General features: G+C 63.3%; 57 protein-coding genes and 1 tRNA gene (1 of these 58 cut by a window edge). 24 read left to right on the forward strand and 34 right to left on the reverse strand.

The window, feature by feature from the left end; genetic code table 11:
* Positions 1-14: 14 nt before the first annotated feature.
* The 3 genes from ftsZ to OPC11_RS17275 form a co-directional block, all read right to left on the reverse strand.
* Positions 15-1,202, reverse strand: coding sequence for a cell division protein FtsZ (ftsZ, locus tag OPC11_RS17265; protein WP_264782745.1), 1,188 nt, complete (start codon positions 1,200-1,202; stop codon positions 15-17).
* Positions 1,203-1,205: 3 nt separating this feature from the next.
* Positions 1,206-1,382: a ribbon-helix-helix domain-containing protein gene (locus tag OPC11_RS17270; RefSeq protein WP_007982487.1), complete on the reverse strand. Its 177-nt coding sequence runs from the start codon at positions 1,380-1,382 to the stop codon at positions 1,206-1,208.
* A 182-nt stretch (positions 1,383-1,564) separates the two neighbouring features.
* Positions 1,565-2,104: a zinc ribbon domain-containing protein gene (locus OPC11_RS17275; protein ID WP_007982488.1), complete on the reverse strand. Its 540-nt coding sequence runs from the start codon at positions 2,102-2,104 to the stop codon at positions 1,565-1,567.
* Positions 2,105-2,233: 129 nt separating this feature from the next.
* On the opposite strand from OPC11_RS17275, the gene OPC11_RS17280 reads away from it, so the two are divergent.
* From OPC11_RS17280 to OPC11_RS17290, 3 genes are all read left to right on the forward strand, one after another.
* A tRNA-Tyr gene (locus tag OPC11_RS17280) sits at positions 2,234-2,307 on the forward strand.
* Between the two features lie 582 nt (positions 2,308-2,889).
* A complete protein-coding gene (locus OPC11_RS17285) occupies positions 2,890-4,071 on the forward strand; it encodes a Xaa-Pro peptidase family protein (RefSeq protein ID WP_007982489.1) in 1,182 nt (393 codons plus the stop codon).
* 714 nt (positions 4,072-4,785) lie between these two features.
* Positions 4,786-6,234, forward strand: coding sequence for an NEW3 domain-containing protein (locus OPC11_RS17290; RefSeq protein ID WP_264782746.1), 1,449 nt, complete (start codon positions 4,786-4,788; stop codon positions 6,232-6,234).
* A gap of 5 nt (positions 6,235-6,239) precedes the next feature.
* On the opposite strand, the gene OPC11_RS17295 is transcribed toward OPC11_RS17290, so the two are convergent.
* Positions 6,240-7,034 (reverse strand): ABC transporter permease subunit, encoded by a 795-nt coding sequence (locus OPC11_RS17295; protein WP_007982492.1) that lies wholly within the window; start codon positions 7,032-7,034, stop codon positions 6,240-6,242.
* A gap of 39 nt (positions 7,035-7,073) precedes the next feature.
* The gene (locus OPC11_RS17300) at positions 7,074-8,015 is read right to left on the reverse strand and encodes an ABC transporter ATP-binding protein (protein WP_264782747.1); all 942 of its coding nucleotides are present in this window, start codon (positions 8,013-8,015) and stop codon (positions 7,074-7,076) included.
* A gap of 68 nt (positions 8,016-8,083) precedes the next feature.
* Here OPC11_RS17300 and OPC11_RS17305 point away from each other — a divergent pair, with 68 nt between their 5' ends.
* Positions 8,084-8,770 carry a hypothetical protein gene (locus OPC11_RS17305; RefSeq protein ID WP_264782748.1) on the forward strand — a complete coding sequence of 229 codons (687 nt, stop codon included), beginning with the start codon at positions 8,084-8,086 and terminating at the stop codon, positions 8,768-8,770.
* A gap of 20 nt (positions 8,771-8,790) precedes the next feature.
* Positions 8,791-10,872 carry a hypothetical protein gene (locus OPC11_RS17310; protein ID WP_264782749.1) on the forward strand — a complete coding sequence of 694 codons (2,082 nt, stop codon included), beginning with the start codon at positions 8,791-8,793 and terminating at the stop codon, positions 10,870-10,872.
* Here OPC11_RS17310 and OPC11_RS17315 read toward each other — a convergent pair whose 3' ends face one another.
* Together OPC11_RS17315 and OPC11_RS17320 are read right to left on the reverse strand one after the other, a co-directional pair.
* Complete coding sequence (locus OPC11_RS17315) at positions 10,873-11,007, reverse strand: hypothetical protein (protein WP_264782750.1); 135 nt, start codon at positions 11,005-11,007, stop codon at positions 10,873-10,875.
* A gap of 108 nt (positions 11,008-11,115) precedes the next feature.
* A complete protein-coding gene (locus tag OPC11_RS17320; RefSeq protein WP_007982503.1) occupies positions 11,116-11,466 on the reverse strand; it encodes a hypothetical protein in 351 nt (116 codons plus the stop codon).
* Between the two features lie 455 nt (positions 11,467-11,921).
* On the opposite strand from OPC11_RS17320, the gene OPC11_RS17325 reads away from it, so the two are divergent.
* Both OPC11_RS17325 and OPC11_RS17330 read left to right on the forward strand, forming a co-directional pair.
* Positions 11,922-12,695: an AAA family ATPase gene (locus OPC11_RS17325; protein ID WP_264782751.1), complete on the forward strand. Its 774-nt coding sequence runs from the start codon at positions 11,922-11,924 to the stop codon at positions 12,693-12,695.
* On the forward strand, positions 12,692-13,237 hold the full coding sequence (locus OPC11_RS17330; protein WP_007982058.1) for a hypothetical protein: 546 nt from the start codon (positions 12,692-12,694) through the stop codon (positions 13,235-13,237). Before OPC11_RS17325 ends, OPC11_RS17330 begins: the two co-directional genes overlap by 4 nt.
* 9 nt (positions 13,238-13,246) lie before the next feature.
* Here OPC11_RS17330 and OPC11_RS17335 read toward each other — a convergent pair whose 3' ends face one another.
* Together OPC11_RS17335 and OPC11_RS17340 are read right to left on the reverse strand one after the other, a co-directional pair.
* Positions 13,247-13,999, reverse strand: a complete 753-nt coding sequence (locus OPC11_RS17335) for a creatininase family protein (RefSeq protein ID WP_264782752.1) — start codon at positions 13,997-13,999, stop codon at positions 13,247-13,249.
* Entirely contained in the window at positions 13,996-15,384 is a 1,389-nt protein-coding gene (locus OPC11_RS17340) for a M28 family metallopeptidase (protein ID WP_007982056.1), read from the reverse strand. The genes OPC11_RS17335 and OPC11_RS17340 overlap by 4 nt, the downstream gene beginning before the upstream one ends.
* Positions 15,385-15,492: 108 nt before the next feature.
* Between OPC11_RS17340 and OPC11_RS17345 the strand changes: the two genes are divergently transcribed.
* From OPC11_RS17345 to OPC11_RS17380, 8 genes are all read left to right on the forward strand, one after another.
* A complete protein-coding gene (locus OPC11_RS17345; RefSeq protein ID WP_264782753.1) occupies positions 15,493-17,013 on the forward strand; it encodes a metallopeptidase TldD-related protein in 1,521 nt (506 codons plus the stop codon).
* Between the two features lie 160 nt (positions 17,014-17,173).
* Complete coding sequence (locus tag OPC11_RS17350; RefSeq protein ID WP_264782754.1) at positions 17,174-18,787, forward strand: ABC transporter substrate-binding protein; 1,614 nt, start codon at positions 17,174-17,176, stop codon at positions 18,785-18,787.
* A gap of 35 nt (positions 18,788-18,822) precedes the next feature.
* Positions 18,823-19,800: an ABC transporter permease gene (locus OPC11_RS17355; protein ID WP_007982053.1), complete on the forward strand. Its 978-nt coding sequence runs from the start codon at positions 18,823-18,825 to the stop codon at positions 19,798-19,800.
* Positions 19,793-20,776 (forward strand): ABC transporter permease, encoded by a 984-nt coding sequence (locus OPC11_RS17360; RefSeq protein WP_264782755.1) that lies wholly within the window; start codon positions 19,793-19,795, stop codon positions 20,774-20,776. The genes OPC11_RS17355 and OPC11_RS17360 overlap by 8 nt, the downstream gene beginning before the upstream one ends.
* A gap of 77 nt (positions 20,777-20,853) precedes the next feature.
* On the forward strand, positions 20,854-21,888 hold the full coding sequence (locus tag OPC11_RS17365) for an ABC transporter ATP-binding protein (protein WP_264782756.1): 1,035 nt from the start codon (positions 20,854-20,856) through the stop codon (positions 21,886-21,888).
* Positions 21,881-22,969: an ABC transporter ATP-binding protein gene (locus tag OPC11_RS17370; protein ID WP_264782757.1), complete on the forward strand. Its 1,089-nt coding sequence runs from the start codon at positions 21,881-21,883 to the stop codon at positions 22,967-22,969. The genes OPC11_RS17365 and OPC11_RS17370 overlap by 8 nt, the downstream gene beginning before the upstream one ends.
* Positions 22,970-23,215: 246 nt before the next feature.
* The gene (locus OPC11_RS17375) at positions 23,216-24,136 is read left to right on the forward strand and encodes a bacterio-opsin activator domain-containing protein (RefSeq protein ID WP_264782758.1); all 921 of its coding nucleotides are present in this window, start codon (positions 23,216-23,218) and stop codon (positions 24,134-24,136) included.
* Positions 24,137-24,314: 178 nt separating this feature from the next.
* Positions 24,315-24,539 carry a hypothetical protein gene (locus tag OPC11_RS17380; RefSeq protein WP_232423810.1) on the forward strand — a complete coding sequence of 75 codons (225 nt, stop codon included), beginning with the start codon at positions 24,315-24,317 and terminating at the stop codon, positions 24,537-24,539.
* A gap of 26 nt (positions 24,540-24,565) precedes the next feature.
* On the opposite strand, the gene OPC11_RS17385 is transcribed toward OPC11_RS17380, so the two are convergent.
* Together OPC11_RS17385 and OPC11_RS17390 are read right to left on the reverse strand one after the other, a co-directional pair.
* Positions 24,566-24,808 carry a hypothetical protein gene (locus tag OPC11_RS17385; protein ID WP_069449965.1) on the reverse strand — a complete coding sequence of 81 codons (243 nt, stop codon included), beginning with the start codon at positions 24,806-24,808 and terminating at the stop codon, positions 24,566-24,568.
* Between the two features lie 71 nt (positions 24,809-24,879).
* Positions 24,880-25,947 carry a M20/M25/M40 family metallo-hydrolase gene (locus tag OPC11_RS17390; RefSeq protein WP_007982046.1) on the reverse strand — a complete coding sequence of 356 codons (1,068 nt, stop codon included), beginning with the start codon at positions 25,945-25,947 and terminating at the stop codon, positions 24,880-24,882.
* 226 nt (positions 25,948-26,173) lie between these two features.
* Here OPC11_RS17390 and OPC11_RS17395 point away from each other — a divergent pair, with 226 nt between their 5' ends.
* Positions 26,174-27,388, forward strand: coding sequence for a PKD domain-containing protein (locus OPC11_RS17395; RefSeq protein WP_264782759.1), 1,215 nt, complete (start codon positions 26,174-26,176; stop codon positions 27,386-27,388).
* Positions 27,389-27,527: 139 nt separating this feature from the next.
* Here OPC11_RS17395 and OPC11_RS17400 read toward each other — a convergent pair whose 3' ends face one another.
* The 9 genes from OPC11_RS17400 to OPC11_RS17440 form a co-directional block, all read right to left on the reverse strand.
* Entirely contained in the window at positions 27,528-27,770 is a 243-nt protein-coding gene (locus OPC11_RS17400; RefSeq protein WP_264782760.1) for a hypothetical protein, read from the reverse strand.
* A 191-nt stretch (positions 27,771-27,961) separates the two neighbouring features.
* Complete coding sequence (gene pfkB, locus OPC11_RS17405) at positions 27,962-28,870, reverse strand: 1-phosphofructokinase (RefSeq protein WP_007982041.1); 909 nt, start codon at positions 28,868-28,870, stop codon at positions 27,962-27,964.
* On the reverse strand, positions 28,867-29,634 hold the full coding sequence (gene glpR / locus OPC11_RS17410; RefSeq protein WP_264782761.1) for an HTH-type transcriptional regulator GlpR: 768 nt from the start codon (positions 29,632-29,634) through the stop codon (positions 28,867-28,869). Before glpR ends, pfkB begins: the two co-directional genes overlap by 4 nt.
* 161 nt (positions 29,635-29,795) lie before the next feature.
* A complete protein-coding gene (locus OPC11_RS17415) occupies positions 29,796-29,972 on the reverse strand; it encodes a hypothetical protein (protein WP_264782762.1) in 177 nt (58 codons plus the stop codon).
* A gap of 3 nt (positions 29,973-29,975) precedes the next feature.
* Positions 29,976-31,097, reverse strand: coding sequence for an ABC transporter ATP-binding protein (locus OPC11_RS17420; protein ID WP_264782763.1), 1,122 nt, complete (start codon positions 31,095-31,097; stop codon positions 29,976-29,978).
* Between the two features lie 54 nt (positions 31,098-31,151).
* Positions 31,152-32,072 carry a carbohydrate ABC transporter permease gene (locus OPC11_RS17425; RefSeq protein WP_026177870.1) on the reverse strand — a complete coding sequence of 307 codons (921 nt, stop codon included), beginning with the start codon at positions 32,070-32,072 and terminating at the stop codon, positions 31,152-31,154.
* A complete protein-coding gene (locus OPC11_RS17430; RefSeq protein ID WP_007982032.1) occupies positions 32,069-32,995 on the reverse strand; it encodes a sugar ABC transporter permease in 927 nt (308 codons plus the stop codon). Before OPC11_RS17430 ends, OPC11_RS17425 begins: the two co-directional genes overlap by 4 nt.
* 24 nt (positions 32,996-33,019) lie before the next feature.
* Complete coding sequence (locus tag OPC11_RS17435; protein ID WP_264782764.1) at positions 33,020-34,327, reverse strand: extracellular solute-binding protein; 1,308 nt, start codon at positions 34,325-34,327, stop codon at positions 33,020-33,022.
* A 262-nt stretch (positions 34,328-34,589) separates the two neighbouring features.
* Positions 34,590-35,966, reverse strand: a complete 1,377-nt coding sequence (locus OPC11_RS17440; RefSeq protein ID WP_264782765.1) for an APC family permease — start codon at positions 35,964-35,966, stop codon at positions 34,590-34,592.
* A 202-nt stretch (positions 35,967-36,168) separates the two neighbouring features.
* On the opposite strand from OPC11_RS17440, the gene OPC11_RS17445 reads away from it, so the two are divergent.
* Positions 36,169-37,458, forward strand: coding sequence for a S8 family serine peptidase (locus OPC11_RS17445; protein WP_264782766.1), 1,290 nt, complete (start codon positions 36,169-36,171; stop codon positions 37,456-37,458).
* A 10-nt stretch (positions 37,459-37,468) separates the two neighbouring features.
* Here OPC11_RS17445 and OPC11_RS17450 read toward each other — a convergent pair whose 3' ends face one another.
* The 3 genes from OPC11_RS17450 to OPC11_RS17460 form a co-directional block, all read right to left on the reverse strand.
* Positions 37,469-37,651, reverse strand: coding sequence for a hypothetical protein (locus OPC11_RS17450; RefSeq protein ID WP_007982026.1), 183 nt, complete (start codon positions 37,649-37,651; stop codon positions 37,469-37,471).
* Positions 37,652-37,740: 89 nt separating this feature from the next.
* Positions 37,741-37,941, reverse strand: coding sequence for a hypothetical protein (locus OPC11_RS17455; RefSeq protein WP_232423811.1), 201 nt, complete (start codon positions 37,939-37,941; stop codon positions 37,741-37,743).
* A 99-nt stretch (positions 37,942-38,040) separates the two neighbouring features.
* The gene (locus OPC11_RS17460) at positions 38,041-38,265 is read right to left on the reverse strand and encodes a hypothetical protein (RefSeq protein ID WP_007982022.1); all 225 of its coding nucleotides are present in this window, start codon (positions 38,263-38,265) and stop codon (positions 38,041-38,043) included.
* Between the two features lie 320 nt (positions 38,266-38,585).
* On the opposite strand from OPC11_RS17460, the gene OPC11_RS17465 reads away from it, so the two are divergent.
* The gene (locus tag OPC11_RS17465; RefSeq protein WP_264782767.1) at positions 38,586-39,575 is read left to right on the forward strand and encodes a hypothetical protein; all 990 of its coding nucleotides are present in this window, start codon (positions 38,586-38,588) and stop codon (positions 39,573-39,575) included.
* A gap of 115 nt (positions 39,576-39,690) precedes the next feature.
* Here the strand turns inward: OPC11_RS17465 and OPC11_RS17470 are convergent, their stop codons facing one another.
* The 7 genes from OPC11_RS17470 to OPC11_RS17500 form a co-directional block, all read right to left on the reverse strand.
* Positions 39,691-41,175, reverse strand: coding sequence for a hypothetical protein (locus tag OPC11_RS17470; protein WP_264782768.1), 1,485 nt, complete (start codon positions 41,173-41,175; stop codon positions 39,691-39,693).
* A 113-nt stretch (positions 41,176-41,288) separates the two neighbouring features.
* On the reverse strand, positions 41,289-41,948 hold the full coding sequence (locus tag OPC11_RS17475; protein WP_232423812.1) for a helix-turn-helix domain-containing protein: 660 nt from the start codon (positions 41,946-41,948) through the stop codon (positions 41,289-41,291).
* Between the two features lie 106 nt (positions 41,949-42,054).
* The gene (locus OPC11_RS17480) at positions 42,055-42,456 is read right to left on the reverse strand and encodes a DUF6114 domain-containing protein (RefSeq protein WP_232423813.1); all 402 of its coding nucleotides are present in this window, start codon (positions 42,454-42,456) and stop codon (positions 42,055-42,057) included.
* Between the two features lie 29 nt (positions 42,457-42,485).
* Positions 42,486-43,088 (reverse strand): DUF6230 family protein, encoded by a 603-nt coding sequence (locus OPC11_RS17485; RefSeq protein ID WP_018128956.1) that lies wholly within the window; start codon positions 43,086-43,088, stop codon positions 42,486-42,488.
* Positions 43,089-43,685: 597 nt separating this feature from the next.
* Complete coding sequence (gene aceB / locus OPC11_RS17490; protein WP_007982012.1) at positions 43,686-44,987, reverse strand: malate synthase AceB; 1,302 nt, start codon at positions 44,985-44,987, stop codon at positions 43,686-43,688.
* Between the two features lies 1 nt (position 44,988).
* Complete coding sequence (gene aceA, locus OPC11_RS17495) at positions 44,989-46,053, reverse strand: isocitrate lyase (RefSeq protein ID WP_264782769.1); 1,065 nt, start codon at positions 46,051-46,053, stop codon at positions 44,989-44,991.
* The gene (locus OPC11_RS17500) at positions 46,050-46,349 is read right to left on the reverse strand and encodes a hypothetical protein (protein WP_264782770.1); all 300 of its coding nucleotides are present in this window, start codon (positions 46,347-46,349) and stop codon (positions 46,050-46,052) included. Before OPC11_RS17500 ends, aceA begins: the two co-directional genes overlap by 4 nt.
* 344 nt (positions 46,350-46,693) lie before the next feature.
* Here OPC11_RS17500 and OPC11_RS17505 point away from each other — a divergent pair, with 344 nt between their 5' ends.
* The 3 genes from OPC11_RS17505 to OPC11_RS17515 are packed head-to-tail and all read left to right on the forward strand — an operon-like array spanning position 46,694 to position 49,223.
* Positions 46,694-47,050, forward strand: a complete 357-nt coding sequence (locus tag OPC11_RS17505) for a hypothetical protein (protein WP_264782771.1) — start codon at positions 46,694-46,696, stop codon at positions 47,048-47,050.
* Positions 47,051-47,090: 40 nt separating this feature from the next.
* Positions 47,091-47,912: a hypothetical protein gene (locus OPC11_RS17510; RefSeq protein ID WP_264782772.1), complete on the forward strand. Its 822-nt coding sequence runs from the start codon at positions 47,091-47,093 to the stop codon at positions 47,910-47,912.
* A 51-nt stretch (positions 47,913-47,963) separates the two neighbouring features.
* Complete coding sequence (locus OPC11_RS17515; RefSeq protein ID WP_264782773.1) at positions 47,964-49,223, forward strand: hypothetical protein; 1,260 nt, start codon at positions 47,964-47,966, stop codon at positions 49,221-49,223.
* A gap of 9 nt (positions 49,224-49,232) precedes the next feature.
* Here the strand turns inward: OPC11_RS17515 and OPC11_RS17520 are convergent, their stop codons facing one another.
* A complete protein-coding gene (locus tag OPC11_RS17520) occupies positions 49,233-50,456 on the reverse strand; it encodes an MFS transporter (RefSeq protein ID WP_264782774.1) in 1,224 nt (407 codons plus the stop codon).
* 143 nt (positions 50,457-50,599) lie between these two features.
* Between OPC11_RS17520 and OPC11_RS17525 the strand changes: the two genes are divergently transcribed.
* Positions 50,600-50,911, forward strand: coding sequence for a hypothetical protein (locus OPC11_RS17525; RefSeq protein ID WP_264782775.1), 312 nt, complete (start codon positions 50,600-50,602; stop codon positions 50,909-50,911).
* A gap of 82 nt (positions 50,912-50,993) precedes the next feature.
* Here OPC11_RS17525 and OPC11_RS17530 read toward each other — a convergent pair whose 3' ends face one another.
* Both OPC11_RS17530 and OPC11_RS17535 read right to left on the reverse strand, forming a co-directional pair.
* The gene (locus OPC11_RS17530) at positions 50,994-52,181 is read right to left on the reverse strand and encodes a mechanosensitive ion channel family protein (protein WP_007982000.1); all 1,188 of its coding nucleotides are present in this window, start codon (positions 52,179-52,181) and stop codon (positions 50,994-50,996) included.
* 125 nt (positions 52,182-52,306) lie between these two features.
* A complete protein-coding gene (locus tag OPC11_RS17535; RefSeq protein ID WP_264782776.1) occupies positions 52,307-52,720 on the reverse strand; it encodes a hypothetical protein in 414 nt (137 codons plus the stop codon).
* Between the two features lie 107 nt (positions 52,721-52,827).
* On the opposite strand from OPC11_RS17535, the gene OPC11_RS17540 reads away from it, so the two are divergent.
* Both OPC11_RS17540 and OPC11_RS17545 read left to right on the forward strand, forming a co-directional pair.
* Positions 52,828-54,171: a PQQ-binding-like beta-propeller repeat protein gene (locus OPC11_RS17540; RefSeq protein ID WP_264782777.1), complete on the forward strand. Its 1,344-nt coding sequence runs from the start codon at positions 52,828-52,830 to the stop codon at positions 54,169-54,171.
* A complete protein-coding gene (locus tag OPC11_RS17545) occupies positions 54,168-55,382 on the forward strand; it encodes a PQQ-binding-like beta-propeller repeat protein (RefSeq protein WP_264782778.1) in 1,215 nt (404 codons plus the stop codon). Before OPC11_RS17540 ends, OPC11_RS17545 begins: the two co-directional genes overlap by 4 nt.
* Here OPC11_RS17545 and OPC11_RS17550 read toward each other — a convergent pair.
* Positions 55,379-56,357, reverse strand: partial view of an AMP-binding protein gene (locus OPC11_RS17550; RefSeq protein WP_264782779.1) — the 3' portion only. The gene runs 665 nt beyond the window's last position; the window shows 979 of its 1,644 coding nt (coding positions 666-1,644); its start codon lies off the right edge, out of view — the gene reads right to left on this strand; it ends in the stop codon at positions 55,379-55,381. The genes OPC11_RS17545 and OPC11_RS17550 overlap by 4 nt on opposite strands.

Genomic DNA, 56,357 nt, shown 5'->3' on the forward strand with positions numbered 1-56,357 from the left:
ACGAGAGCGGTAGATTACCGGATGACGTCGAGACCGTTGTTTTTCTCCAGTTCGCTTCGGCCGCCGTCGCTCTGGGCGCCGAACGTACCGCTACTCTGTTCGGCTCTGTTGCTCGCGTCGTAGGACTGCGCGTCCACGTCGCGCATCTTCTGTCGGGAGCGGTCGGCCTGCTTCTGCGTCGTCGGGCCGAGCACCTGCGCGCTCTTGACGCCGGTCATGATGGCCATGACGCGAACCTTGTTCTTGTAGTTCTCCTGAATCCGCGCGCCCCAAATGACGTTGGCGTTGGCTTCGAGGCGCTCCGTGATGTTGCCCGCGATTCCTTCGGCCTCTTTGAGCGTCAAGTCGGGACCGCCCGTGATGTGGACGAGACCGCCGGATGCCCCACGGTAATCCACGTCGAGGAGCGGGTGGTTCATCGCGTCGCGGACCACTTCTTCGCTCTTGTTCTTGTCCTGCGTCTCGCCGACGAGCATCACGGCGACGCCGCCCTGATTCATGATGGTGGACATGTCGGCGTAGTCGAGGTTGATGAGCGACGGTTGGGTAATCGTCTCCGAGATGCCCTTGACGGTCTCGGCGATGATTTGGTCCATGACCGAGAACGCCTTGCCGATGGGCAGGTTCGGGACGTAATCGAGCAGGCGGTTGTTGTCGAGGACGATGATGGAATCCGCTTCGTTACGGAGTTTCTCCAGTCCTTCCTCGGCTTTCACCGTGCGGGCACGCTCGACGTTGAACGGCGTGGAGACCATTCCGACGACGATTGCGCCCTGCTCTTTGGCGATTTTGGCGACGACGGGTGCCGCGCCGGTCCCGGTTCCGCCGCCCATGCCCGCGGTCACGAACACGAGGTCCGCGTCGCCGAGCACTTCCTTGACCGTTCCCTGCGCCATTTCGGTCGCGCGCTCCCCCATCGAGGGGTCGCCGCCCGCGCCGAGACCGGACGTGAGGGATTTGCCGACGAGGATTTTCGTGTCGGCTTCGATCATCTTCAAGTGCTGTTTGTCCGTATTGATGGCAACCGTGTCGGCCCCGTCGACGCCGATGTTGTACAGGCGGTTGATGGTGTTGTTGCCCGCACCACCACAGCCGACGATGACGATTCGCGGGTCGCCGAACTCGTCGCTCGTCGTCGCCGCCTCCATCTCGCGCTGTTCGCTTTCGGCGTTTTCCAGCGCTTCTTGAACGATATCCTGCATCGCTTATACCTTTGCCCACGTGCGCTTGTTCGTGGTCTCGGCGGCTTCGTCATGCTCGTTGAGCATGTCTCGAACCGCGGCCCGAATCGCTTCGCTCCGATTCGGGAACTCGCCGGTTTCGACCATCTGTTCGACTTCTTCGATTTGCTGCTTTGGGATTCGTAGTGTCACGCGCTCCATAGTAGGTTCCCCTTGTTTGGTAAGACGACACGCAGTGTTTTATTTTGTCCGTCTTACGCCATTACAGCGGCCGAGACACCCGGCATCGGCCGTTTTCGGGATGGCGTAAGACAATCGTCTTACGTAGAAGTATCCACATAGCCACAGCATATATAATTAACGGCGGCTGTAAAACAATCGTTTTACGACGAGTCTAAAACGTCCGCCGACGGCGTTCGTCGCCCACAGCCGGGGCAGAACGCCCAGTCGGACCTGAGTTCGTCGCCACAGTCACAGAACACGCGGTGAGTCGCTTTCTCGCCGCAGTTCGGACAGTAAACGTGTCCGGAGTCGAGTTGTTCGCCGCACTGGTGGCAGCTGTTTTCCGTCTGCTTCGCGTCGGCGGTCGTCCGACGCGTCGGTTCGTCCGTTCGCGTTCGGTCGCCCTGCGTTTGCGTCTGGGCATCTTCGCGCGTGTGCACCGCCCCCGCACCGTCGAGGGTGACGTTGACGTTGATGTCCCGTCCGGTTTCGTTCGTTCGGGCGGTCGTCTCGGCGAGCCGTCGGTCGACGAGTTCATCGACGCGCTCGGCCACGACGGCATCGAGACTCCGCTCGTCGTTCGTGTCGGGTGTTTCCAAATAGGCCCGGAGCGCCTCGCGCATCACCTCGCTCTTCGAGGCGTCGAGCGATTCGATGCCTTCCACGAGGTCGTCGTCCGCCCGGAATGTAATTTTACTCATGTTTTTCACCCGAATTCGTCTGTTTCCCGAAACACTGGGTCTATCATACTTGAACCTTTCCGTCTGGAAAGAACGCCAGCCAGAATAATAATTCTTAAGTCCGTGACCGGGATAGGTGAAAGTGCGTGCCCGCCCTTAGCTCAGATTGGTAGAGCAGTCGACTGTAGATCGACTTGTCCCCCGTTCAAATCGGGGAGGGCGGACTTCTCTGAATCCGACTCGAACAGCGTGAGCCGTCGGATCCGAGAACGCCCAACCGACACGATTTGAGCCTGGAAGTCACTGCCTGTAAAGCGTAGCAAGTCGGCGTGGGAGTGTCTTCCGGCGTTCAATCGAGGAGGATGACCACGTTCCGACTTTTCGTGCCCTACGTCAAACGAGTGAGCACTCGCCACGAAACTCGTTTACCCATTCGACGAGCGGGGTCGAAGCCGTACGTTCAGCGGGGTTCAATAACTACGAATAATTGAAAATATTCGATTAGGTGTCGGGTATTATTTATGTCGTTGAAGGAGGAAGAACTCGTAATACAGTTCGGGTACAGATCGTTTATCGTTCGCTTTGCGGCCTGTCGGTGGGATTTACGGCGTTTACTCAGTCTCGATGCGAGCTCGGAGGGAATCGTTCGACATACGCAGCTACCCCGGATGGTAAATCGTCCTCCCTGAAACGGGGCTAGGCCGACGATACCGGAACGGAAACGAAGCGTTTCCATGGGTCGGTCCGATTTGGGACGCCTTTCCGGCAGGTCAACGCTTTTACACCGCTCCCGTGAACGAACTGCCATGTCGACACGGCTACCCGAGTCCGAGTTCGAAACCCGTCTCGCCGCCGTCCGCGAGAAGATACGCGACAGCGGCGCGGATGCCGGCGTCTGGTTCGGCGCGACGAGCATCGAATACCTCACCGGCTTCGACCACATTCAGACCGAGCGCCCGGTCGTTCTCGCCGTCACGGACGAGCGCGTCGAAATCACCGTGCCGCGTCTCGAAGTCGAGCGCGTGCAGCCCAACCCTCGTATCGACGCGGTACACCACTACTTCGATTATCCCGGCGGCAAACCCATTGCCGTGGCCGCCGAGATGCTCTCGGAACTCAACGCCGAGTCGGTCGTGACGGACGCCGACGGCGCGCCGGGCGTCATGGGCTATGACGGCCCCCCTCTCTCGGAGTTCGTCGGCGTCGAAATGCAGAGCTGGGTGGACCGAATGCGCTGGGCGAAGTCCGACGCCGAAATCGACTGCATCCGCGAGTCCGCCAAGTGGGGCAACCTCGCCCATCAGTACCTCGCGGACTACACCGAACCCGGTGCCCACCCGGCCACCGTCAGCCAGCGGGCATCGACGGACGCCTCCCGCGCCATGCTCGACACGCTCGGGGACCAGTACGTCCCCCGAACGCGCGGGGACGGCCCGGCCTTCGCGGGCTACATCACCGGTCCGCAGACCGCGCTTCCCCACGGCCACACCGCGAACCGCCGAATCGAGGAGGGCGACGTCCTCATCACCGGTGCCGCCGCGAACGTCGATGGCTATCACTCCGAACTGGAGCGGACGATGTTCGTCGGCGACCCGACCGACGAACAGGAACACTACTTCGAGTTGATGCTCGAATCCCAGACCATCGCCATCGACGCCCTCGGCCCGGGCGTCCCGCTGTCATACGTCGACGAACTCGTGTCCGACTACTTCGAGGAGCAAGGCGTCGCCGACCTCGCCCAGCACCACGTCGGCCACAACATCGGCATGGGCGGCCACGAACCGCCGTACATCGACCGCGGCTGGTCGGACCACGTGGACGAGGGCGACGCCGAGATGGAACCCGGCCACGTTTACACCATCGAACCCGGCCTGTACACCGATACGTACGGCTACCGCCACTCGGATACCGTCGCCGTCACCGAAACCGGCACGGAGATGCTGACCTACTTCCCCCGCGACTTGGAATCCAACATCATCCGGTGGTGAAGCGATATCCGGTAGTGAGGCGGAATCCGGAAGTGAGGCGACTCTTTTGAGACGGGTTCGGTTTCGTTCTCGGAACGACGACAGGGAGGTTCGTCCTCGAACGCTCCCGCCCGCTCGTTACGAGCTGTTGGTTCTTCTGTGACTGCCCTTCTGTGACTGCTCTCCTGTGACTGCAACGACAGACGTCACTGAAACCGCAACCGCACCGCGTGCTCACGGCGTTGCCGTTCGTTTTCGAGGGTTCTCCGAACCCTCGCACGCCACACCCTCCCCAACCGATTCCTTCGCATTCGCTCAGTCATCCCTCGCGTGATAACCAGCTAGTCCCTCGGCCCGACGGCTCGCGGCGTTGCCGCTCACTTCCGAGGTTTCAGAAACCTCGCTGGCCTCGGGACTGCTGGCGCACGCGCCGGGGACGCTCGGTCCGTATCACGAACCAGTCGTCTGCCGCGGCGCGCGCTGACGTGGCGTTCGAGAACTCCATCGCCCCCGAAGCGAATCTACTGAAAAATCATCTGTTGGCACTATTTAACACTGAAATTTACTAAATTACACTGTAACCTACTAAACGTCGGACTGTCGAATTTCGGGTGAACAACCGCTCGCGTTGGTCACCAGCATTGATTTGTCAGATACCATCGTAGAGGGGGTATGCGCGTGGGGGGTGTGGTAGCCGCGGTTCTCGTGTGCGCCACGCTAGTTGGTGGGGGAGTGGTGAGCAAACGGGCTGCGGAACAGTCCGGTATCGGCGTGTTCGCGCCGGACGACAGGCTGGCACCGGGCGAGGAGACGCAACTGAAACTCGTCGTGACGAACGACGGAACGGAACCGGTCAACGCCGCGACGGTCGAAGTCGGGGACCAAAACGCCCCGGTTCGGGTGTTGACGAACCGCGCTCCGGTCGGGACGGTTCCGCCCGGAGCACAGCGGCCGGTTTCGGTTCGGATTCGCGTCGGCGAGCAGGCGACGCCGGGGGAGTACACGCTGCCGGTTCGGGTCAGCTACGACGCGGCGTCCGGGGGGGAAACCGTCGTCCGGTACGTCACCGTTCGGGTCGAGCGACGGCCGCGGTTTCGCGTCGTGAACACGACGGTCAACGCCAGCGCGGGCGGGACGGGGACGCTCTCGCTTGCGGTTCGGAACGCCGGAACGGTCGGCGCGTTCGATTCCAGCGTCGTGGTCAATTCGACCGATTCGAGCATCCGGTTCGGGAACAACGCCACGACGGCCCAAACCTCGGTCGGCGAGTGGTTGCGCGGCGACACGAAGTACGTCGAATTCCCGTTGCAGGTCGGCCCGGACACCGCGCGCAACGTCACGGCGCAGGTTCGCGTCGCGTACGAGAGCAGGACCGGCCAGCGGCGAGTTTCGGACCCGCTGTTCATCGGCATCCGACCCGAGGGCAAACCGTCGTTCGCACTCCGGAACGTGACGAGCACGGTCCGCGTCGGCGACACGGGTGCGGTTACGGGCCGGGTCGTGAACACCGGTGCGCGGACCGTCGAGGACGCGACGCTCGTCTTTCAGCCGTCGAACGGTACCGCGTTGCGCCCCGAGGAAACCCGGTTCCCGCTCGGTATCCTCCGGAACAACAGCTCGCGGCGGTTCCGATTCGAGGTGGACGCGACGAACGCCACGAACCCCGGTCCTCGGGACTTCACCGCCAGGGTCACCTACCGCGACGGGAGCGGCGAGCGGCGCGTGAGCGACCCGATTTCGATGCCGGTGCGCGTCGAACAGCGACGTGAGCCGTTCGTCGTCACCGCGACAGACGCGAACTTCACCGTGGATTCGAGCGGGACGCTTCGGGTGCGGGTGCGGAACAACGCGGGAGAACGGCTCTCGAACGTGACGGCGAAACTGTTGGTTTCGGACCCCCTGTCGAGCGACGACAGCGAGTCGTACATCGGCGTGCTCGGCCCCAACAACTCGACGTCGGCGTCGTTCCAGTTGACGGTGAGCGGCGACGCGATTCCCGACCGGCATCCCGTCGCCGTCGTCCTCACCTACGAGACGCCGAACGGCGACCGTCGAGAGGCGGGACCGTACGCGGTTCCGGTGACGATTCGACGCCAGTCCGGCGTCGGGTCGTCCGTGCTGTCGGTCGCGGCCGCCGTCGTCGTCCTGCTTCTCGGCGTCGCGTGGTGGCTCTGGCGGCGGTAGTCCGGTCACACGTCCCGCCGTTCGAACAGCTCCGCGCTCACGACGAGCAGGGCGACGGCGGCGACGGCGAGCACCGCGAAATCGTCGGCGGACACGGTTCCGTCGGTCAGTATCTTCCCCACGTCGAAGTAGCGGGTGAACGCGAAATCTCCGATCCATTCGTAATCCGTCCCGAAGGTGACGGTATCGACGAGGAACATTCCGAATATCGCGCCGACGCCGACCGTCCGGGCGCGGCGTGCCGTGTCGAATCGCACCGAGGCGACCATCCCGAGGCTCGCGCACGCGAGGAAGTAGACGATGGAGTAGGCGTGCAGGGCGAGCAGGTATCCGGGGTCGAGGAACTCGCCGATGAACTCGACGCTGACGTACACCGAGAGGAAGGTGAACGCGTTGACGGCGAGCATGCTCGGAATGAGCGCGAGGTACTTTCCCATGACGAGGCGGGTTCGCGTGACCGGGTGGGCGAGCACCAGTTCGAGCGTGCCGTTCTCCATCTCCTTTGCGACGCTCGAAGCACCGGCGTACGCGTAGTAGATTCCGAGACCGAGGAGCCACGCGATTTGATAGAACTGCGAGGCGAGGTAGCCGTCGATGGTCGTGATGCTATCGACGTCGCCGATGAACGCGCGGCGCGCCTCCTCCGGCAAGTTCTGGATGTACGCATCGAGGTTGACGCCGGACTGCTGAATCGACGGGAACAGCGCGATGGTGAGCACGACGAAGGCGATGAGAGACCCCGACAGCAACAGCGTTCCGCGGACGCGCCGCCCCATCTCGAAGTTCGTTATCTCGAACATCGCGCCGGTCTTCTCCCCATTCGGATTTGCATGGCTCCTTCACGTTCCCCCGTAAAACTCCATGAACACGTCTTCGAGCGAGGTCTCCTCGACCTCCAAATCCAGAACCGAGTAGCGGTCGAGCACGTCCACGAGACCGTCGAAGTTCTCGGTGACGACCAGCCGGTAGTAGCCGTCCGGGTCGAGGTCGCTGCTTAGCGCCCCGTCGAACAACAGGTCGTCCGGCGGCGGGTCCTCCGCGAGGTCGAGGCGCACGATTTTGCCGCTTTTGGCCAGCAGTTCGCCGATGTTCTCCAGCGCGACGAGTCGCCCGTCGCGGATGATTCCCACGCGGTCACACACCTTTCGAACCTCGCTGAGGACGTGCGTCGAGAACAGCACCGTGACGCCGCGGTCGCGCTCCGCGAGCAACAGTTCGTACAGGGCGTTCTGTGCGAGCGGGTCGAGTCCCGCCGTCGGTTCGTCCATGATGAGGAGGTCCGGGTCGTGCATGAACGCCTGCACGAGCGCGAGTTTCTGTCGGTTCCCGCGGGAGTAGTTTTTCACGGCTCGGTCGATGGGGACCGGAAACCGGTCGAGCAACTCCTCGCGGCGCTCGTCGCCGGACAACGTGGCGAAGTAATCGAGCAACTCCGCTCCGGTGACGTTCTCGTAGACAGTCGCGTCGCCGGGGACGTAGCCGATTCGGCCTTCCACGCTTCGCGTTCGCTCGGTGATTGTGTGTCCGAGAACCTGCGCGGTCCCGCTCGTCGGCTTCAGCAGGCCGAGCAGGAGTCGAATCGCGGTCGATTTTCCCGCCCCGTTCGGCCCGAGAAAGCCGAATATCTCGCCCGATTCGACGGCGAACGTCAGGTCCTCGACGCCGCGAACGTCTCCGTAATACTTGGTCAACTCCTCGATGGCGATGGGTTCCGGCGCGGACACCGACGAATGAACGCCCGCGAGCGACTTATACGGTTCGCCGAACGTATCGGAACCCATATTTGTTTCCCGGCAGAGTTGACCGAGCTCCAGAAACTTTATTTCAACATCTGACTTTCTCCTTACCAATGGTTTCTCGCCTCAAGTTTCGAAACGAGTCGGGCGAGGGTTCCGCCGTCCGGGACGTGACGTTCAGGGAGTGGCTTTCCGGGTTGAAAGTCAGTGGCAGTAACCTGCTCGTCACGGGCGAGGTTCCCGAAACCACCAGCGCCGAGTTTAGCCGGACGCTCTTCGGACAGGGGAGACGAACGCGCATCCTCGGACTCCTCAATCCGGCGACGCCCGCCGCCGAGTCGTATCTCCCGGGTTCGCCCGACGGTCCGGGGACGCAGATCATCGACCGACGGCCGAACGACCGCGGGACGACGGCGACCTGTTCGAACGTCCACCGTCCGATGATCGACCGCCAGACGTTTCGCTCGGAGATCGTCTCCGCCATCGGCGTCCACGAGGAGCGAAACGGCGGCTTCGAACCCGCCGAGTTGCGCCTCGGTGTCGATTCGGTCGAGCTGTTGGAGGTGAACGACGACCTCGTTTCGGTCGGACAGTTCCTCCGGGGGCTTACCGCCCTCGTTCGCGGCGTTCACGGAATGGCACACTATCACCTTCGCGTCCCGGATGATGACCCGTTGGTGGAGGAACTATCGCCGCTGTTCGACGCCCGTATCGAACTTCGGAAGCGACCGGGATGGGCCGAACAACGGTGGCACGTCCCGGAACTCGGTGAGACTACCCACTGGGTAGAATTATCATAGCCGACCATACTACTGTTACCATGGAGTTTCGGCGGCACGCGGAACACGACGGACTCGACATCTACGACCCCATCGAGAACGTTCGGTTCGCGCTGTTTACGTCCGCGTCCGTCGACCCGACGCCGGTCGATACGTCGCCGTTTTACTTTCCGGTCGATGCCGCCGTCGAAATCGTGACGCCGATGCTCGAAGTCCCGAAAGCCGTGCCCATCACGGTTCGTCAACAGGACGGGACGATGATGGTCGAGACGTCGGACGAACGGGACCGAACCCTCGGTTCGGACGCGTATCTCGTCGAGGTGAGTACGGCACCGATGAAGCTCTACTTCCTCGTGGACGGACGAATGACCATCGAGCACGGCGACGATACCGTCCGCTTTTCGTTCGACGCGACGACGGCGGTTCGCGTCGGCGCGCGCTCCTTTCACGACCGCCCGGCGGGGACGATAACCGTCACGGACGACGTTCGTGACGTGATGCGCGCCGTCTCGCTGTTCGGGTCGGCGCTGAAGACGCTCTCGCCGGAACGGTCGTTTCCGACGCTCCGCGGCCATCCACCGCTCGTCGAACGAGGTGAGACGTTTTCCGTGCCGAACGGACTCGGACCAGCGGCGACGGACGTCGAACTGGTCGTTCCACCCGACCGCGAACACGTCTTCCCCGTCGTCTCGCTCGCGTACTATCTCGGTGCGACGGTCGTTCCGGGGCACGACCCGCGTCTCGTCGCGGGGTCGTTCGAGCGGTCGCTCGACGGACCCGGCGGGTACGTCGAAACGGTCAACCGCGTCCTCAGACAGACGTTCTTTCTCGACTGTCTCACGCGGACGGAGGGGTACTACAAGGTCGAACTGCACGAGCGCGAGCGGGTCGAACCGCTGGTGGACCTCGATTTCGCCGACCTGTACGAAACGCCGCTCCCGGAGCGTCTCGCGGTTTACCTGTCCGTTCCGTTCGAAACGCTCGAACCGCACATCCCGAATTGGCGGTTGGGCGTTGACCTAACGCCGACGGTCCAAAACGCCGAGTACATGCCGCACATCGCTCGTGACCTCGCGCTCGTTCGCATTCCCGACAAACCGACCTCGAAGACGGTCAAACCGATGTCCGACGCACAGTCGGAGTTCTTCCGTGCGCCCTCGTCGGAGGTCTTGGTTCGCGGAGCGAGCGGATGGGACACCGTAGACGGTCGGGACGTGTTTCAGGTGGACCCGATGCCGAACGTGATCGGGCAGGCGTGGGCCGGTCCGGGGTATCCGCTCACGGTCAACAAACTCGACGTGAGCGCGCTTCGACAGCGTATCGACCGTCGCCCGTCGAACGAAACTATCGACATTCACGTCGTCTGCAACGACGAGCACATGCGGGAGGAAGACGTCGTTCGAGAACTGTACGGCTTGCGCGACCTGCTCGATTTCGACGTGACCGCCCACTACGACCTGTCGCGCGACGAGCTAACCGACCTGTTAGCGAAACCGGCGGACTTCATCCACTACATCGGCCACGTCGATGAGAACGGAATCCTGTGTGCCGACGGGTCGCTCGACGTGAAATCGATTTCCGAGGTCGGCGTCTCCGCGTTCCTCCTGAACGCCTGCCAGTCCTACGAACAGGGACGCGAACTCGTCACGAAGGGAAGCCGCGGCGGTGTCGTGACGCTCTCGCCGGTCGGGAATCCGATGGCGACGGAACTCGGGCGCACGCTTGCCCGTCTCCTGAACTGCGGGTTCCCGCTCCGAGCGGCGCTGTCGATAGCACAGCGACACTCGGCGCACGGCTATCAGTACACCGTCTTGGGCGACGGCGGCTTGTCGCTCGTCCAGAGCGAGCGAGGAAATCCGCAACACTTGAAAATCGAACGCGTCGGGGGAGACCGATTCGAGGTCGAAATTAGCCTGTATCCGACCGACCTGTTCGGGTTCGGCTCGCACAACAATTTCCACCCCAGTTGGTCCCAGCAACGATATCTCACCTCCGCGCCGACGACGACGCTCACGTTGTCCGGGGAGGAACTCCACGCCGAGTTCTCCGACCAACTCATACCGATCGAAGCCAACGGGGAACTGCGGTGGAGTGACGAGCTGTGTCTATCCGAAATCGAATAGTCACGGCCCGCTGTTTCCTCCGCTCCCGGCGAGCACCGTTCCGAACTGCAGCACCAGCAAGCTGAGGGTGAACAGGACGCCGAGCAATCGGGGGTGATCTGCCAGTTTTCCACGTACCGCGTCTTTTTGCGACATCACGTGCAAACCGTGCTTTCGATATTAATTATAATTTTTTTAATAATACATAACAAATATTAATTACAATTATTATAATAAAAATGCATTAATTTGTTTTGCGGATTCTCATTGGGAGAATCCATCGATAGCGTCCGAAATGGGATCTTTGAGTTCGTGGATTACGTCGTCGAGTTCGTCGGACAGTCGCTGAAGCAGTCGGGCGTGCGTCGTCGTGGCGAGCGTATATTCGGGGTGTGAACCCCCAGTCTCTACCGTTTTCACCAGTTCGAGTTCGAGGAGGTCGTCCCGGTGGGCCGTCCACGTGCTCGGGGCGGTTCCGGCGTGGTCTACCAACTCCGTCGCGCTGAAACTCTCGTTCGGGTCGTCCGCGAGTACCGCGAGAAACTTCATTCGCGCCGGATAGGTGAACACCTGTGCGAGGGGAGGTGCGGTGAGGTCGGCCTCGGAGGGACGCATATGGTATGCTATTCCATGTTTGTTTGAAAACAGTGTCGAAGTTCGTTTGAAAAAGAAAGAGGTTAACATACGGCCAAATGAATGGAAAATTTTTAGACAATGTGGTCTGTATCACCCCTTGGATGCGTGAGAAGTGCACGAATCGCCGGTACAAACGCACGCCACTCTCCGCTGGTCACCGCCACTCAACCAGTACCGGAGTACGTCAAACTGCGACACACCGTTCGTATCGGCGGCCGTGTCGGCACGCATCCTGTCACTGCCTACCGGTCGGGATACTTCGCCACACCTGACCGGTCGCACCTTTTGTTTGGTCTCCTCTGACGGTTTCGTGCGTCGGTTTCTCCGTTGAATCGGCGCGTCCCCCGCTTTCATCAGTGTCTTTCTCTCGCCGTTCCTCTATCCGTCGTGGAAATACCTGTATTTTTAACTGATGACGACCGGAGTCTAAAACGATGGTCGAGGCGTTTGCGGTCGCGAGCGGGAAAGGTGGCACCGGCAAGACCACGAGCACGCTCTCCCTCGGGATGGCGCTGGCCGAGGAGTACGACGTGACGGTCGTCGATGCCGACACTGGCATGGCGAACCTCCTGTTTCACACGGGACTGACCGACGCGGAGACGACGCTCCACGACTTGCTCATCGGGGACAGCGACGCGTCGGTCGAAGAGGCCGTCTACGAACGGTTCGGGATGCGCGTCGTCCCCTGTGGAACGAGCCTTGCCGCGTTCGAGCGTGCCGACCCGGACCGGTTACAGGACGTCGTGGCGACGCTGGCCGCGGAGACGGACGTGCTCTTGCTCGACTCGCCCGCCGCGCTCGGAAGCAAGAGCGCGATTCTCCCCATCGTCCTCGCCGACCGAATCGTCGTCGTCCTCCAACCCACGATTCCCTCCCTGAGCGACGGGCTGAAGGTCCAAGAGTACGCTCGCTCGTACGGCACCGGAACCGCGGGGGTGCTGTTCAACAAGGTTCACGACGACGAGGACGTGCGTCCGATAGCGGACAAGAGCGAGCGGTATTTCGACGGGCCGACGCTCGCGGCGGTCCCCGACGACCACGCGGCGCGGGCGGCCCGTCGGGCGGGAAAACCGCTCCTCGCGCACGCGCCCGAGAGCGCGGCCGCGAGCGCCTACCGCGACGCCGCCGCGACCCTCGACGTTCGGACCGGCGAGTCAGAACGCGTCGCTAAACGCTTCCGCAGTGCGGTCATCCCCGACACACCATGACGAGCCCACACGGCGAACTGGTCCGTTCCCGCGTCGTCAGCGACCCGTCGACAGCGCTCGCCACCGCGCTGGAACGCGACCTCACCGGTCACGCCGTCTTCAAACCCCAAGACTCGCTCCTCCTCGACGCGGACGGGTACGGCGTGCTGACCTTCGAGGACGGCATCCCCGTGCAGGCCCATCACACCGGGACGGGCCGCGGCGGACCGGCGGCCGTCGCCGACCTCGCCGTTCCCGGACCGTACAGCGTCGAACTCTATCGACAACCCGTGGACGAACGCGAGACGACCCATGGAGCGGACGACCGGACGATTCCGCCGGGAATGCCCGCCGAACGGCTGGCGGGCGACCCGCAACTGGCCGCGAGAACGCGGGCGCGTGCGCCGGAACGACCGACGTCCGACACGGAAACGACCCCGACCAGCGCCGTGGAAGCGTTTCTCGAAGACGAGGAGAAAATCGCGGCCATTCGGAAGCAGGCGAAACGAGAGGCCGAGCGGCGGGCCGAGGAGTGGGGATTGGGCGACCAACTGGACCCGTAGCGGTCCGCACTACTCCTGTTCGATGTCCGATTTCAGCGCCGAGAGGATGATGTCGGTCGTCTCGGCGACGACCTCTTCGAGAAACTCGGGGTCCGATTGGGTCGGGTCGCCGCGTCCGCCCTGTTCCGTGATGTCGTCGAAGTAGGTGTACTTGCGCGCCTCGAACCGTGCCTTTCGAACCTGTGGCTCCTTCTTCTCGGTCTTCACGAGGTCGGGATAGAACAGTTCGATGACGCTCGTCTCGTGGTCGCCCGCGTGGCCCCACTCGTCGCCGAACCGCTCTTCCAACCGGTCCCGTGCGAAATTCGTCCAGTGGACGAGCGACGTTTTGACGCCGTGGTCGCGCTGAATCCTGTCCGCGGCGAGCGTGAGCGGCGCGTTGTTCCCGCCGTGGCAGTTGACGATGGCGAGTCGTTCGCCCCCGTGTTCCGCGATGGATTCGCCGATGTCCTCGATGACGCGCTGGTAGGTGTCGCTCGACAGCGTGACGGTCCCGGCGTAGTTCATGTGGTGTTCGGAGTAGCCGTAGGGCAGGGTCGGCAGTCGAACCATCGACAGGTCGCGGTCCGGTGCCGCCTCGACGAGTTCCCGCGAGAGGGATTCGGCACGGAGCGTGTCCACCGTCACCGGGAGGTGGAGGGAGTGTTGTTCGACGCTTCCGGTCGGGAGGACGACGAAATCGGCGTCGGGAATCGCCTCCTCGGCGTCCTCCCACGTCATCCCGCCGAGGTCGTACGGTTCGTAGTCGAGTCGAACCGTCATCGGTCCGCCTCCGCCGCTGGTTCCGCGTCCGCCGTTGCAGCGTCGTCGAACGGCCAACTGCCGGAGTTTCGCATCCCGGCTTCGAATCCCTGTTCGACCGTCGCGTCGCGGACGTCCGCGACCGACTTGTGCGGGATGTCCCGGTCTTCCTCCGCGAGTTTGAGCACGGCCGCCGTGAAGACGACGGAGAGGTCACGGAGGTCGCGGACGTCTAGTTTGTCGAGCGTATCCCCGTGGGTGTGCCCCCAGCCGCGCCCGCTTTCGCCCGCTATCGACCGGCCCTGCATGCCCGCGACGCCCTTCTGGACGAACGGCCAGTGGTCGCTGTGCGGGCGGATGCCGTCGTGGATTTCGACCGGGACGTCGAGTTCGTCGCGCACCTCCGCGAACGCCTCGCCCATCGGGTCGAATCCGTGCGTGTACACGTCGGCGGTGCGCGAGTATCCCGCGCCGTCCATGTTGAAAATGCACTTCACCGCGTCCATGTCGTGCGTCTCGGCCCAGTGGTACGCGCCGAACAGGCCGACCTCCTCGGCACCGAAGACGAGACAGCGGACCCGCGTTTCGAGGGCGTCTTCCATCTCGACCAGCAGGCGGCCGATTTCGGCGACGAGCACCGTCCCGACGCCGTTGTCGTTCGCGCCTTCGCCGACGTCGTGGGCATCGACGTGCGCGGTGACGAGCACTTCCTCGTCGGTGTCAGGACCGACGACGGCCTCGATGTTGCGCGAGTTCGTCGGTTCGTTCCGGCAGTTCACCGCGAGTCGCGCGGTCGTCTCGCCGCTGCCGCAGTATCGGACGAGTCTGTCGCCGACTTCCTTCGAGACGCCGACGGCGGGGATGTCGCCGGGGCCGTCTTCCTTCCCGATGCTTCCCGTCGGCGGGAGGTTCCCCTCCAAGTGGTTGCGAAAGAGGAAGCCGACCGCGCCGCCCCGCGCCGCGGCACCGTACTTCTCCGCGCGGTGAATCCAGCGGCCGTAGTCGTCCGGGGTCATGCTCGACGCCATGACGAGTTTGCCCTCGACGTCGGCCGCCTCGAAGTCCTCCGGGAGTCCGTAGCCGACGTCGACCAGTTCCGCCTCCACGTCGCCGCTCGGCGTTCCGGGTAGGGCGACGGTTTCGTGTTGCGCGTCGAACTCGTGCGTCCGGTCGTGTTCGACGGTCAGTGCGCTCGACTCGCGCCACCAACCGGGAATCTCGAACTCGGAGATGGTCGCATCGCGGAGGCCGTTCGCTTCGAACGCTTCCTGTACGAGTTCCGCCCCTTCCGCCTCTCCGTCCTGTCCGGCCATCCGATTGTCGAGGTCGACGAGGTTACAGAGGAGGTCCCAGTGCCGCGTGCTCGTGTACGCATCGCCAACGATTGTCGTGGGTAGTGTTGTCATTTTACGTGGTAGGGTTTACGATTGGTTCCGGGTGTGATGTACGTTTGGTTCGAAGAAATCCGTGCACTCGTGGGTCGGATTTTAGGAGTCCCCCGCGAAGGAGGTGGTATGGACGAGACGGAGGACGGACCCGATGTGGGGGACGAACTCGACGTCGCGGAGTGGATTCTCTCGCGGTTCGATTCCGACGACGAAGTGGCCGTCGCGGAAGTGGGATATCTCGACAGAACGCAGACTACTGGGTCGGCGACTCCGGCCGAGGTTCGCTCCGCCGATGACCTCTCGAACGAGGGCATCTGGTGGCGCGTGTTCGTGGAGGGAAGCGCTGACTATCGGTTCACGACGTCGTTTTCGGAATCCCATCTGGAAGACCTGATGGAGCGGTCGATTCGGTCGGCCCGCGTCTTGGACCAGCGAATTCCCGCCAAATACGACCCGGGGACGGTCCATCAGGCGGTTCACCCGGGATGGACGGTCGGCGGATCGCTGTCCGACTCCGCGGCGACCGAAAAACTCGCGGCCGTCAGATCGGCGTTCGCGGAGTCTACGGACGGCCTCGCGCTGGACCGCGCGGCCGTCTCGTACCGCGACGAGCGATTGTCGTCGGTCCTGTTGACGACGACCGGGACGACGGTCCGAACGTCGCTCGAACGGGCGTCAGTCGAAACGGTCGTCGCGCCCGCGAACGCGGAGAAGGTCCAGCGTCACTTCGGAACGACCACCGGACCCGCGTTCTTCGACGCGCTTCCCGGCCACTTCGACGAACTGGCGGCGTCGGTTCGGGAGCGGAAGGAGTATCCCCCGCTCGACGACGCTGAGACGACGAGTATCGGAGGCGACGGCGACGCGGACGTCGTGTTCGGCCCGCGGGCGGCGGCGGCGTTATTCCACCACGTCGCGCACTATCTGGAGATGGACGCGGCGTATCTCGGGTCGAGTCCCTTCTCCGTCGGTGACCGATTCGGCCCGCCGGGACTCGACGTCGAGGATTGCGTTCACGCCGGGTCGTGGGCGGCGTTGGGATACGACGCGGAGGGAAAACCGACGACGCCGGTGACGTTGGTGTCCGACGGCATCGTCCGAAACTCCCTCCACGATACGGTGTCCGCCATCGAGGAAGAGACGGTCCCGATGGGGTCCGTGGTTCCGAGCGTCGGTTACGAACGGCCGCCGCGGATTCACGCCCGCCATCTGGACGTCGCCGCCGGGTCCGCTTCGCGGGCGTCGCTTCTCGACGGGGCGGACGTCTACGTCGAATCGGTCGAGACGCCGCGAATCGAGAACGAGGCCACGCGAACGAAGCGCGCGAGTTCGATGCCGCCGAGCGTCCTGTACGCGAAGGACATCGCGGCGACGACGCCCAGCGAGTTCGAGGACGAGGCGACGACGCAGGAACTAACCTTCCCGGTTCGACTCGGCTACACGGTGGACGGGAGCGAGCGCGGAAAGCGGTTCGCGGGCGGAGCGGTGACGGTTCCTCTCGGTGCACTCCGTTCGATAACGGGTATCGGCGACGTCCGCGAAACGGTGACCGGCGTCTGCTCCAAACACCGGTCGATGATTCCGTACGCCGTCACCGCGCCGTCGATTCGGTTTTCGATGCGTTTTTCAAATCTGAGGATATGTTAGTGTAAATTTCCGCATTCGATAACGTATTCAGAAATATGTTCCATTTCCCTCTTCTGATTTGTAATATATTGTCAGTTTTGTTTATATAGTAGGCACGCCTGGTAATTAATGACAAATGCCAAGTGGTAACATGGATGTCAAACGGCGTGACTTTTTAAAGATGACCACCGCAACCGGCGTCGGTGGAATGGCCGCACTCGCCGGTTGCAGCGGTTCCAATGACGACAACGGCGGCGGTGGCGGAAGCGGCGGCGACAAGCTACCCCAGTACACCTACCTCAACAACCCCGCGAACTACAACCCCGCGCGCCACGACGCCATCAACCTCGTGGGCGACCAGCTCAAGAAAGTCGGACTCGACACCAAGGTGCAGGTGTTCGAGTGGGGCACCCTCTACACGAAAATCACCGAGGAGTTCAACTTCTCCTTCGCAACGTGGTCACGTGGCCTCGGCATCGACCCCGGTCGTCGAATGCCCGAGCAGTTCCACTCCTCGAACACGGGGAAGGGCCAGGGCAACTTCACCGGCTACACCAACAAGGACCTCGACCCGAAGCTGATGGAACAGCTGCAGATGAAAGACGAACAAAAGCGCATCGACACGCTGTTCGACATTCAGAAGACCATCAACGAGGACGTCCCGATGCACCCCATCGTTCAGATGCCCAACATCGTGGCGTACAACAAAAATCAGGTCAGCGGGTGGACCGACCACATCGCGGGCTACTTCCACTTCGAACCGATGACCAATATCGAAGTGAACAACAGCAAAAAGGAGCTTCGCGGCTCGTGGGCCGAGACCCTCGGCACGCTCAGCGTTCTCGGTTACAACAACGAGACGAAACTCATCCACCAGTTCGAGATGCTGTACGACAAGCTCGTGCGCATCAACTCGAAACTCGAAGCCGACCCGAAACTGAGTCTGGCGACCGAGTGGGAACGCCCGGACAACAAGACGGTGAAGTACAAGATTCGGGAGGGCCACAAGTGGCACGACGGCGAGGACCTGACGCCGGAGGACGTGAAGTTCACGCTCGAATATATCAAGAAAAACGAGATTCCGCTCTACTCCACGCAGTGGGAAATGTACGACTCGGTGTCGGTGGACGGTCAGTGGGTGACGGTGAACTTCACGGACCCCGTCGGTCCGGTCCACAAACTGTTCTCCAACCAGATACCCATCGTGCCGAAGCACAAGTGGGAGAGCCGGAGCAACCCGGCCAAAGCGAACATCAAAGAGCCCGTCGGAAGCGGTCCGCTCCAGTTCGATTACTGGGACAAGGGCAGCGAACTGAGCCTGAAGAAGTACGAAGACCACTGGCGACCGGTCAAGTTCAACCGCCGCATCTGGCGCATCATTCCGGAGAGTTCGACCGTGTGGTCCCTGCTGAAGAAGGGGACGCTGAACTACCTGCCGTACACTCGCATCGGCAAACAGCTCAACGACAACCAGGACGCCTCGAACATCGGCGTGAAGTCCGCGCCCGGCGACGGCTGGTGGCACTTCAGCCAGAACACGCGTCAGAAGGGACTTGACGACAAGGCCGTCCGACAGGCCGCCGTCAACGCGATTCCCAAGAAGGCCATCAACGAGCAGATTCTCTACGGCTTCGCCACCGAGGGGTGGAACCTCGTCGGCGAATCGTTCGGCAAGTTCAGCAACCCGGACGTGAAGAAGTACCAGCCGGACGACGGCGTGAAAGCCGGGAAGCAGTCCCTCAAAGATGCCGGATACGTCATCGACGGCGACGGAATGGCGCACTTCCCTAAGTAGAGCCGACCGACCAACAAAAATTTCGATACTAATAAATGGGTAAATTAGACTTCTTCGTCAGGCGCACCGTGCAGTTGGGAATCACGCTGTGGGCAGTTGCAACCGCGCTGTTCATGCTGTTTCGCCTCATGCCGGGCGACCCGACGTCGTACATCATTTCGCCCGGAATGACGCCCGCGGTTCGACAGCGGCTCATCGCGAGCTACGGGTTGAACGACCCGCTGTGGGTGCAGTACGTGCGATACATACAGAACCTCCTGACGCTCGACCTCGGGCGCTCGTTCAAGACCAACGAGCGCGTCATCAACATGCTCGTCACGTACCTCCCGAACACGCTCGTCCTGATGCTGACCGCGTTCGTCGTGGCGTACATCATCGGCATCTCGCTCGGCGTCCTCACCGGCTGGTACCGTGGAACGCGGTTCGAGAAGGCGACGGTCGTGACCGCGCTCGTCGGACGGAGCGTCCCCAGCTTCTGGATGGGCATCCTCGTCCTCTGGATCTTCGGCGCGAAACTCGGCATCATCCCGATGAGCGGGATGACGAGCCTCGGCTCCGGCCCGAAGAACTTCTGGGCGATGGTGTTCTCGCTCGATTTCCTCAAACACATGGTCGCGCCGGTCATCGTCCTCGCGTTCTACTACATGGGCTATCCGCTGCTCATCATGCGCAACAGCATGCTGGAAACCCTCTCGGAGGACTTCATCGACCTCTGCCGCGCGAAGGGACTGACGGAGCGCAAGATAATGTTCAACCACGCGGCCCGCAACGCCCTGCTTCCCGTGCTGACCGCCGCCGCCATCGCCATCGGCTACGCGGTGGGCGGCAGCGTCCTCATCGAGACGGTGTTCGGTTGGCCGGGCATCGGCCGCGAGATGATTCGCGCCGTGCTTCGACGCGACTACCCGGTGGCCCAGGGGACGTTCCTCGTCCTCGCACTGTCGGTCATCGTGATGAACTTCGTCGCCGACCTGCTGTACGGCGTCCTCGACCCACGGGTGACCTATGACTGAAACGATGAATCAGGAGCACGACGGTTCGATATTCGCGGACATCGACGAGGAGAGCGAGGAGCAGTTCAGCGCGTGGCAGCGCAACCTCCGCCTCTGGAAGGAGACGATAACCGAACAGTTCTCGATGCTCACCGAGGACCCGCTGGTCGTCGCCGCGATGGCCATCCTCGCGTTCTTCGGCGTCGTCGCCGTCTTCGCGCCGTTCATCGCGCCGTACGGACCGAAGGAACGCCTGATGGTGAACGCGCTCTTCGCCAAGTGGATCAAACCGTCCTTCCTCGGCGGCGAGGGCGGCTACATCCTCGGAACGACGGCGCAGGGCTACGACATCTTCAGCCAACTGGTGTACGGGGCGCGTCCCGCCATCATGGTCGGCCTCGTGGCCGCCGTGATGACCGTCGGCCTCGGAACGCTCGTCGGCCTCGTCAGCGGCTACTACGGCGGCTACGTGGACGACGTGCTCATGCGACTCGTGGACTTCGTGTACGGACTCCCGCTCCTGCCGACGGTCATCGTCCTCGTGACGGTGCTCGGGCCGGGACTGGAGAACATCATCCTCGCGTTCGTGCTCCTGCAGTGGCGCACGTCCGCCCGCGTCATCCGCGCGCTCGTCCTCTCGCTCCGCGAACGCTCGTTCGTCAAGGCGGCGAAGATTTCCGGGGCGAGCAACTGGCGCATCATCTCGCGGCACATCGCGCCGAACGTCCTCCCGATGGCGTTTCTCTACGGCGCGTTCGCCATCGCGTGGGCGATTCTGACGGAAGCCGGGGTGTCCTTCTTGGGCCTCGGCGACCCGAACAGCGTCTCGTGGGGCATGATGCTCCAGAGCGCCCGCGTCTACAGCGCCATGACGGAAGGAACGTGGTGGTGGTTCGTGCCGCCCGGAGTCTGTATCGCCCTCGTGGTCATCAGCGGCTTCCTCATCGGCCGCGGCTACGAAGAGATCGTCAACCCCGAACTACAGGTCGAAGGATGAACGTATTCAAACGATTCACGCTCGCACGATTCACGCACATAGGATTCATGTACTCGGACGAAACGGAGGCTCGCTGAATGGCCCTGCTCGAAGTCGAAGACCTCGAAGTCTACTACGACAGCGAGGACGGCCCCGTCAAAGCGGTTGACGGCGTGAGCTTCCAGATAGAGGCCGGGGAAACCGTCGGCATCGTCGGCGAATCCGGCTGTGGAAAATCGACGCTCGCCAAGGCGCTCATCGGCATCCTGCCGAAGAACGGTTACATCAACGGCGGGAAGATACTGTTCAAGGGCGAGGACCTGACCGACATGCCCGAGAAGCGCCGCCGAGCGCTTCGCTGGGACGAGATTTCGCTCATCGCCCAGTCCGCGATGAACGCGCTCGACCCGGTGTACACCATCCGCGAGCAGATTCTGGAGGCCATCGACGCCCACTACCCGAAGATGGGACGGTCGGAGGCCCAAGACGTCATCGACGAGTCCTTCGACCTCGTTGGACTCGACCGCGACCGCCAGACGGACTATCCCCACCAGTTCTCCGGCGGGATGCGACAGCGGGCCATGATCGCCATGTCGCTCGTCCTCGAACCGTCGCTCATCCTCGCGGACGAACCGACGACGGCGCTGGACGTCATCATGCAGGACCAGATTCTCAAGCGCATCAACGGTATTCAACAGGAGAGCGACACCGCCATGATGGTCATCACGCACGACGTGGCCGTCGTCGCGGAGACCTGCGACCGCGTGGTCGTCATGTACGCTGGCGAACTCGCCGAGGAAGGCCCGTCGGAGTTCATCTTCGGCGAACCGTACCACCCCTACACGCTCGGGCTGAAGAGCGCGTTCCCCGACATCCGCCGGTCCGAACAGGACCTCGTGAGCATCGGCGGCCACCCGCCGGATTTGAGCAACCCGCCGAGCGGGTGTCGGTTCGCGGAACGCTGTCCGCTGGCGACGGAAGTCTGCCGGGAGGAGTCCCCGCCCGCCGTCGAACACGGCGAGTTGCGCTCGTTCTGCCACCACACCGACCGGATCGACGCGGAACTTCGCTCGGTCGCCAGCAAGGCGCGGACGTGGCAGAACGACGCGTCGATGGAGGTGACCGATGACTGACGACGACACGCTCGTTCGCGTGGAGGGGTTGGAAAAGGAGTTCCCGGTCGGCAGCGGCCTCGTTTCCAGTCTGATGAACACCATCCGCGGCGAAGAGGAGGACGCGGTGCACGCCATCGACGGCATCGACTTCGAACTGCACGAGGGCGAGACGTTCGGCATCGCGGGCGAGTCCGGATGTGGGAAGACCACGACCGGGATGTGCCTGACGAAGCTGTACGAACCGACCGGCGGGAGCATCTACTACGACGGCGAGGACATCGCGGACAAGAGCGGCTCGGCCCTCACGAACTTCCGTCAGAACGCCCAGATGATATTTCAGGACCCGTTCGAGAGCCTGAACCCGCGGATGACGGTGTACGACACGGTGGTCGAACCGCTCCGCATCCACGACGTTCCGAACCAGCGGGCGCGGGTCCGGCGGGCGCTCGAATTCGCGGAACTCGAACCCGCCGAATCGTTCTTCGACCGCTACCCGCACGAACTGTCCGGCGGACAGCGCCAACGCCTCGCCATCGCCCGCGCGCTGGTTATCGACCCGGACTTCATCGTCGCCGACGAACCGGTGTCGATGCTCGACGTGAGCCTTCGCGCCGGCGTGCTCTCGCTCTTGGAGCGGATGACCGACGAATTCGGGCTGTCCGTCGTGTACATCAGCCACGACCTCTCGCTCCTGCGCCACATGTGCGACCGCCTCGCCATCATGTACATGGGTAAAATCGTCGAGCAGGGACCGACGGAGGAGATAATCACGAACCCGAAACACCCCTACACGCGGGCGCTCATCGACGCCGTGCCGGTTCCCGACCCGACGGCGGGCCGGGAGCGCGTCGAGTTGCAGGGCGAAGTCGGCGATGCCGTCAACGTCCCGTCGGGCTGTCGCTTCAAGAACCGATGTGAGAAGTACATCGGCGGCGTGTGCGATTCGGTGCAACCGCCGCTCGAAGCGAAGTCCGACGTCGAGGACGACCGGGAAGTCGCCTGCCACCTCTACGAGAGCGCGGAGGGCTTCGACCCGTACGCCGAGACTGACGAGACGGACCGCGACGAGGCCGTCGCGGCGGAGTCGTCGGCGGACTGACCCGTCGTCCGGTTTCGGGTCCGTGGCGACCGGATGATCGATGCGAAACTCCGACTCCGTTGGGTATTAATACGGTCCTGTTCTAACACCCAACATATTGAAAATGGAACTATTTTATATGGGTTCAGATAGATATATTTCATCAATTTCGGACGTTGATTGGAAGTTCTGGGAAAACCTGTACCGTGCGGGTCGAATGCGTTCTCATCGAATATCTGGAATGATGGACGATACGTTGCAAGTTATATGACGAAGGTTTCTCGTCGGGACCTTCTCGATGTTTTTTCTCGTGCGGACGACCCTCACGCACCACTGACGACGAGCGAGATAGCGTCCGCGCTGGGACATGTCGAAGAGCAGATACTCGAACGACTACGGACGTTAGCGGCCGACGGCCTCCTCCAAACGAGAACCGTCGCGGATACGCACCGAGTCTGGTGGCCGCCGTGCGGCCGCTCGGACTGTTTTGCGGAGAACGACCGCCCTACGGACGGCCACCCCCGGATTCGAACGGTGTTTCGTTCCACCGACCTCGCCGAACCGTTCCGTGAGTTGGCGAACGGTTCGCTGTTCATCGAAATCGATTCGGTCGTACACCTCTCGGAGGGCGAACATCTCCAGTACTGGACCGCGACGGGAATATCCGCGGAAGCGTTGCTCGAAACGGTGATGGAGTTTCCGGCGACACTCGACGCGCGGTTGTTGAGCACCGTCAACGGAACTCACCGGGTAGAGTCCCACAGTTCGTTTCAGTCGTTGTTATCGATATTCGGTGAATTCGACGGAAAAACGAAATCAGCGACGTACGACGAGCGGGAAATCCGTATCGTAGCGGATTTTCCTCCTTCGGTCGATACGGAACGCGTCCAAGCGGTCGTTCGAGACGTCTACCCGGACCTCGAACTCGTCTCCACCTGTCGCGTCATCACGTCGAGTTTCGATTATCACCTGATAGAAGAGAAGTTGACGGAGCGACAGTTGACCGCGTTGCAGATGTCCTACTTCAGCGGCTATTTCGAGCAACCGCGCAAGTGCTCGGGCGTGGTGCTGGCAGAGAGGATGGGTATCTCCAAGCAGGCGTTCCACGAGCATCTCCGCAAAGCGTACGATACGGTGTTCGAGCAACTGTTCACGAACGTCGATGAAACGACAGTGCCTGACCAGTAAAGCTCTATTTTCATTGGCTTCGGACGCGATTATATTCCTGACTCGTTTGAGTCAGTGACCTGTAGACATGATAGACGAACCCATCTGCTCGAAGCTTTCGGTAGATTCGGTGTGTGGTGTGTTATCGAATGGGTGCCGCCGAAGCGTTTTATACCACCTCGACGCCTCGTCGTCCGACGTGTTCACGAGGGACGAACTCGCCGACCACCTCGTCGCGGCGGACACCGAGTACGAGGACCGAGAGCGGGCGCTGGTGCAACTCCACCATACGACGCTTCCGATGCTGGAGGACGTCGGAGTCATCGAGTACGATTCCCGGAGCAACGTCATCCGCTATCGAAGCGACCCGCTGCTCGATCAGTTCTTGTCGCTCTCGGCCGCGGTGGAGAAGCCGACGGAGTGAGGTCGATACCGCGCGAACCGTTTTTCTCATCCTTGCCGTTTTCGCTGACTTTCTTCCGCCTCGGCTTCGAAGCGCTCGGCGCGAATCTGGTCCGAGCGTTTCCGACGCCACTCCCAGAGTCCGGCCACGATGATGAGGAGGCCGCCCGCCGCGCCGCGAACCGGCGACCCCTGCATCGAGAGGAAAACGAAGACGCCGACCGCGAAGAGGAGCGAGACGCCGAGCGTTATCTTCGCCCACCCGCGCCGCGGTCCCCGGACTCGTCGCATACCGGCCCGTCGGAGGGGAGCGTTGTGAACGTTACGGGACGACGGCAATCGGCGGTGGTACCGCGGACGACTCACCGCGGCCGTCGGATGTCGTCCCGACTCGGGAACTCCCGTTCCAGCGCGGCCAACAACACCTCGGCCGTCGCGTCGGCGTCCCGCATCGAGAGCGTCTCGACCGGCGAGTGCGAGTAGCGACAGGGAACCGCGATGGCACCCGCGTGGCGGCCGCCGCGGACCTGTTGGAGTTCGGTCGCGTCGGTCGAACCGGTCAGCATCACGTCGTGTTGGAGGTCCACGTCGGTCGCGTTCGCCGCGTCCCGGAGCCACGTTCTCGTCTGGCGGTCAACGATGACCCCGCCGAAGAAGTACTCGGAGGTGCCGTCCCCGAACTCGACCACCGGACCCCCGTCCAGCGTCGCGTTCACGCCTTCTTTCCGCCCGGCGGGGTAGTCGTCCACCGGGAAGATTTCGAGCGCGATGCCGACGTCGGGGTCGAGGCTGTAGCCCGCCGTCCGCGCACCGCGAAGGCCGACTTCCTCCTGTACCGTTGCGACGTAGTGAACCGTCGCGTCCACGTCCTCTTCGCGGGCGATTGCGAGCAGGATGGCCAGCGCGATGCGGTCGTCCAACGCTCGTCCGGTGATTCGGTCGTTTCCGAGTCGGGAGACGCCGTAGTCCCACACCGCGTAATCGCCCGGTTCGACGTTCATATCCGCGACCTCCTCGGGCGAGGTGGCTCCGACGTCGATGCGGAGCGATTCCGGGAGGGACTCCTTCTCGTCGTCGCTCATGTAGTGGCGACAGCGCGGGCCGACGACGCCGAGAACGCCGTCCGGGCCGACGCGGACGCGTTGCCCTGACAGGTTCCCCTTGTAGTGTCCGCCGAGCATGTGGAAGGTGAGAAAGCCGTCGTCGTCCACGTCCTCGACGAGGAACCCGAGTTCGTCGGTGTGGGCCGCGAGCATGATTTCGAAGTCGCTGCCCTCGCTCGTGGCGACGACGTTCCCCATCGCGTCGAACGACACGCTGTCGACGTGTGGTTCGATGAGTTCGGCGAACCGATCCGCGACGGCGTATTCGTTTCCGGGTGCGCCCGGCGCTTCCACCAGCATTTCGAGGTCGTCGAACGAAACGTGCATGCGGGAACCGGGTGTGAACGGACGATAATAGTTCGGGTCCCTGCAAACCGGCAGAAGGCGTTCCCCGTCGTTAATAAAACTGAATATTCTCGGGAACTCGTTGACATCTCCGTCCATCTATCATCTGTCTCCCAATATAATGGGATAATTATTCGTTTTCTCGGATTACTTTCGAAAACGAACAAAACAACAATAAACTCCCGATACAACCCTCGACTGGGAAGCAATGACTGCAACACGACGAACGTTTCTGACGGCGGCTGGCTGTGCGGGACTGCTCGGGCTCGGCGTAACGGCGACGACAGGTGAAAGCGAAACGACCGTTTCGCGCGATTCGTACACGATTCGGAGCGGCACCGACCAAGAAACGACGGTGTTCGTCACGTCCGCGAGCGAGTCCGGCCCGACGGTGATGGTCGTCGGCGGCGTACACGGAAACGAAAACGGAGGCTACACGGCGGCCGAGAAGGTCGCCCAGTGGGACATCGCCCGCGGAACGCTGGTGACGATTCCGAAGGCGAACGCCGCGGCCGTCGAGGAGGATTCCCGCATCGCGGACGGCGGCGTGGACCTGAATCGCCAGTTCCCGACCGGTGAGGAACCGGAGACGGAACTCGCCCGCGCCATCTGGGGCGTCGTCGAGCGATTCCAACCGGATACCGTCATCGACCTCCACGAATCCGTCGGCATCTACGACGGCGATATGGTCGGTGGCGTCGGTCAGGCCATCTTCTCGTCGTGGGACGACCGGGCGTTCAGCGACGCCAGAGCGGCCGCAGACTATCTCAACGACAACTACGTCTCGCGCGACGGCTACGACTTCACGGTCGACCCGTTCTCCTCGTCCTCCAACGAACCGACCGGTCTGCTCACGCACAAGGCCGCGCGCGACACCGACGCCGTTGCGTTCCTCGTCGAAGCGACCTCGGATGACACGGCCCTCGATACGCGAGTGCAGTGGCTCACCAAGATAACCCAACAACTCGTCGAGGAGGACGTGCTCACTTCGTCGGATGGCGGAAGCGGCGGAGACGGCGGCGACGATGGCGGTGACGACGGAAGCGACGGAAACGATGGCGGCGACGGAAGCGACGGAAACGATGGCGGTGACGACGGAAGCGACGGCGGCGATGGTGGCAACGACGGCGACAACGAACAGAACGAGGCCCCAGTCGCGCGGATTCGGACGACGCCGAGCGACACGACCGGCGGGGCGCTCGAACGCGGCGATACCGTGACGCTCGACGCCTCCCCGTCGTCGGACGGCGACGGCGAAATCGTCGAATACATGTGGGACACCGACGGCGACGGGTCGTTCGAGGAAAGCGGCGAGACGGCCGAGATGACCCTCTCTACCTGTGGTCGTTACCGTGTCTCCCTCCAAGTCACCGACGACAAGGGGGCGACGGCCACGGACGAGGCTATCCTCTCCGTCAAATAACGACCGTACCCGACCGATTCGCTCGTATTTTTCGAACGGGTTACGACCGACGCACATCGATCATTCCTCTCGCGGCGAGAGGACGCGCTCTGCGGTCGGAAATACGTGAGGAGAGGAAACGAACCCCCGAGAAACCGAGTTAGTCGTCGCTCGTGTCGAGACCGAGTTCCACCAATGTTTCTTCCGAGACGCCGCTATCGAGAAGTCGTCGTCGCAAATCCCGTCGATCCGCATCTGAGAGGTCGATAGATGTCCCGGTGTCGATGCCGTCGTCCCCGCGACTGTCGCCCTGCCTCGTAATTTCGTAGGCGTCGCGGATGAGTTCGGCTTCTAGTTTCGGGACTGATTGGGGAATCTCTGGTGATTTTTTGATTCCAGACATCGTTTCCCGCCACTCACAGGAGGGTGTTAAAGTTATTTTAGACTAACAGATTTGTCTTTTCCCTGTTGTACTGTTCTCTTTCGTGATATGCACCGCAGGATAAGCGTAGGATTGCTCCCCGTGTCTAATTAGACCACACCCGGAAAACAACGAAGCGGTATCGAGACGGAAAATACGCGACGGTGCCGTCATCACTCGACGAGGAGCGGGATTTCGGTCGCGTCCGCTCGAACGTCGTCCATGTCCGGCACCGTCGTTCCGGGAACGGTCACGACGCGCGACGCGACGGTGACGCCGACCCGGAGCGCGATTCGGTCCGACTGCCCGCGAGCGAGCGTCGAGAGGACGCCCGCGAGCAGTCCGTCGCCAGCGCCGACCGTATCCACCACGTCAACGTCCAGCGGTTCCGCGTGGAACACGCCGTCGTCCGAGGTGAGCAGCGCGCCGTCGTCCCCGAGCGAGGTGATAACGCGGTCGAATCCCCTCTCGCGGAGCGCCTGCGACGCCTCGGCGCACTCCTCGATGCTGTGGACCGGCATCCCGGTCGCGCTCGCCAGTTCGCTCCGGTTGGGTTTACAGAGCGCGTAGTCGCCCGCGATGCCGGTCAGGAGGTCGCCCTGCACGTCCACGACGGTTTCCCACGACCCCGCGCCCGCGATGCGGTCGATGGTCGCCGGGCCGAGGTTCGGCGGGAGGCTTCCGGCGATGACGACGATTTCGGGGTCGTACTCGCGGACCGTCCCGATGAGTTCGCGGACGGTTTCGTCCTTGACGCCCTGTCCCGACTGGTTGAGTTTGTACTCGCCGTCCTCGCCGAGAATCGTGGTGTTGAGTCGGGTGCAGACGTCCATCTCGACGAAATCGTTGGCGACCTTGCCGCGGGTGAGTTGTTCCTCGATGTACCGGCCGAGGAACCCGCCGACGAAGCCCGTTGCGAGCGTCTCGACCTCCAGTCTGGCGAGGTACTTCGAGACGTTGATTCCCTTTCCGCCGGGGTCGTACTGCGCCATGCTCGACCGGAGGACGCCGTTCGGTTCGATGTCCGATTCGACGGTGACGGTGTAATCGACGGCCGGGTTGAGCGTGACGGTCAGAATCATGCGTCCACCCCTTCGACGATTTCGACGCCCGTCGTCTCGAACGGTTCGCGGTACTCCGGCGGGACGGCCGCGTCGGTGACGATGGCGTCCACGTCTTCGAACGACGCGAAGCGGAAGAAACTCCGCCGACCGAACTTGCTCCCGTCGGCGACGAGGACGACGCGACTCGCCTTCTCGCACATCCGCGATTTGATGCGCGCTTCGTCCTCGTTCGGCGTCGTCAGTCCGGCGTCGGGGTGTATCCCGTTCGTCCCGAGGAACAGCACGTCGAAGTTGGTTCGGTCGAGAAAGCTCTCGCCGGTCGGCCCGACGAGCGACCACGTGGAGCGCCGCAGCGTTCCGCCGGTGACCTTCACCTCGATACCCGCCTCGGCGAGTTGCATCGACACGAGCGGCGAGTTCGTCGCGGCGGTAATCGAGACGTCGCTCGGGACGTGCTTTGCGACCTCGATGGTCGTCGTTCCCGAATCGAAGAAGACGACCTGCCCGTCTTGGAGAGTTTCGGCGGCACGTCGTCCGATGGTGCGTTTCGCCTCCCGCTTTTGGACCTGTTTCTGTCCGTACGTTCGCTCCTCGCCGACCGTTTCGACCGGGAGGGCACCGCCGTGCGACCGCTCGATGCGACCCTCGTCCTCCAAGTCCCGGAGGTCGCGGCGGATGGTCGCCTCCGAGACGTCGAGGCGACCGGCGAGGTCGCCGACGGTACTGCCGTTCTCTTCGGAGACTATCTCGACGATTCTGCGTTTTCGTTCGTCAGGCAACATATGTTCGTATCGAATCGACTCGGTATCGAGTCAAGGGCGGCGCGTTCGTTGGTTTTGTTGGCCATTCGACGCTATAACCTCTCTGGTGACGTCGGATTATATTGCCGCTTTCGTCGCGGCTTTGCCTTCCGTTTGCGAGAGGAGGGCGAGCGGACGGCATCTCACTCCGACAGCAGGACGAGAAACGTCAGCGCGATTCCCGCCCCGACGGTTGCGACGACGGTCCCGCCGTACGCGCCGACGTGGTAGTCGTAGGCCGCGACGGCCGCCATGAAACAGCAGGCGGCGACCAACAGGTTCTCTCGGTCCGGTACCCACGAGGTGACGCTCACTGCCATCGGTCAGTGCGTCGCCTCCGTCGCTTTCGGCTCTTTCGGCGGCGAGTACGTCAGCGATTCGCCGGTGTCGGCGTCGAAGTAGTGCAGCGACCGACGGTCGAACTCGACGTTAACGCGGTCGTTGAGTTCGACGGGGACGCTCGGTTCGACGGACGCTTTGATGGTGATGTCGTCGCCGAGGTCGAGTTCGAGGACGGTCTTTTCGCCCTGCGGTTCCACGACCTCCACGAGCGCCGGGAGGCCGTCCGGCCGGAGCGTGACGTTCTCCGGACGGACGCCAACGACGATTCGGTCGCCGACCCGGCCGTCGAGCGCGTCGCGGTAGGACTCGGGAACCTCGTGTTGGAACGGCCCGACGTCCACGACGAGGCTGTCGTCGCGGCGGGTCAGTTTCCCTTCGACGAAGTTCATCGACGGACTGCCGAGGAAGTCGGCGACGAAGCGGTTTCGCGGATGGGCGTAGACGTACGTCGGGTCGCCGACCTGCTGAATCTCGCCGTCGTTCATGACCGCGATTTGGTCGGCGAGCGTCATCGCCTCGATTTGGTCGTGCGTGACGTACACCGTCGTCGTCGAGAGCTGCTCGTGCAGTTTGTTGAGTTCTGCGCGCATCTGCACGCGCAGCTTGGCGTCGAGGTTCGACAGCGGTTCGTCCATCAGGAACACGTCGGGTTCCCGGACGATGGCGCGGCCGAGCGCGACGCGCTGCTGTTGCCCGCCTGAGAGCTCCGCGGGGCGACGGTCCAGCAGTTCGTCGATTTGGAGGAGTTCGGCGGCGTCGTCCACTCGCTCCTCGATGATGTCGTCGTCGACGCCGTGTTGTTCCAGCCCGAACCGCATGTTCTCGCCGACGGTCTTGTGGGGGTAGAGCGCGTAGTTCTGGAACACCATGGCGATGTCCCGCTCGTACGCCCGGTGGTCGTTGACCATCCGGTCGCCGATGTATATCTCGCCGTCCGTCGCGCGTTCGAGTCCGGCGATGAGACGAAGCGTCGTCGTCTTGCCGCACCCGGACGGGCCGACGAACACCGTGAAGGATTCGTCGGGGATGTCGAGCGAGATGCCGTCCACCGCAACCACGTCGTCGAATCGCTTTTCGAGCGCGTCGAGCGTTACTTCAGCCATCGATACCACATCCGTCGTCAGTCTGATTGAATCGCATAGTGGGGGTCGGTTTCGTCATTCTTTCACTGCTCCTTGCGTGAGGCCGCTGACGATGTAGCGCTGGAAGAACAGGCCGAACAGGATGCCCGGCAGGGCCGCTATCATCCCGCCCGCGGCGAGGTGCGCCCAGTCGATGAAGTCGTCCGCGACGAACAGGGAGACGCCTATCGGGAGCGTCTGTGAGACCTCCGAGGACGTGAGAACGAGCGCGAAGACGAACTCGTTCCACGAGAAGATGAAGGCCAGGATGGCCGTCGCCGCGATGCCCGGCTTCGCCACCGGGAGGATGACCTTGAAGAAGCCCTCCCACGTCGAACAGCCGTCGACTTGGGCCTGCTCGTCCAGCGAGCGCGGCACGCCGTCGAAGTAGTTCTTCATTATCCACACCGCGAAGGGGAGGTTGAAGAACGTGTACGTCAGGATGAGCGCCGCCTTCGTGTTGTAGAGGCTGCCCGTGAGCGCGCCGATGACCGGCGGGTTCGACATGATTTCGAAGAACGGGACGATGAGCGCGATGGGCGGAATCATCCGCGCGGCGATGATGGACAGCAACAGCGCCTTGTTGCCGAGGAAATCGTAGCGGGAGAACGTGTATCCCGAGAGCGTCCCCAGCGTGACGCAGATGAGCGTCGTCGTCCCGGCGACGATGAGGCTGTTCAGCGTGTAGGTGCCGAACGGCCGGTTCTGGAAGATTTCGACGTAGTTCGAGAGCGTCGGGTCGTGCGGGTAGAACGTGATGGGGAACGAGAGCGTCTCCGAGGGAGCCTTGAAACTCGTGATGAGGATGTAGTATATCGGGAACCACACCACCACGACGTACAGGGCGAGCAGGCCGTACGCGACCATCCGGTCCCGGACCACGCTCGACCACTCGTCTTCCGTGTTCAGGTTCAAGCTACGACGAACTCTGCTCAGCGTGTCTGTTTTCGTACTCATGTTTCGTAGGGGGTCCCTCCGAAGACCTTGTAGAGGACCGCGACGACGGCGAACGTCACCGCGAGCATGACGACGCCGAGCGCGGCACCTTGGCCGGTATCACCGAACACCATCGCGGTGCGGTAGAGCCACGAGGCCCACACTTCGGTGGACTTTCCGGGGCCGCCGTGGGTCATCACCCACACGAGGTCGAGCGCCCGGATGTCGAAGATGATGCGGATGGTGAGCGCGACCAGAATCGACGGCTTGAGGAACGGGTAGGTGACGTTCCAGAACCGCGACCAGCGGCTCGCGCCGTCCACCTCGGCCGCGTCGTACAGCTGTTCGGGGACGTTCTGGAGTCCCGCGAGGAGGATGATGATGATGAAGGGCGTGAACACCCACACGTCGGCGATGATGAGCGCCATCATCGCCAGCGTGCCGTCCGAGAGGAACGGAATCTGTTCCGAGATGACGCCGCCGCCGACGAGGACGCCGTTTATCGCGCCGTACTGCGTCTGGAACATCCAGCGCCACATCAGGCCGCTCATGACGTAGGGGAGAATCCACGGCACGATGACCGCCGTGCGAATCCACCCGCGCCCCTTCAGGTCCTTGTTGAGCAGCATGGCGATGCCGAGGCCCAACAGGAACGAGATGGTGACGCTACAGCCGACGTAGACGAGGGTGTGTTTCGTGAACTGTACGAGGTCCGGGTTGAGCGCCCCGACGGTGCCGTTCTCGAAGATGAGCGAGGCGAAGTTATCCAGCCCGACGAACTGTTTTTCCTGCGTTATCGGGTTCGTGTAGAACAGACTCGACCACAGGAGTTGGAGCGTCGGATAGAGGATAACCCCGGCTATCCAGAGCACCGTCGGTCCCACGGTGAGGGGGATGAACAGGCGGTCGAGCCGCCGTCGAAGCGAACGTGTATTCTCTGCCATGTATTGGAAAGGGGAACCCGAAATCTAGAGGACCTTGTTCTTCTTGTAGAGCGACGTGATGTCCTCTTGGGCCTTCGAGAGGGCCGATTTGGCGTCCTTCTTCCCGAGGAAGACGGGCGTGATGTTCGACGACAGGATGTCATCGACCTGCGGTTGCAGGCGGTAGACCTCGCTCTTGGCGTTCTTGAGGTTGTACTTCATGTTCGCGCGCAACTCCTTCGGATACTTCTTTTTGACCTCCTCGTCCTCGTACACCTCGGGAATGGCCGCCGGGTTGCCCTCGACCACCATGTCGGTCTTGCAGGACTCGGGGGTGCTCATGAACTCCGCGAACTTCTTCGCGGCCTTCTTGCGCTTCGAGAACGCCGAGACGGCGACGCCGTTCGTGTCTTGGAACGTCGCGCGGGAGGCAGGACCCTTCGGCGGTTTGGCGATTCCGAGACGGTCCTTCTTCCAACCCTCGTTGAGCGCGCGCGACCCGAGCGGCGTCCAGCCCTCGACGGTGGCGAACTTCCCGCCGACGAAGGCGTCGCCGACGTTCCCTTCGTTCATGCTCTGGATGCCGCTGGGGAGGAGTCCCTTCTTGCGGAGCGGCGTCAGGAAGTCGTCGAACACCGTCGCGCCTTTGTCGGCGAAGACGGGTTCGTGTTTGTCGTTGAACAGTTTGCCGCCCGCCTGCCAGAGGAACTGTTTGAACATGAAAACGTCCTTGTTCGCCCACGTGAAGCCGAACCCGGACTTGTCGTTGCCCACCTTGTCGCCGAGCGCGAGCACGTCGTCCCACGTGTCCGGCGGCGACGAGATGCCCTGCTTCTCGAAGTACTGTTTGTCGTAGAGGAAGTTCCCCCACTTGCCTATCTGCGGGGCCATGTACGTCTTGCCGTCGAACGTGACGAGGTTTTGGAGGTTCTCCGGAAACTTGCCCATGTGCGAATCGGAGAGGCCGAGGGGTTCGAGCCAGTCGGCCGCGACGAAATCGGCGAGCCACCACGTCGGCCCGTTGAAGGCGTCCACCTTGCTCCCCTCGTTTCGCCACTGCGTAATGAGCGTCGTCTTCAGGTTGCTCCACGGCACCTCGTTCACGTCGACCGTGATACCCGTCTCGTCTTCGAACCGCTTGATGTTCTTTTCCGTCCCGGGGTCGTCCTTCAGACTGCCCGCGTTGAAGAAGACGATTTTGTCGGCCATCTCGCCGTCGCCGCTACCGTCGCTTTTCGAACCTTTACCGTCTTTCGAAGAGGTACAGCCCGCCAACGCGGTCGTTCCCGCGATGCCGAGTGTGCCCGTCGCTTGGACGAATCGACGCCGTGTATGGTTGTATTTGTCACCCATGACATCCAGAACCATACAGAACGACCATAATAAATGTTCTGCAAAAGCACGCACATTCAGTCAAATCCAATCACGAACTGCATCAATTGGGAACAAAAATAAACAATGTCGGGTGGGTCGCCGTTCGATATGCCGTGGGAGAATCGTAGAAAACGCGGGAGTAAAGCGACGTTCGGCGGATTTGCCGGAAAGGACACGAGTCGATGACGACTCGTGTTCGAATCTGCACGAACGCGTTCGTTCGACTGATTCGGCGGCGGGGTCACTCCCAGTTCGTCGCCGCGTCCCGCTGCCGGAACAGGTCGGGTCGCCGCAGATACCGGACGAGGAAGTACGTGCCCAAGAGGGCGATGCTTCCCACGGACCAGAGGACCTCCGTCGAACCCAGTCCGACCATGGCGACGCTCAACGCGACCAGCGCCACGGCGGGGAGGGCGTCGCCGCCGGGAGCGCGAAACGGCGGCGTCACGTCGGTGCGGTAGTGTCGAAGCCCGACGAACGAGACGATATTGAGGGCGTACGGGAGGCCGGTTCCGACGACGGAGGCGATGACCAGCAGTTCGTAGAAGTACTCCGGGAAAATCGTCAACGCGGCCGCCACCAGACTGACCGCGACCAGCCCGACCCACGGCACCTGAAACCGCGAGTGGACGGCCGCGAACGCCCGCGGCAGGGTTCCGTTTCGTCCCAGCGCGAACACGACGCGACTGGCGCTCATCGTCCCGACGAGCATCGTGGTGAAGATGGCGACGACCGCGGCGAGCGGGAGGAAATATTGTCGAACCATCGGTACTCCGAGTTTCGACGCGGCCACCCCGAGCGGCACCGTCGTCACGGGGCTCCCCTCCGCGAACGCCGACGGCGCGACGACGCCGTGCAGCGCGACGACGACGGCGGTGTAGAGGACCGTCGTGACGAGGAGCGACAGCAAAATCGCCCGCGGGACCGTCTTCGCTGGCCGTTTCACCTCCTCCGCGACGGACGGAATCGCGGTCCACGCGCCGTAGCCCGTGAGCGCCAGTTGCACCGCGGCGAAGAACTTCGCGGGACCGCTCGTGAAGAAGGGGTCGTAGTTGGTCGGCTCGAACCGCGTGAGGCCGATGGCCACGAAGACGAGCAGTATCGTGAGCAACAGCGCGGACAGGACGAGGTTCGTCCGACTCGTGCTCGTCACGCCGACGAGGTTGACGAGGAAGCTCAGCGCGATGGCGGCGAGGGCGATGGGAACGACGTACCCCTTCGCGCGCGGAAACGCGATGCCGAGATACTGCGCGATGGCGAGCGCCGAAATCGTGACGCTGAACACCATGCCGATGCAGTAGGACGTCCCTTCGAGGTAACTGGCGAAGAGTCGAACCGTCCGGTTCCGCCCGAACGTCTCCGCGGGGAAGACCGCGGGACCGCCCGCCTTCGGGAACGCCAGCGCGAGTTCCGTATAGCAGAGCGCGATTATCATCATCAGCAGTCCGGCGACCACCCACGCGAGCGTCGAGGCGGGACCCGCCAGCAGTCCCGTCGAACCGGGAAAGACGAAGATAGCCGACCCGACCATGCCCCCGACGCTCAGCAAAACGCAATCCAGCAGTCCGAGCGTTCGCGTCAATCCGTCGTCCGCCGTCGATCCGTCGTATTCACTCATTTTCCGACCACCGTCTCGGCCGAAAAGAGGGGTACCCCTCATATAGTGATTCTCAAATCAGTTTAGCATCCCAAAATTGGAACGGGTGTCGGTGACGGTCAGTTGCCGACGGCCAATTTCGCTCGCCGATAGTCGCCATCCATTTAACAGCGTCTTGAAGGTAAATTTATGGCGGACACCGACGTCTACTGGATGGTTCACGATGGATACAACAGCGAAGCGACGCGGATTTCTCAAGGGAATCGCGGCGACGACCGTCGGCATCACCGCCACGACGCCCGGAAGCGCCTCCGAAACGGTGACGTACCTCGTCACGACCGGAAGCCGAAACGCCGTTCGAAAACTCGAACGGGCGGGGTACACCGTCCAGAACGAAATCCCGGACGCGAACGTCCTGTTCGTCCTCGGTCCCGCCGACGCCGAAGACGACCTTCGCGGCGTTCCCGGTGTTCACGAGGCGGTGTCGGACATGGCGTACGAGTTGGGCACCTCGACCGTCGAATCGACCGGCGTCGCGGCGGACGCCGAATACGCCGAGTTACAGTGGGACAAGCAGGTCACGGACGCGTTCGAGGCCCACGCAACCGCGACGGGAGAGGGAACGCGCATCGCCATCGTCGATACGGGCGTCGACCACACGCACCCCGACCTCGCGGCCAACGTCAATACGGACCTCGGACGGTCGGTCATCGACGGGGAGTTCGGAACGGACGCCGGACCGGTCGCGGCCCACGGGACGCACGTCGCCGGAATCACCGCCGCGACGGGCGCGCAAGGCGTGGTCGGCATGGCTCCCGACGCCGAACTCGTCCCGCTCCGCGTGTTTCCCGAGGAGGGGCCGCTCCTCGAACGAATCAGCGACTGCCTGCTGGCCATCGACTACGCGGCCGAAATCGGTGCGGACGCGGTGAACATGAGTCTCGGGTGGGACCCGCGTCCGCCGCGGGAGAACCAAACGTCGCGCGGCGTCCGTCGCGTCATCTGCGAACGCGTCGTTCGGAGCGCCCTCCGGCGCGGGACGACCGTCGTGGTGTCGGCGGGCAACGAGGAGACGGACCTCCAACACGGGGGCTACCGCGACATGTGGACGAGCCTCGAAAGCACGCTGGGCGTGAGCGCGACCGGTCCGAACGACGAACTGTCGTTCTACTCGAACTACGGCGTGGACGACGTTGCGGTCGGCGCGCCCGGCGGTGGCTACGAGACGCTCGAAAAGAGCCTCGCGGACGACACCGCGTGGCCGTATCCGACCAACCTCGTGCTTTCGACCGTCCCGGGAGACGACTACGCCTACTTCGCGGGCACGTCGATGGCGTCGCCGCAGGTCGCCGGTCTCGTCGGACTCGTCCGTGAACTGGACCCCACCGCGAACCCCCAACAGGTGGCCGGTGTCATCGAACGCAACGCCGAGAAAAGCAACGGTCGGAGCGACCCCGACCTCGGCGCTGGCCGGATAAACGCGCTGCACACGGTCGAGTCGCTCACGAAATAGGCGCGGCCGTCTATCGCCACTCGGTCAGCACTGCCGTGTCCGTACTGTCCGTTGCAATCCACGCGTCGTCCCGCGTGATGTCCGCGATGATGGCCCGGTTCGGACACCGTTCGTCGGGCGTCTCGTCTATCGCGAAGACGATTTCGGGTGCGTCCGTTCCGTCGCGCCGTCTGCCGAGTGCTGAGTGCGTCATGGTGGTTGGTTTCGTTCGTTCGGTTGTCGATGTTCCTCGTCAGTTGCTTCGAAGGTCAGTATAAAAGCCGTTCTGACCACACTGTCGAATCACCGCGGCTCGAAGTCGTCCGGGTCGAATCGATACTCGCCGTCCGGGTGGGTCGGTGTCGGTCGCCGGGTCGAGAGTTCGGGGGCGAACATCCAGACCAAGACGAGAATCCCGATGAATGCCGGAAGGACGGTGAAAAAGGGGACCGTCTCTCCGAGCCATCGAACTCCCTCCCAGAAGTCCATAAGTGTGAGTGTCACTCCCATACGTCGTTCGGCTGATACCTAGAACTGCTATGGCATAACGGTACCGATTTTTCATCCAAAACAAACCCTACAGGTTCGCCGGTCTCCTCGTCGTCACCCTCGCCGCCCTGTGACGTTGTTCATCCGCGTCGCCGTCGTCTTCCCGCATCCGGTGCACGTACTCACCCGGTACGGTTCACGCGAAAACACCGCGTTGTCGCTGTCCCCGTTCTCGGTTCGAATCTCGATTTTCACCTCGTGAGGCGTTTGCCGCCCGCACTCCGGGCACGATTCCACGATGTCGGTCACGAACCCGTCTCCGGATTTCGTCTCCGTCATGGTGACGCCACCTCCGGGTCGGTTCGCCGCATCGAATGCTGTGGCGGTCCGTACCGCGTCTCCTTGGTGGACGGTTCGTTCGTCGCTTCGGTATCGAGCTGAAGTGTGGTTTTCATCTGTTTTCCCCTCCATTTCCGCCCCTTCGGTCACGGGTCGCTCGTCGGTGAGCTACTACATACCACTGGAGGGAGTAAAAAGGAGGTTCTGACCACCGTATCAAAACGTCGCGTGTAAATCGTCACGGAATACTCTCGATAATTACAAAAGTATAGTTATAGTTTGGGGGATGATTAAATAGATGGCTATTGTTATGATTGGTCATGGCTTCACCGGGAACAGTCCGACTGCTGGCCGCCCTCCGGGAGGGGTCACTCGACGAGGTTCGACCGATACTCGACATCGAGACGGGGTTGGTGACGTACCCCGATGCGACCGAATATCTCGACGACAGCGACGGTCAAACCTTCGAAGTGCTGGAAACGCTGGCCGAACGAGACCTTCTCCACCGCGAGTTTCAGGAAAAACAGTACATCTGCCCCCGCTGCGAGGCGAAGGGGATGCAGTACACCACGGCCTGTCCGTCGTGTGAATCGCCACAGACGATTCGGACGGACAGATACCGACACCCCGACTGCGGTTACGAGGGGATGCGCGAGCAGTTCGTCGGCGACGACGCCATCGTCTGTCCGAACTGCGACACCGAACTGGAGTCGTTGAAACACCTCGAAGCGAACGCCGCGCACGTCTGCGAGGACTGTGACGAGGTGTTCGAGACGCCGAAACACCGGCTTCGATGCCGGGACTGCTTCTACGTCTCCGACCCGCTGCAAACCATCGAGCGGGTGCTGTATCGCTACTTCCTGAGCGAGGGCGGTGCCCACTGGATCGACGAGCAACTGACCGCCCGGCAGTCGGTCGCCGAGGCGTTCGAGGAACGACAGCTCCGCACCGAAATCGATACCGTCGTCACCGACGGCGCGGGCGAAGAGGTACCGGTTCACGTCTACGCGCGCGACGACCTGCTCAACGACCGGGTCATCGCGGCGATTCACGAACGCCCGGACGAGAACGATATCGCCGCCCTGACGTCGCTCGCGGCGGACGTCGGCGCGCGTGCGACACTCGTCACCACGTCCGGGGAAATCGTCGGTGAACGCGCCGGGAGCCTCCTCTCGGACGACGACCTGACGGTACTTCGGTTGACGAACGACGACGCTCTGAAACGCGAGTACGAGGTCGTCGCCGACGAGCGCGGCAGCAATTCCTTCGTCGGTCGGCTCGCCGACATCTTCAAACCACAGAACGGGTAATCGCCGGACGTCCGGACATTTTCGACGACGTTGAAGCAACGATGGGTGCTCACCGAGCGCGCCGTCCCCCGAAGCGTCGCGGTCAGAACGCCGTCATCGACCGAACGTCGGGCCGCTACAACAGCGACCCATCGTCCGAGCCGTCGGTTCCGTTCGTCGCTCCCGTCGTGACGGTGCCCGTGTCAGTTGCGTTGCCGACGATTCCACCGACGGCAGTCGAGGCGTTTTGGACGAGTCCGGTCGTGGTATTCGCCGCGTCGTCGGCGATGGCGGTCGTATTACTGACCGCCGTCGTGACGCCGCCCGTCGTGTTCTCGGCACTGTCGTCGAGTACCTCGGTCGTCTCGTTCACGTCGGTCGTCGTCTCGTTTACTCCGTCCGTGATCATTCCCGTGGTGTCGTCCGCCATCCCCGTGGTTTGGTCGATGCCGTCGGTGGCTTCGTGGGTTGTTTGGTCGATGCCGTCCGTGATTTCGTCGGTCGTGTTATCGACCGCATTCGTCGTCTCGTTTACTCCGTCCGTGACCGTATCCGAGCTTCCAGCCACCTGCTCCGTCGCGTCGTCGATACCGTCTGTGACCGAATCCGTCGTCTCGTCGACCCCGTTCGTGACTGAATTCGACGCGTTATCGACCGTATCCGTCCCGTCATCGACTCCGTTCGAGACGTTCTCGGCCGTGTCGTCCACCGCATCCGTGACGTCATCCACGCCGTCCGTGACGTCGCGTGTCGTGTCGTTTACGGTGTCCGTCCCCCCGCCCACGCCGTCGGTCGTGTTATCCACGCGGTTCGTAATTTCGTCGGTCGTGTTATCGACCGTATCCGTTCCCTCGTCCACCGCATCCGTGACGTTCCCCGTGGTGTCGTTCAGGTGACCAGTGAGGTCGTCCGATGCGTCCTTTGCTCCGTCCGTGACGGTATCGACTCCATCCCCGGCCCGCTTCGTGGAGTTCCCGAGGTCGTCCGTTCGGTTATCGACGTCTCCGCTCTCGTCCGCGGTGTCGTTCACCACGTCCCCGACGTCTCGCGGTCTGTCGCCGACGTCGGGTCCGCCCGACCGATTCTCGTCTCCGACCGGACCATCGGCCGGAGTCGGTGTCGCGCCGCTGTCGTCGCCTCCATCGTTCGTCGTGTTCCCTCCCAACTGGTCGCGGAACCGATCGCCGATGCGCTTCGGGACGCGGAACGATATCGAATCGGCCGTCGCCCGTTCGAAACGCATCTCGGCCCCTTGGAGCATCGTCTTTTTCAACACCGCGTCGTGAAACGTCAACCGAACGCCCGCGCCGTCGTCCGTGGATTTCACCCCGATACAAATCCTCTCGGCGTGCATCCGAGCGATATCGACGGAGAGTGCACCGTCGCTCGTTCCCCCGTCGAGGGCCCCGGACATCGCCTCCTCGACGTGGAGGTTTCGAGCGTTCTGACCGAATGCGGGAAACGTCGTGTTCCGGAACGTAACGTCCCTGAAGCAGTGTGTCGCACCCGGCTGCGTCTGCTGTTCTGGTATTCCTGGTCGTTCATGCCGTGTCGCTGCTGTCGGCGCGGTCGAGGCGACCACGAGACAGAAGGCGACGGCGAGGATGACTCGATGTTCCATCGAATATCACTGTCGATTGTGGTTATCTCTACCATACCGTTTCAGCCGCATATTTATTCCCGCCGTAATACACGGTTATTTATATGCCGTCGCGTCTGCGACGGACGTCACTCTCACCGTCCGAAAAGGGTGGAAAAGAGGTGCGCTTCGGCCTTTCGAAGGTGTTCGTCCACGGTGCTCGGTGCACATTCCAGTCGTTCCGCGATGTCCGCGTGAGTGGCCTGTCGCGGTATCTGATAGTACCCGTGTTTGACGGCGGTTTCGAGCACTTCGCGCTGTCGGTCAGTCAGTCCGGAGAACAGGTGGTCGGAGTCCGGTGCGTACTCTCCGGTCTGTTCGACGCGAATGTCGATTCGCTGCGGTAGTTCGCGGAACGCTCGCTGTATCATCTCCTGCGTCCCGACGACGGTTGCGAGGATGTCTCCGGAGTCGGTGTACGTGAGCGGCGTGTCGATGATGAGCGCGTACTTCTCGACGACGTACATGAGCGTCCCCGCCGGTTCACCGGCTTCGACGTAGATGTAGATATGGAACGATCCGTCGTGGACGTCGAGGATATCGTAGGCCAACACGGATTCGTGTGCGTCCAAATCCTCCACGAGTCCGTCCGAGTTCCCCCGAAGTCGATAGAGGAGGACGCCGCCGCCGTTGAAGATGGAATTAACGTGGAGGAGTTGGTCCCGCGTCACGTCGGCCCGCGCCGCGATGACATCTCCGACCGGATGGATGCCCTGACCGTCGAGCACTAATTTGAGCGTTAGAAATCTCATCATCCGATTCTAACACGCACTCATCTCCCGAATATACATAATTATTTATCTATTAAACGGTGTCCGGTGTCCGATAGCACGGCGAAAACGGACGGTCGGACTCCCGATGTCACGCTCCTGTTGCCGCCTCGTCCGTGTCGAGGTCCGGTCGTTCCCACGCGACACAGAGGGCACCGCCGACCGTTCCGAGCAGCATTCCCACGCCGAATCCGCCGAGCGCCCCGAAAATCGATGCGACCGACAGCAGTATTCCCGCGGCACCGAAGAACTCGGCTAACTCCGGGCGCAGAAGGGCGAAGACGCCACAGAGGAAGACGAAGACGGCGAACACCAATCCCGCGAACATGAACGTACTCGGAACGAGCGCGAAGGTCATGGCCAGCTGTGCCGGGATGATGCCGATGACGAGTCCGGCGAGGATGACGAGGAGCGCTCCCCAGAACGGTCGTTCGTGTCGCCACGACGCGAAGTTCGAGCGGTACGATGTGAGCTGTGATGTGTGTGTGGACATGTCGTGTTCCTCCAATCGTTCGGTTCAGTTTACGCTCCTGCCGCACACTGGCTCGTCGGGAAACTCGTCTCGTTCTCGGGGTTCACGACCGTCTTGACGTGGGCTCCGGAGAGCGTGATACTCCGCAGGAACTGACTTTGTGCTCGTATCTCCCCGTCGTCGATGACGATGGTGGGTGCCGAGAGCGAGAACGAACTCTTCACGGTACCCGGTTCGGACGTCGTCTTCTGGCTCTTCATCTTGAGGTTCCCCCGTAGATAGGTGAACTTCTGGGTCATCCCCGAGAACTTCACCGCCTTATCGGAACTGATCATGAGACGGATGGTGTTGCCACCGCCGGGCATCCCATCGGGAACTTCGACGTCCTTGTACATCTTCAGTCCCGTTATCTCCCCTTTGTCGATCTGTGCGACCGCCGACGGATACGTCCCGCATTCGCTTGAGTTCTCCAGCGACGCGTACTGTGTGAACCCTTGACCCTGTAACTGGTCGAACGTCACCGTGAACCCGCCCACTCCGGCCGTGGGCACCGCGATGGCGACGCCACCTGCCATGACCGCGCCGACGGTTCCGGCTTGAAGCACCAATGCCGCGACGATCACGATAGCAAACTTTCTGGTATTGATTGCCATACACATACCAACGATCATTTATTACATTAAGGATTGGCGCGGTTTTACCCGGGAATATACAAGGGGGATGATTTTAAATCAATAAATTTACTATGAAAGAGAGGTGTAATTCAAAATTATATTACTTATGGTGTCGGACAGATACCGCGGTTCGGTACCGTTCCCGGAGGCGGGAACGGACCGTCTCCCGTCGGTCATCCGTGTCTCGTCGCGGCTTTCGCACCGCGCCGTCCGTCGTCCGTTCAGTCGTAACGCGTGAGAAAAAGAGCGCTTTCGTCTCGTTTCGGTACCTACGGGTTCACGCGGCCTACATCGGTTCGATGGAACAGCCGTGGTCGGTTTCGTCGACGTGCGACTCAGCCCGCGATTCCGCGCCGATGCGTGATGGGTGGAAACCGATCTGTCCGCAGGATTCACACTGTATTCTGTACATGGATTCCGATTGCCTCGTCGTTTCCTTCACTATTAATGATTACTGTTGTGGCATCGTCTGCGATGCCGTCCGTTCGTCCGCGAAGAGGTGTGATTCGAGTCGCTCCGTCTCCCGTCTGGTCGTCTACTTCCGCTCCGTCATCCGTCGAGTCTCCTCCCGCTCCGTCACCCGACGTTCATCGCGCGTTCGACCACGTTCTCGCCGTACAGTTCCGCCAGCGCCTCGCGCTGGTCCGGGCGGTTCTCGTACACGTCTTGGAACAGGGAGACGGGCGTCATCGCGGCCTGATAGGTCGCTTCGTCCCACATCCTGTCCTTGCTGATGTCGATTTCGATGCCGTCGATGACTATCGTCGCCGACTGCGTCATCGAAATCGCGCCCGTCCCCGCTTCCTTGGCCGCTTCGAACTCCTCCATCGAATCCACGATGTCGTCCATGCTCGGGACGTACTCGGTCATGTCGAGCAGTTCCTCGCGCAACTCGTCTTCGCCGAGGTCGCGCTCGTCGCCGCCGACCCGGAGGCTGTAGCCCGTCTCGGTTTCGTCCAGTCCGATCCTCTCGCCGTCGTAGAACTGGGTGCCGTCTTCCGATTCGAGTTCCGTCGTGCCGTCGCCCGTGTCGAGCAGCCAGCGGCCGGTCTCCGGCGGGAGCGGAGCCTTGTTCGCCTCGACGACTTGTCCGGGTGTGAGCGACCAGATGCCTATCATCCCCTTGGCCCGGTTGTCCTCCATCCGCTCGTTGTACCCCTCCACGTCCCGGATGTCGTCGTACGGCCCATCGACGGCGATGAGACCGGCGGCGCTCGCGCCGCGGGACGTGTTGTGGCGCAGTTCCGCCCACGGGGGCAGACCGCCGGTGGGCGTCATCGCGCGCATGTCCTTGGTGTAGTCCACCTCGCCGTCCACGAGCAAGAACAGGCGTTCGAGGTTGTTGTCGGGCTTGCCCATCTCCTCGCGGAGGTCGCCCATCGCCAGTTCCGCCGCCGCGCTCTCGACGATGACCGACATTGCGAGGCTGCCCTCTTCGAGACCGTACTCGTTCTCGACGATGGTGATGAACTCGTCCGCCTTCTTCCAGTCGTCGATGCCGCCGACCTCGGGAATCACGAACCCGTCGATGTGTTCGATGGCTCCTTTTTCGGGGTCCGCGATTTGAAGCAGGTGCTGAAAGCACCGATACCGTGTCCCGGGGCTGTCCCGATGCCAAACGATGCGGGGGTGGATTTCTCCGGGGAAGTCGGCCCCGTGTTCGGACACCACTTCGACGATGTTGTCGGCACCCTCGTCGCGCATCGACGGGGCCGTCGCGTCCTCGTTGTCGGGCACCCACACGTCCGGTGCTTGCATGCCGCGGAGCTGGGCCGCGCTCCGGATCATCTTGGCGGAGTCGTCCTCGCCCTCCACCGCCGTCGGCGAGGTGAAGAACGTCCGCACGAACTCGCGGTCGTGTCGTCGTTGCGTGCTCATATCAGTCGTCTCCTTGCTCGGAGGCGACCATCTCTTCGTCCTCCTCCGAGTTAGAAGTAATGGGGTTCGACTCGTCCTCGGAGAACCCTTCCGACTCCTCGATGCGCTCGCGGGCCTCGGGGTCGAACTGCGTCTCGATGTCCTGATACCGGCTCACGAACGAGAGCTCGTGGTGCGATTCGGTCGGGTGGTCGAGGTAGCGGCCTTCGAGGTCGAACTGCGCGCGTTCGTCGTCTTCGGCGAGGCGTTCGAAGTCCTCGTAAACGCTGTGTGCGCCGGAGTGGAGCGCGAACAGCGTGATGAAGATGTACTTGTAGCCGAGGTTGCCCAGTTCCTCGAAGGTGAGCGGGTCTTCCTCCTCCGACCACGCGAACGACGAGGAGTAGTTGAACGCGAGCTTCAGGTCGGGGTGCGTCTCGTGGATGGTTTCGGCGTACTCCACCGCGTCCTCCCGACTCGGGTCCGGCATCTCGGGCCAGACGATATCGACGCCCGCGTCGGCGTAGATGCGGCCGCGTTCGAGGTGTTCCTCCCAGTCACCGTTGGCGGAGCCGTAGGCGTCGGTTCGGGCGATGATGACGGTATCGTCGGACTGCTTCGCGTCCACCGCGGCCTCGAAGCGCGAGCGGGCCTTCTCCCGGGAGACGATCTGCTTTCCGGCGATGTGGCCACACCGCTTCGGCGACGTCTGGTCCTCGATGTGGACCGCGGCCACGCCCGCCTTCTCGTACTCGCGGACGGCGCGGCGGACGTTGTGGATGCCGCCGTACCCCGTATCACAGTCCGCGACGACGGGGAGGTTGCAGGATTCCACGATGCGCTTTGCGTTCTCGACCATCTCGGTCATCGTCACCATCTCCAGGTCCGGGAAACCGAACTGGCCGAGCACCGTGGAGTAGCCGCTCATGTACGCGGCGTCCAGTCCGGCCATCTCCGCCAGTCGCGCGTCGAGGGCGTGGTAGAGGCCGGGTGCGAAGACGTAGTTCTGGGAGTTCAGCATCTCGCGGAACTCCTTTCCAGCGCGGTTCTCGATGTCTCTCGTGGTCGTGTCGGTATCGGATATCATTGGTTATCCTGTAGGGTAGCTTCGATTCGGTCGAGTTGCGTTTGGAGGGTCCTGAGTTCCCGTTCGAGTTCGGACGGGAACTCCGTTTGCGGGCGGTCGGAGGGCGTTCGGGCGGCGGTCGGTCCGTCGTCAGTTCGCCGCTCGTCAGTCCACCGGTCGTCCGTCGTCGGTCGGTCGGTCGTCTGGCGGTCGATGGTCGGTCGGTCCGTCGTCGGTCGGTCGCGTCCCGTCGTCCCGATGAACGGGACGAGCGGGGCTTCTTCTTCCGTGCGGTCGTAGCGAGTTCGGTCTGTCATATAGGTCGTATTGTCAGTCGATCTGTCGTCGGTGACGTTTTGCGAGTGGTTCCGGTGCGTGCCGAGGAGCGTGCTGCGTGTACTGACATTTGTTTCACCGCATCCACTCCGACAACAGTACCGGACATAAACATTATGATTTATAATGATAATATTCTTTAATGCCATTCATCTCTCCAGTGGCGGTTAAGGAGATATAATTGTCGTTCGGTATCATCCCACACGGCGGTTCGCGCTCGCTCCGGCTTCCTCCCACCCGTCCCTACTTTCCCGCGTTCGTTTCGGTTTCCCGAGTGCTTATCTTCGCTCGTCCCCGAGTTCAGGTATGAAACGAGGGTGGGAACGTGCGAAATAGGGGTTTCGGACGGTGGCGACTCCTGCGTATCCTGTTGCTGTTGATGTTCCTTTCTGCCGGACGCGGTATTTTCGGCGGAAAGAGACTTCAAGACGTGCCCTACGTTCCCGGAACGGACAACGGTCTGGTGCTCGTCGCGCTCGTCGGGGCCATCGTCGTCATCGGCGGCGTCCTCGCGTTCCGCGCGGGAGTGCTTCCGGGAACGTCGTCTTCGTCGTCGGAAACCGAGGTTCACCCCCCGGAGGGCGGATACAACTGTCGGTACTGCGGTCGGAACTTGGAACGGTACCGCAACCGCTGTCCCTACTGTGAGACGCGGGACCCGGTCGGCAACGAGGACTGGTAGCCGCCGCGACCGGCGGACGCGGTGGCGAGCGGAGCGCATCGTGACGTATTCCGGGGTGTCGCCGAGCGCGGGACGAGACGCGTCGCTGGGCCGTGGCGATTATCCGGTCGCCGCCCGATACTACCACCTCATGCAGCGAAGGCGATTTCTCGCCCGAATGGGTGCGGCGGTGGGTGGTATCGGCGCGGTCGTGGGAACCGAAATGAATGGCGTCGTCGGTGGCGCACAACGTCGCGGGCCGTACCGGGAACCGGTCGTCACGTCGCCCGCGATTCAGCGGTGGACCCTCGAAGAGAAACGAACCGACAGGACCGTGATTCGGGCCGGGGGACGGTCGTTCGGCGACGCCTACACGAGCACGCTCATTTACAAGGATGCACGGCTGGCGTCGGGTCTCGATAGATACGTCCGCGGGAACTTCGAGGGAATCGTCGGCGCGTTCATGGCGACCCGCGTCACGTTCGACTCCCCGTTCTCGATTCTCGCGCAACCGTCGCTGGTGACGGGCATCGCAAAGGAGCGCTTCGAACGGAACCTTCGACGCCTCGGATTCTCGGACATCCGCGAGCGTCCCCCTTCCGAACGCGAGACGACGGCGGAACAGGCCGTCGCCGAGTACGAGGCCGACTACGACGCGAGCGAGTACATCGAGCGCCCGAACTCGCCCGCGTACCGTCTTCCGTCGGTCACGGCGGACGGACGCGTGAAGACGATACTGTACCTCGAAGTACTGAAACCAGGCGAGACGCTGCTGTTCACGGCGGGAATCAGGCCGACGGACGAACTACTCCGAGTGGTTTTCGACTGCGACGGCGACGCCTACCGCGCAGAACTCCTCCGGTTGATGCACGACGTGAAGTGACCCGACCGCTCGGCGAAAAGCCTCAACACCGTGGGGTACGATACCCGAGCGATGGTCGATTCGACACGCTCGGAGCGTCGCTTCGTTCCCTTCTTTCGGCGCTACACGAAGACGTGGATTCACGCGGTCGCGACGGCGGGACTGACCGCGTTCGGGACGCTGACGTTCGTCAATCGGGCGTTCGCCGTCGTCGCGCTCGGCATCTACGTCCTCCCGCCGGTCGTCCTCTTCCTTCGCGGCGCGAATCCGGGTGAAAGGGGGTCGAACGCCACGAAAACGGCCGTTACCGAGGCCGACCTCCGCGGCGATTCAGGGACTTCGCCCCGCGACAGAAGCGACGCAACCGGGGGCAGTAACGCCGAATCGGAAACGGTCGATGACGCTAAATCCGAGTCGGACGGCGACGCCCCAACTCGCTCGTGGACGGTCGCGGAAACGCCGACGGACGGGACCCTGTTCGATACCGTCGTCGCCGAGGGTGCCGCCTACGCCGTCGGCGAGAACGGCGTCGTCCTCCGAAGCGAGGGCGACGAAGACGACAGGAACGACTGGCGAATCGCCCTCGAAGACGGGCCGGGAGCGAACGCGGCCGACCTTCGCGGCGTCGATGCGACGACCGACGGGCGGGCCGTCTGGGTCGCCGGGGACGGCGGCGCACTCGGGCGGTTCGACGTCGCGGGGGGCCGACACACCGACCACTCCGCTCCGGCGGACGTGACCGACAACTGGACGGCCGTCGCGGTCGGCGGAACGACGGACGACGAAACGGTACTGCTCGCGAACGGCTCCGGACAGGTCCTCCGCGGGCGGTATCGAGACGGCGATCTCGCGTGGGACACTCCGGTCAAGCCGGGGAGCGGCTCCAGCCTGTGCGCGGCGACGATGGTCGGTGCGTCCGTCGGCGTCCTCTGTGACACGAACGACGGCGTGTTCGAGACGGACGACGGCGGCGAGACGTTCGGTCGAATCGGCATCGACGGCGTGGACGGGACCCTGACCGACGTGACGGCGACCGGCGGCGGTCGCCGGTACGTGACGACCGACGACGGGATTTGTTACCGCGGTGACGACGGAACGTGGACGCCGACCAGACTCGGCGACGAGGGAATTCGGGCCGTTTCGGCCGCGGACGGGGCGGTCGCCGCGTGCGGGGAGACGGGCGTCGTCTACGAACGAGCGGACGGCGAGTGGGACCGAACCCTCACGCCCGCCAACGGGACGCTTCACGGCATCGCGGTCGCACCGTCCCGGTCGGTCGCGGTCGGCGCGGGCGGAACCGTCGTCGAGCGGCGGACCGACGCGACCACGTGAGGCGCTTCGTCAGTCGCCGCGAAGCGTCAGAAATCCACCGACCCCGGCGACGAACGCCAGCCCCGCCCCCAACAGGAACGTCGGCGACCACCCGAATCGGAGGACGAGGAGGCTCGTCCCCACCCCGCCGTAGATACCGCCCCACAGCTTCGCCGTGAGCATCACCGCGTAGTTCTCCGAGGAGTACTCCTCGCCGTAGTACTCGCCGACGAGTCCGGGGAGGATGGAGAACGACGGACTCCTGAAGAACATCGTGACCCCGGCGAGCGCGACGAAAGCCCACTGTGCTCCCACCCCACCCGCCGCGACCATCGCGGCGAGGGCGATACCGCAACAGACCAGCGACCCGGTGAGAGTGTGCACGCGGCCCAACCGGTCCGACGCGGTGCCGACGACGATGACGCCGGACGCCTGCCCGAGCGCGACGAGTGCTGCGGCGGTCGTCGCCGCAGCCGCCGAGAGGCCGAAGTGCGCCGCGTACACCACGACCTTCTCGACGAGCAACAGCCCGACGCCGTTGACGACGGCGAACACGACGTACAGGACCCAGAACCGACGCGTTCGAACCATCGTCCGCCACGTGACGTCGGGTCCCGACGGTGATGACCCGCCCGGCGACGAATCGCCCGCCGACTCGTCGGACCCATCGTCCGTCGAATCCCGCTCGTCCGGGTCGTGAACGACGAGCGCGGCGGTCACCGCCGTCACGCCGGATGCCACGCCCAACGCGAGCAACGTCGCGGAGAAGTCGGTCTCGACGCTCCGCTTGACGACCGGGATGAGTAGGAAACTCGTCCCGCTGAACGCCATGCTCACCGCGCCGGTCGCCATTCCGCGGCGCGAGACGAACCACCGCGAGGGAGTGTTGATGGCGACGTCGTACGCGATTCCCACGCCCGCGCCGCCGAGCGCGAACCAGAGGAAGAGCGCCGGAAGCGTCGGGTCGAAGGCGGCCCCGACGAAGCCGGAGAACAGCAACACCGCGGCCGCGAAGAACGGAATCCGCGGGCCGTACCGGTCGCGGGTCCATCCCGCGGGAAACGCCGTGAGCGTCTGTGCGACCACCATCACCGAGAATATCGTTCCCAGCGCCGTCCCGGACGCCGTCGCCTGCGCGCCCAGCGCGCCGCGGATGGCGGGCCACGAGAACTGGTACGTTCCGGCGGTGCCGGCGGTTCCGACCGCGGCGGCGACGTACAACCAGCGGGACGAACGCGAACGGCCATCGGTCATGCGGGTAGTGGCGAATCGATACGTCACCCACTCAAGTATAGCCAGCGACGGACTGGTCGAACGGCCGTCGTGTCCATCGGCGGTCGTGTCCCCCGTTCGCCGTCGGATTACAGAGCTAAGGTCGTCGAGTGCCAACGCACTACATGGCTCTCGAAATAGCCTTTCGGGTGTTCGTCGCGGGCGTGCTGGTCGTCGCGCCCACGCTCCTGTTTCTCGGCCTGTGGCGGGGGTTGATGGCGCTTCGTAACGACGACCTCGTGAACCGAACCATGAACGGCGAGTACGGCCCGATTCCCGAGTCGCCGATTGCAGCCGCGATGTTCGGGTTCGGCGGCGGCGGGCGTTCTCGATTGACCAGTTCGACACACGGCGGACAGGTCCGCTGTCGGCAATGCGACGCCGTGAACCCCGAGTACGCGGATTACTGCGGAAACTGTCTGGACAGACTCGGTTGAGGTCGGTTGCGGGGGATGCGTTTCGGTCGGTCCGCGATGGGTCGGTCCGCGGCGGGTCGTTCGAGAGCGGGTTCGCGGCGAGTCAGTCGGGTCGGTCCCGCGGGTCGCCTCGATTGCGCCGGTCGTGTCCCTCGTACTGGTCGGGGCGGTCACGCTGGTCCGGGAAGTCACTGACGACCCGGAACCCGCCGGTTTCGTCGCGTCCGGCGACCTCCCGCTGTGGGACGGGTATCTTGATTCCCTCCCGGTCGAAGGCGTGCTTCACCGCCGCGATGACGGCTGTCGTCGCGCGCCATCGACGGCGGCTACTGGGGCGGTCTATCCAAAACCGAAGTTCGAGGATGACGGCGGACTCTCCGAACCCGGTCAGCACGGCGTTCGGTCGCGGGACGTTCAACACCTCGTCCACCTCTTTCATCGCCCTCTTCGCCACGTCGACCCCTCGTTTCGGGTCGGCGTCGTAGTCGATGCCGACCTCCACTTCGATCCTGAGCCGTCCCTTCCGCCCGAAGTTGACGAGCGTGTTCGAAGTCACGAGGTCGTTGGGGAGAACGACGTACTTCCCGGAGAACGTCTCGATTCGGGTCGAGAACAGCGTGATGTCGGTGACGATGCCGTCGGTTTCCCCCCCGTTTTCGAGCGGTACCTGAATCCAGTCCCCGATTTCGAACGGCCGCGAGAACATGAGCGTGAATCCCGCGATGAGCGCACTCAGCGTCTCGTTCGCGGCCAACCCGATGATGATGCCGAGGAACCCTGCACCGATGAGGAACGCTCGGACGTCCACCTGCCAGACGCTCAACAGCAACAGTCCGGCGAGGAGGTACACCGCGACTTCGGTGAGTCGGGAGAACACCTCGCTCTGATGGCTGGTGAGGCCCCCGGTTTCCGTCGTAAACCGGTCCACGGCCCGGACGAGCATTCCCGACCCGATGTAGGCGGCCGCGACGACGCCGACGGTGATGACGATTCGAAGCCCGGCGGACGTGAGCTGCGAGAACACGTCGACGGTCGGCGCGTTCGGCGCGGCGCTGGCCCAGAGCGACAGGGCGCTCTGGCCGATGAAGAGCGCGACGAGGCCGCTCACGACGAGGAGAACGACGTCGACGACGCGGGGGTCGACCTGTCGCTTCAGCCGCGGCGCTATTTTCCACAGCACCCACACGACGAAGACGAGGATGACGAGGAGAAACGTCGATTGTAAGACTCGCGCTTCGGGCAGGGGAAGCAGTTCGGCGAGTCCGAGAGAGTTGGTCCACAGATTGGTCATGGTGAATCTCCGGTGTCGTCGTCGCCGGTTCCGCACCGGCCGAACTCCGACCACGGGATTCCGAGTCAATCGCGCTCTGCTTCAGTGTATTGGGCGGAAAAACGACCTCGCCGTGGCCGACGTCATCACTCCGCGTTCGAACTTCCCGCCGTCTGTATCGTCCAGTCGGCCGATTCGCGCAAGTAGTCGGGAATCTCGTCGTCGTCAAGTTTCTCGTGGAGGTAGATCGTCTCCTCCTCGACCGCGCCGCGGCCGAGGTCCACGAACAATCGCTGGAGTCCGTTGCGCCACTCAGCGTCCACCAGCTGTCGCCAACACGCCTCGAACGCGTCCTGTTCGGAGCCCGTCGGTCCTCCGCTTTCGCGCGCGATTTCGAGGCAACACTCCGGGCAGTTGCGGACGGAGACGGGTTTCGTGAGCGCGTGCACGTGACCGTCGAAGGTGACGACTGGCGCTTGCTGTTCCATCTCGCCGTGGCGGTCGCACGTCGCGCTTTTGGGTTCGGTCCCGATGTACATCGGGCGTCTGTTCTGGGACATGGTTGGAGGAGAAGAAGTATCGACTGACGAGAGTATCAAGCTACTGGCGGCGAGCACCCCCGTCACAGAAAGCTCATGTAGGGGGCGTAACAATCGGCACAATCGACATGACCCTCCAGCGTCCCAGTCGGCGGCGGTTCGTCGCCGCCCTCGGCGTCGGTGCGGTCGGCGCGCTCGCCGGGTGTTCCGGCGATTCGTCGCCGACGAACTCGTCGCTCGAACGGTCCGACGACGAGTGGCCGGTCGCCCACGGGACGCCGACGAACGTCGGCTACTCTCGCGCGCGAAACACACCCCGAAGTGACCCGAAGCTCGCCGAGTGGAAACTCTGGGTCATCGCGCGGTCCGAGTCGGTAATCGAGAAAGAAACCGTCCAACACGGTCGCGTGAGCAGTCCGGTCGTCGCGGACGGCACCGTGTTCGTGGCGACCGGACTCCCCGGCCGCAGGCCGGACGGGGACGGCGCGCTCGTCGCCCTCGACGCCACTACCGGGGAACCAGAGTGGTCGGTGAGACTACCCGACGGGGGGTCGGGAACCCCCGCCGTCGCGGACGCCCTCGTGTTCGTCGGGTCGAACGACCGGGCGCTGACCGCTTTCGACGCGGCTTCGGGCGACGTCCGCTGGCGAACCACGACGGGCGCGCCCGTCGGGACCCCCGCCGTCGCCGGAGCTCACGTTTACGTCGGCGACCGGGAGGGGTCCGTCCACGCGTTCCGACGGACGGACGGAACCCTTCGCTGGCGGTACGGACAGCGGCCCCTCAAATCGTTCTTCTCGCACAAGCGGTGGCGGATACGCGCCAAACCCGCCGTCACCGAGGATACCGTGTACGTCACCACAGGTATCGGGTTCGATGACACCACCGAGACCCGCGCCGGGAACCTCCTCGCGCTGTCCCGCTCGGGCGGCGACGAGCGCTGGCGCTACGAGTACCGACCGCGATACCGGAGCTACGACCTGCCGCGGGCACCGGTCGTCGCGGACGGAACGGTCTACGTCGCTCAGTCCGTCCTCCACGCCGTCGATGCGGCTGACGGGTCGAAGCGGTGGCGGTTCAACTCGGGATACGAGACGGTCAGCGCGCCCGCCGTCCGCGACGGGACCGTTTACGTCTCCTCGAAGAACGTCTACGCCCTCTCCGCGGACGACGGAACCGAACGGTGGCGGTTCGTGAACCTCGCGGAGGATTCGTACCGCGACGAGAGCCGCGTGCCGATGGAGAGCGCGCCGGTCGTCGCGAACGGAACGGTCTACGTCGGCGCGGGCGCGCTCGACGCGTCGTCGGGAAAACGGCTGTGGGGGAACGTCGGGAACCGGGAGGATGACGACTTCTTCTCCGATTTGAGCGACGCGAACGCCGTCGTCGAGGGTCCGGCGGTCACCGACGGTGCGGTGTTCGTGGCGACGCAGTACGGTGCCATCCGGCGGGCGACGCGGGGTGACGAATGAAGCGCCGCGCCTTCCTCGCGGCGGGCGGCCTCGCGCTCGGTGCGGGCTGTTCCGACCTGCTGGCCGACTCGAAGAAAACGGAGCAGTCCCCGCCGCCGGAGGAGTGCGCCATCGACCCGAGCGTGACGCCCGGCACGTCCGACTGGACGAGCAAGCGCGGCGGGCCGAAAAACACCGGTTCGGTGCCGAGCGACGACGTTCCCGCGCCGCCGCTTCGCATCGACTGGACGTACACGATGGGCGGACACACGGGTGTGTCCCCTCCGGTCGTCGCGCACGAGACGGTGTACACCACGAACCTCGATAGGGAAGTTCACGCGGTGGACGCGAAGACGGGGGAACACCGGTGGCAAGCGAACGTCTCGGTGAGTGCGGCGGCGGCGGTCGCCGGAGGTCGCGTGTTCGTCGCGGACGACGGCTCCGTCACGGCGCTCGACGCGATGAGCGGCGAGCAGCGCTGGCGGACCGACTCCGAGGCCGGGGCGCACCTGCTCAGCGGCGGCGTGCAGGCGACCGAGCGGACGGTGTTCGTCTCAGGTCAAATGTTCCTGGCCGCGTTCGACGCCTCGACGGGGGAGGGACGGTGGACGTTCACCACGGGCCTCGAAGTCGAAAGCCGCCCTGCAATCGCCGATGGAACCGTCTACGTCGGGAGCGACGACACCTACCTCTACGCGCTGGACGCCGAGACGGGTGAGCGACGATGGCGATACAAGACCGACGGGCGCGTGTCCTGTGACCCGGTCGTGACTCGGGATATCGTCTACGTCGGGTCCGAGGAAGGGACCCTGTACGCACTCGACGCACGCTCGGGGAACGAGCGGTGGCGAAAGGAGGTCGGGACCGTCGGCCATCTCGCGGTGGACGGCGGCCACGTCTACGTGGGGTTCGGGGGCCAGTACGGGCCGACGATGGACGCGTTTACCGCGGCGTCCGGGACCGCGTGTTGGTCATCGGAGGAGTACGTGTCGGGCTACGCCAGCGGCATCGCCGCGAGTTCCGAGTACCTCTACCTCCCCGTCGGGTCGCTCAGCGGGTCCTACTCGGTGACGCTCGGCGCGCTCGACCCGAAAACCGGAGAAACCGCGTGGCGATTCCCGAACTCGAACGCGCGGTTCAACAACGGCCCCGCCGTCGCGGACGGTGCGGTCTACGCCGCCGGTATGGGAACCGACGGGTTGACCGTCGCCCGGTTCGTTCCGAAGGATTAGTCCTCGTCGCGCAGTTCCGTCCGGCGAATCTTTCCGGTCACGGTTTTCGGCAGTTCGTCCACGAACTCGACCTCGCGGGGGTACTCGTGGGCGGACAGTTCCTCCTTGACGTGGGTCTGAATGTCCTCCGCGAGGTCGGGCGACGGCTCCGCGCTCGCGCTCGGGACGACGTATGCCTTCACGATGTTGCCCCGCTCGCGGTGGGACTTGGGCACCACGGCGGCCTCCGCGACTGCGGGGTGTTCGCCGAGCGAACTCTCGACCTCGAAGGGACCGATGCGGTAGCCCGAGGAGATTATCACGTCGTCGGCGCGGCCCTCGAACCAGAAGTAGCCGTCCTCGTCGAGGTGGCCGAGGTCGCCGGAGAGATACCAATCGTTCACGAAACAGTCCGCCGTCTTCTCGGGCTTGTTCCAGTACTCGGCGAAGAAGCACGGATAATCCCCGCGCTGAGCGATTTCGCCGGTTTCGCCGGGGTCGAGGGGTTCGCCGCTTTCGGGGTCCACGACGGCGGCCTCGATGCCGGGGAGCGGTTTGCCCATGCTTCCCGGCCGAACCTCCATCGTCGGGTAGTTGTTGATTATCATGTTGCCCGTCTCGGTCTGACCGTAGGTGTCGTGGATGGTGACGCCGAGGGTCTCCTCGCCCCACTCGACCACGCCCGCGGATAGCGGTTCGCCGATGGAGAGCGCGTGGCGGAGGTCGAGGTCGGCGTCGTCCAGTACCGACTCGTTTTCCCGAAGCATCCGGTAGGCGGTCGGGACGCTGAACAGCACCGAGATGGGGTACTCGTCCAACAGGCCCGCCCACGTCTCGGGGTCGAACTCGCCCTCGTAGGTGAACAGCGTCGCACCCCAGAACCACGCGCCGAGCGTGTTGATGGGGCCGGTCAGCCATCCCAAGTCGCCGGTGGACCAGTAACAGTCGCCGGGTTGCAGGTCCACGGCGAAGCGTTGGGTCGCGGCGACACCGGCG

Source organism: Haladaptatus sp. T7, assembly GCF_026008575.1.
GTDB lineage: Archaea > Halobacteriota > Halobacteria > Halobacteriales > Haladaptataceae > Haladaptatus > Haladaptatus paucihalophilus.

Coding starts and splice junctions, on each gene's coding strand:
- ftsZ (WP_264782745.1), bottom strand. CDS start 1,202: ATGCAGGATATCGTTCAAGAAGCGCTGGAAAACGCCGAAAGCGAACAG.
- OPC11_RS17270 (WP_007982487.1), bottom strand. CDS start 1,382: ATGGAGCGCGTGACACTACGAATCCCAAAGCAGCAAATCGAAGAAGTC.
- OPC11_RS17275 (WP_007982488.1), bottom strand. CDS start 2,104: ATGAGTAAAATTACATTCCGGGCGGACGACGACCTCGTGGAAGGCATC.
- OPC11_RS17285 (WP_007982489.1), top strand. CDS start 2,890: ATGTCGACACGGCTACCCGAGTCCGAGTTCGAAACCCGTCTCGCCGCC.
- OPC11_RS17295 (WP_007982492.1), bottom strand. CDS start 7,034: ATGTTCGAGATAACGAACTTCGAGATGGGGCGGCGCGTCCGCGGAACG.
- OPC11_RS17300 (WP_264782747.1), bottom strand. CDS start 8,015: ATGGGTTCCGATACGTTCGGCGAACCGTATAAGTCGCTCGCGGGCGTT.
- OPC11_RS17305 (WP_264782748.1), top strand. CDS start 8,084: ATGGTTTCTCGCCTCAAGTTTCGAAACGAGTCGGGCGAGGGTTCCGCC.
- OPC11_RS17310 (WP_264782749.1), top strand. CDS start 8,791: ATGGAGTTTCGGCGGCACGCGGAACACGACGGACTCGACATCTACGAC.
- OPC11_RS17315 (WP_264782750.1), bottom strand. CDS start 11,007: ATGTCGCAAAAAGACGCGGTACGTGGAAAACTGGCAGATCACCCCCGA.
- OPC11_RS17320 (WP_007982503.1), bottom strand. CDS start 11,466: ATGCGTCCCTCCGAGGCCGACCTCACCGCACCTCCCCTCGCACAGGTG.
- OPC11_RS17325 (WP_264782751.1), top strand. CDS start 11,922: ATGGTCGAGGCGTTTGCGGTCGCGAGCGGGAAAGGTGGCACCGGCAAG.
- OPC11_RS17330 (WP_007982058.1), top strand. CDS start 12,692: ATGACGAGCCCACACGGCGAACTGGTCCGTTCCCGCGTCGTCAGCGAC.
- OPC11_RS17335 (WP_264782752.1), bottom strand. CDS start 13,999: ATGACGGTTCGACTCGACTACGAACCGTACGACCTCGGCGGGATGACG.
- OPC11_RS17340 (WP_007982056.1), bottom strand. CDS start 15,384: ATGACAACACTACCCACGACAATCGTTGGCGATGCGTACACGAGCACG.
- OPC11_RS17345 (WP_264782753.1), top strand. CDS start 15,493: ATGGACGAGACGGAGGACGGACCCGATGTGGGGGACGAACTCGACGTC.
- OPC11_RS17350 (WP_264782754.1), top strand. CDS start 17,174: ATGACCACCGCAACCGGCGTCGGTGGAATGGCCGCACTCGCCGGTTGC.
- OPC11_RS17355 (WP_007982053.1), top strand. CDS start 18,823: ATGGGTAAATTAGACTTCTTCGTCAGGCGCACCGTGCAGTTGGGAATC.
- OPC11_RS17360 (WP_264782755.1), top strand. CDS start 19,793: ATGACTGAAACGATGAATCAGGAGCACGACGGTTCGATATTCGCGGAC.
- OPC11_RS17365 (WP_264782756.1), top strand. CDS start 20,854: ATGGCCCTGCTCGAAGTCGAAGACCTCGAAGTCTACTACGACAGCGAG.
- OPC11_RS17370 (WP_264782757.1), top strand. CDS start 21,881: ATGACTGACGACGACACGCTCGTTCGCGTGGAGGGGTTGGAAAAGGAG.
- OPC11_RS17375 (WP_264782758.1), top strand. CDS start 23,216: ATGACGAAGGTTTCTCGTCGGGACCTTCTCGATGTTTTTTCTCGTGCG.
- OPC11_RS17385 (WP_069449965.1), bottom strand. CDS start 24,808: ATGCGACGAGTCCGGGGACCGCGGCGCGGGTGGGCGAAGATAACGCTC.
- OPC11_RS17390 (WP_007982046.1), bottom strand. CDS start 25,947: ATGCACGTTTCGTTCGACGACCTCGAAATGCTGGTGGAAGCGCCGGGC.
- OPC11_RS17395 (WP_264782759.1), top strand. CDS start 26,174: ATGACTGCAACACGACGAACGTTTCTGACGGCGGCTGGCTGTGCGGGA.
- OPC11_RS17400 (WP_264782760.1), bottom strand. CDS start 27,770: ATGTCTGGAATCAAAAAATCACCAGAGATTCCCCAATCAGTCCCGAAA.
- pfkB (WP_007982041.1), bottom strand. CDS start 28,870: ATGATTCTGACCGTCACGCTCAACCCGGCCGTCGATTACACCGTCACC.
- glpR (WP_264782761.1), bottom strand. CDS start 29,634: ATGTTGCCTGACGAACGAAAACGCAGAATCGTCGAGATAGTCTCCGAA.
- OPC11_RS17415 (WP_264782762.1), bottom strand. CDS start 29,972: ATGGCAGTGAGCGTCACCTCGTGGGTACCGGACCGAGAGAACCTGTTG.
- OPC11_RS17420 (WP_264782763.1), bottom strand. CDS start 31,097: ATGGCTGAAGTAACGCTCGACGCGCTCGAAAAGCGATTCGACGACGTG.
- OPC11_RS17425 (WP_026177870.1), bottom strand. CDS start 32,072: ATGAGTACGAAAACAGACACGCTGAGCAGAGTTCGTCGTAGCTTGAAC.
- OPC11_RS17430 (WP_007982032.1), bottom strand. CDS start 32,995: ATGGCAGAGAATACACGTTCGCTTCGACGGCGGCTCGACCGCCTGTTC.
- OPC11_RS17435 (WP_264782764.1), bottom strand. CDS start 34,327: ATGGGTGACAAATACAACCATACACGGCGTCGATTCGTCCAAGCGACG.
- OPC11_RS17440 (WP_264782765.1), bottom strand. CDS start 35,966: ATGAGTGAATACGACGGATCGACGGCGGACGACGGATTGACGCGAACG.
- OPC11_RS17445 (WP_264782766.1), top strand. CDS start 36,169: ATGGATACAACAGCGAAGCGACGCGGATTTCTCAAGGGAATCGCGGCG.
- OPC11_RS17450 (WP_007982026.1), bottom strand. CDS start 37,651: ATGACGCACTCAGCACTCGGCAGACGGCGCGACGGAACGGACGCACCC.
- OPC11_RS17460 (WP_007982022.1), bottom strand. CDS start 38,265: ATGACGGAGACGAAATCCGGAGACGGGTTCGTGACCGACATCGTGGAA.
- OPC11_RS17465 (WP_264782767.1), top strand. CDS start 38,586: ATGGCTTCACCGGGAACAGTCCGACTGCTGGCCGCCCTCCGGGAGGGG.
- OPC11_RS17470 (WP_264782768.1), bottom strand. CDS start 41,175: ATGGAACATCGAGTCATCCTCGCCGTCGCCTTCTGTCTCGTGGTCGCC.
- OPC11_RS17475 (WP_232423812.1), bottom strand. CDS start 41,948: ATGATGAGATTTCTAACGCTCAAATTAGTGCTCGACGGTCAGGGCATC.
- OPC11_RS17480 (WP_232423813.1), bottom strand. CDS start 42,456: ATGTCCACACACACATCACAGCTCACATCGTACCGCTCGAACTTCGCG.
- OPC11_RS17485 (WP_018128956.1), bottom strand. CDS start 43,088: ATGGCAATCAATACCAGAAAGTTTGCTATCGTGATCGTCGCGGCATTG.
- aceB (WP_007982012.1), bottom strand. CDS start 44,987: ATGAGCACGCAACGACGACACGACCGCGAGTTCGTGCGGACGTTCTTC.
- aceA (WP_264782769.1), bottom strand. CDS start 46,053: ATGATATCCGATACCGACACGACCACGAGAGACATCGAGAACCGCGCT.
- OPC11_RS17500 (WP_264782770.1), bottom strand. CDS start 46,349: ATGACAGACCGAACTCGCTACGACCGCACGGAAGAAGAAGCCCCGCTC.
- OPC11_RS17515 (WP_264782773.1), top strand. CDS start 47,964: ATGGTCGATTCGACACGCTCGGAGCGTCGCTTCGTTCCCTTCTTTCGG.
- OPC11_RS17520 (WP_264782774.1), bottom strand. CDS start 50,456: ATGACCGATGGCCGTTCGCGTTCGTCCCGCTGGTTGTACGTCGCCGCC.
- OPC11_RS17525 (WP_264782775.1), top strand. CDS start 50,600: ATGGCTCTCGAAATAGCCTTTCGGGTGTTCGTCGCGGGCGTGCTGGTC.
- OPC11_RS17530 (WP_007982000.1), bottom strand. CDS start 52,181: ATGACCAATCTGTGGACCAACTCTCTCGGACTCGCCGAACTGCTTCCC.
- OPC11_RS17535 (WP_264782776.1), bottom strand. CDS start 52,720: ATGTCCCAGAACAGACGCCCGATGTACATCGGGACCGAACCCAAAAGC.
- OPC11_RS17540 (WP_264782777.1), top strand. CDS start 52,828: ATGACCCTCCAGCGTCCCAGTCGGCGGCGGTTCGTCGCCGCCCTCGGC.
- OPC11_RS17545 (WP_264782778.1), top strand. CDS start 54,168: ATGAAGCGCCGCGCCTTCCTCGCGGCGGGCGGCCTCGCGCTCGGTGCG.